This is a genomic window from Micromonospora sp. NPDC051141, assembly GCF_044455765.1.
In the GTDB taxonomy this organism is placed as follows: Bacteria; Actinomycetota; Actinomycetes; order Mycobacteriales; family Micromonosporaceae; genus Micromonospora.
This window is the reverse complement of the sequence record NZ_JBITFD010000024.1, coordinates 1-57671: the sequence shown is the minus strand read 5'-3', so window position 1 is coordinate 57671 and position 57671 is coordinate 1. Positions and strand designations below refer to the sequence as shown.

32 protein-coding genes and 1 pseudogene (1 of these 33 running past the window's edge) are annotated in these 57671 nt (G+C 74.6%); 11 read left to right on the top strand and 22 right to left on the bottom strand.

All coding sequences use genetic code 11. From position 1 onward, the window contains the following. The 9 genes from ACIA6B_RS30895 to eccD form a co-directional block, all read right to left on the bottom strand. Positions 1 to 18396, bottom strand: partial view of a hypothetical protein gene (locus ACIA6B_RS30895; RefSeq protein WP_396778781.1) — the 5' portion only. Its footprint begins 345 nt before the window's first position; the window shows 18396 of its 18741 coding nt (coding positions 1–18396); its start codon is at positions 18394 to 18396; its stop codon lies off the left edge, out of view. 48 nt (positions 18397 to 18444) lie between these two features. Then, positions 18445 to 18771, bottom strand: a complete 327-nt coding sequence (locus tag ACIA6B_RS30890) for a hypothetical protein (RefSeq protein ID WP_396778779.1) — start codon at positions 18769 to 18771, stop codon at positions 18445 to 18447. Between the two features lie 3 nt (positions 18772 to 18774). Next, positions 18775 to 19191, bottom strand: a complete 417-nt coding sequence (locus ACIA6B_RS30885; protein ID WP_396778777.1) for a YbaB/EbfC family nucleoid-associated protein — start codon at positions 19189 to 19191, stop codon at positions 18775 to 18777. Between the two features lie 22 nt (positions 19192 to 19213). Next, on the bottom strand, positions 19214 to 21382 hold the full coding sequence (locus ACIA6B_RS30880; protein WP_396778776.1) for a hypothetical protein: 2169 nt from the start codon (positions 21380 to 21382) through the stop codon (positions 19214 to 19216). A gap of 109 nt (positions 21383 to 21491) precedes the next feature. Beyond that, a complete protein-coding gene (locus ACIA6B_RS30875) occupies positions 21492 to 21839 on the bottom strand; it encodes a hypothetical protein (RefSeq protein WP_396778775.1) in 348 nt (115 codons plus the stop codon). An 11-nt stretch (positions 21840 to 21850) separates the two neighbouring features. After that, positions 21851 to 22147: a WXG100 family type VII secretion target gene (locus ACIA6B_RS30870; RefSeq protein ID WP_107157657.1), complete on the bottom strand. Its 297-nt coding sequence runs from the start codon at positions 22145 to 22147 to the stop codon at positions 21851 to 21853. Positions 22148 to 22162: 15 nt separating this feature from the next. Beyond that, complete coding sequence (locus ACIA6B_RS30865; protein ID WP_281938983.1) at positions 22163 to 22462, bottom strand: WXG100 family type VII secretion target; 300 nt, start codon at positions 22460 to 22462, stop codon at positions 22163 to 22165. 64 nt (positions 22463 to 22526) lie between these two features. After that, complete coding sequence (gene eccB, locus ACIA6B_RS30860; RefSeq protein WP_396778773.1) at positions 22527 to 23918, bottom strand: type VII secretion protein EccB; 1392 nt, start codon at positions 23916 to 23918, stop codon at positions 22527 to 22529. 5 nt (positions 23919 to 23923) lie between these two features. Beyond that, positions 23924 to 25321, bottom strand: a complete 1398-nt coding sequence (eccD, locus tag ACIA6B_RS30855) for a type VII secretion integral membrane protein EccD (protein WP_396778771.1) — start codon at positions 25319 to 25321, stop codon at positions 23924 to 23926. 134 nt (positions 25322 to 25455) lie between these two features. Between eccD and eccCa the strand changes: the two genes are divergently transcribed. Then, on the top strand, positions 25456 to 29472 hold the full coding sequence (eccCa, locus tag ACIA6B_RS30850; RefSeq protein WP_396778769.1) for a type VII secretion protein EccCa: 4017 nt from the start codon (positions 25456 to 25458) through the stop codon (positions 29470 to 29472). Here eccCa and ACIA6B_RS30845 read toward each other — a convergent pair. Both ACIA6B_RS30845 and ACIA6B_RS30840 read right to left on the bottom strand, forming a co-directional pair. Next, complete coding sequence (locus tag ACIA6B_RS30845; RefSeq protein ID WP_396778767.1) at positions 29378 to 30589, bottom strand: S8 family serine peptidase; 1212 nt, start codon at positions 30587 to 30589, stop codon at positions 29378 to 29380. The genes eccCa and ACIA6B_RS30845 overlap by 95 nt on opposite strands. Before the next feature lie 9 nt (positions 30590 to 30598). Beyond that, positions 30599 to 31195, bottom strand: coding sequence for a sigma-70 family RNA polymerase sigma factor (locus ACIA6B_RS30840; protein ID WP_396778765.1), 597 nt, complete (start codon positions 31193 to 31195; stop codon positions 30599 to 30601). 160 nt (positions 31196 to 31355) lie between these two features. On the opposite strand from ACIA6B_RS30840, the gene ACIA6B_RS30835 reads away from it, so the two are divergent. Together ACIA6B_RS30835 and ACIA6B_RS30830 are read left to right on the top strand one after the other, a co-directional pair. Next, positions 31356 to 32417: a hypothetical protein gene (locus ACIA6B_RS30835; RefSeq protein WP_396778764.1), complete on the top strand. Its 1062-nt coding sequence runs from the start codon at positions 31356 to 31358 to the stop codon at positions 32415 to 32417. A 16-nt stretch (positions 32418 to 32433) separates the two neighbouring features. Beyond that, entirely contained in the window at positions 32434 to 34644 is a 2211-nt protein-coding gene (locus tag ACIA6B_RS30830) for a hypothetical protein (protein WP_396778762.1), read from the top strand. A gap of 48 nt (positions 34645 to 34692) precedes the next feature. On the opposite strand, the gene ACIA6B_RS30825 is transcribed toward ACIA6B_RS30830, so the two are convergent. From ACIA6B_RS30825 to ACIA6B_RS30815, 3 genes are all read right to left on the bottom strand, one after another. Beyond that, complete coding sequence (locus ACIA6B_RS30825; protein ID WP_396778760.1) at positions 34693 to 35700, bottom strand: RICIN domain-containing protein; 1008 nt, start codon at positions 35698 to 35700, stop codon at positions 34693 to 34695. 101 nt (positions 35701 to 35801) lie between these two features. After that, a complete protein-coding gene (locus ACIA6B_RS30820; RefSeq protein WP_396778758.1) occupies positions 35802 to 36176 on the bottom strand; it encodes a WhiB family transcriptional regulator in 375 nt (124 codons plus the stop codon). A 164-nt stretch (positions 36177 to 36340) separates the two neighbouring features. Further along, a complete protein-coding gene (locus ACIA6B_RS30815) occupies positions 36341 to 36757 on the bottom strand; it encodes an RICIN domain-containing protein (RefSeq protein ID WP_396778787.1) in 417 nt (138 codons plus the stop codon). Here ACIA6B_RS30815 and ACIA6B_RS30810 point away from each other — a divergent pair. Together ACIA6B_RS30810 and ACIA6B_RS30805 are read left to right on the top strand one after the other, a co-directional pair. Further along, positions 36663 to 37067 carry a hypothetical protein gene (locus ACIA6B_RS30810; RefSeq protein ID WP_396778791.1) on the top strand — a complete coding sequence of 135 codons (405 nt, stop codon included), beginning with the start codon at positions 36663 to 36665 and terminating at the stop codon, positions 37065 to 37067. The genes ACIA6B_RS30815 and ACIA6B_RS30810 overlap by 95 nt on opposite strands. Positions 37068 to 37400: 333 nt before the next feature. Continuing rightward, complete coding sequence (locus ACIA6B_RS30805) at positions 37401 to 40247, top strand: AAA family ATPase (protein WP_396778756.1); 2847 nt, start codon at positions 37401 to 37403, stop codon at positions 40245 to 40247. Here the strand turns inward: ACIA6B_RS30805 and ACIA6B_RS30800 are convergent. Further along, complete coding sequence (locus ACIA6B_RS30800) at positions 40210 to 42864, bottom strand: LuxR C-terminal-related transcriptional regulator (RefSeq protein ID WP_396778754.1); 2655 nt, start codon at positions 42862 to 42864, stop codon at positions 40210 to 40212. The genes ACIA6B_RS30805 and ACIA6B_RS30800 overlap by 38 nt on opposite strands. Then, positions 42861 to 43574 (bottom strand): zf-HC2 domain-containing protein, encoded by a 714-nt coding sequence (locus ACIA6B_RS30795; RefSeq protein WP_396778753.1) that lies wholly within the window; start codon positions 43572 to 43574, stop codon positions 42861 to 42863. The genes ACIA6B_RS30800 and ACIA6B_RS30795 overlap by 4 nt, the downstream gene beginning before the upstream one ends. Before the next feature lie 183 nt (positions 43575 to 43757). Between ACIA6B_RS30795 and ACIA6B_RS30790 the strand changes: the two genes are divergently transcribed. Together ACIA6B_RS30790 and ACIA6B_RS30785 are read left to right on the top strand one after the other, a co-directional pair. Beyond that, positions 43758 to 44087, top strand: coding sequence for a hypothetical protein (locus ACIA6B_RS30790; RefSeq protein ID WP_396778751.1), 330 nt, complete (start codon positions 43758 to 43760; stop codon positions 44085 to 44087). Between the two features lie 164 nt (positions 44088 to 44251). Beyond that, positions 44252 to 44923: a winged helix-turn-helix domain-containing protein gene (locus ACIA6B_RS30785; protein ID WP_396778749.1), complete on the top strand. Its 672-nt coding sequence runs from the start codon at positions 44252 to 44254 to the stop codon at positions 44921 to 44923. A 22-nt stretch (positions 44924 to 44945) separates the two neighbouring features. Here ACIA6B_RS30785 and ACIA6B_RS30780 read toward each other — a convergent pair whose 3' ends face one another. Beyond that, positions 44946 to 45470 carry a hypothetical protein gene (locus ACIA6B_RS30780; protein ID WP_396778747.1) on the bottom strand — a complete coding sequence of 175 codons (525 nt, stop codon included), beginning with the start codon at positions 45468 to 45470 and terminating at the stop codon, positions 44946 to 44948. 81 nt (positions 45471 to 45551) lie between these two features. Beyond that, positions 45552 to 46991 carry a chitosanase gene (locus ACIA6B_RS30775; RefSeq protein ID WP_396778745.1) on the bottom strand — a complete coding sequence of 480 codons (1440 nt, stop codon included), beginning with the start codon at positions 46989 to 46991 and terminating at the stop codon, positions 45552 to 45554. A 250-nt stretch (positions 46992 to 47241) separates the two neighbouring features. Here ACIA6B_RS30775 and ACIA6B_RS30770 point away from each other — a divergent pair, with 250 nt between their 5' ends. Next, a complete protein-coding gene (locus tag ACIA6B_RS30770; RefSeq protein ID WP_396778743.1) occupies positions 47242 to 50184 on the top strand; it encodes a helix-turn-helix transcriptional regulator in 2943 nt (980 codons plus the stop codon). Here the strand turns inward: ACIA6B_RS30770 and ACIA6B_RS30765 are convergent. The 4 genes from ACIA6B_RS30765 to ACIA6B_RS30750 all read right to left on the bottom strand — a co-directional run bounded on the left by ACIA6B_RS30765 (position 50172) and on the right by ACIA6B_RS30750 (position 53754). Then, positions 50172 to 50486 carry a hypothetical protein gene (locus ACIA6B_RS30765; protein WP_396778742.1) on the bottom strand — a complete coding sequence of 105 codons (315 nt, stop codon included), beginning with the start codon at positions 50484 to 50486 and terminating at the stop codon, positions 50172 to 50174. The genes ACIA6B_RS30770 and ACIA6B_RS30765 overlap by 13 nt on opposite strands. 149 nt (positions 50487 to 50635) lie before the next feature. Further along, entirely contained in the window at positions 50636 to 51514 is an 879-nt protein-coding gene (locus ACIA6B_RS30760) for a chitosanase (RefSeq protein WP_396778740.1), read from the bottom strand. A 54-nt stretch (positions 51515 to 51568) separates the two neighbouring features. Further along, positions 51569 to 52579 carry an RICIN domain-containing protein gene (locus ACIA6B_RS30755; RefSeq protein WP_396778739.1) on the bottom strand — a complete coding sequence of 337 codons (1011 nt, stop codon included), beginning with the start codon at positions 52577 to 52579 and terminating at the stop codon, positions 51569 to 51571. A 71-nt stretch (positions 52580 to 52650) separates the two neighbouring features. Further along, complete coding sequence (locus ACIA6B_RS30750; RefSeq protein ID WP_396778737.1) at positions 52651 to 53754, bottom strand: uroporphyrinogen-III synthase; 1104 nt, start codon at positions 53752 to 53754, stop codon at positions 52651 to 52653. Positions 53755 to 54000: 246 nt separating this feature from the next. Between ACIA6B_RS30750 and ACIA6B_RS30745 the strand changes: the two genes are divergently transcribed. The 3 genes and pseudogenes from ACIA6B_RS30745 to ACIA6B_RS30735 form a co-directional block, all read left to right on the top strand. Beyond that, on the top strand, positions 54001 to 55299 hold the full coding sequence (locus tag ACIA6B_RS30745) for an ABC transporter substrate-binding protein (protein WP_396778735.1): 1299 nt from the start codon (positions 54001 to 54003) through the stop codon (positions 55297 to 55299). 988 nt (positions 55300 to 56287) lie between these two features. After that, positions 56288 to 56759: pseudogene (locus tag ACIA6B_RS30740) on the top strand (DDE-type integrase/transposase/recombinase); the annotation flags it as partial. Positions 56760 to 57510: 751 nt separating this feature from the next. Beyond that, positions 57511 to 57671 (top strand): beta-ketoacyl synthase N-terminal-like domain-containing protein (locus ACIA6B_RS30735; protein WP_396777769.1); only part of this gene is annotated, 161 nt, incomplete at its 3' end.

Sequence of the window (57671 nt, the reverse complement as noted above, 5' to 3'; positions counted from 1 at the left end):
CACCGGCGGCGGCGCGGCCGGCGTGGCGGCGGGTGCGGTGCCGGAGCGTGGCGCGGTGACCGGGTGCACCACCGGCGTCCCGGCAGGGGCGGCCGTGACGTCGGCCCGGGTGGTCGGGGGCGCGGCGGGCGCCGTCCGGCTCTCGGCGTGCGACGGGTCGGCGCCGTCGCCGGAGCTTCCGCGCAGCCGCAGCCGCAGCGGCGCGTCGGCGACGGTCTGCCCGGTGTCCGCGTCCGTGTCCTCGTCCTCGTCCTCGCCCTCGTCCGCGTCCGTGTCCTCGTCCGCGTCCGTGTCCTCGTCCGTCGGCATCGTGTGGTCGTCGGCGGCTTCGTCGTCGGCGGACATCGTGTCGTCGTCGGTGGACTCGTCGTCGACGGACATCGTGTCGTCGGAAAGGTAGTCGTCGGACATCTCGTCGTCCGACGGGTCGTCGGCGCTCAGCGCGGCCAGGTCCGGAACCGGGCCGCCGGGAAACCGATGCTCGTGCAGGGCCCGGACGACCTCGATCCACTGGTCACGTGCGTGCACCAGGATCTCCGCGTGGCGGTCCGGGACGCGCTGACGAGCCAGGTTCAGCGTGCGCGCGTACCGCAGCGCCACCGCCAGCGCCGGCTCCAGGAGCGGGCGTACGTCCGCGCCGGCCATCGCCCCCGCCACCAGTTCCAGCAGCAGCACCCCGTCGGCGTCGGCCAGCCGCGCCTCCGGGTGTCGCGCGTCGGAGGTCAGCCAGTCCGCCGCCACCGCGGGCGTGTCGATCAGCGCGGTGCGGAGGCGACCGACCGAGGCCGGCACGGTCAGGCCCGCCTGGCTGCGGCGCACCGCGGCGAGCACCCGCGCCCGCAGCGCCGAGGGGCGGTTCCAGTCCGCCGGCTCGCGCTCGTACCCGGCGCGGATGAGGTGATCGAAGGACCTGAGGTGCCCGCGAAGCTGCGACTCGTCCATGGTGACGTCACCCATGTGGCGGACCTCGACGACGGCCAGCGGGGTCAGCAGCGCGCCGTCGTTGTCGTCCATGGCGAAGGAGCCGCTGATGCCGACCGCGTCCTCCTGACTGATCGGCACGTTGCCGGCCCCCGCCGGGCTCAGCGCGTTTCGCAGATAGTCACGGACGCTGCCGGCGGCGGGGTCGTGCAGGCTCGTGTCCAGCAGGGCGTCGGCGTGGAGGGAGTGCGCGACCCGGTCGGTGAAGCCCGCCAGCAGGATGCCGGTGATCCGCTCGCGCTGCTGGTGCAGGAAGCTCTGCACGCGTGGGGGCAACTGGGCGCGCAACCCCGACACCGAGGTCCGCAGGCCCGCCGCGAGATAGTTCTTGCTGATCAGGCGCGAGCGCGGTGGCACGACCCGCTGGTGCAGCATCGCGACGACCTGCGTGTAGAGCAGCGCGAGGTAGCCGCGTAGCTCCTCGGTGCCGGGCACATCGGTGAGGAAGGGCAGTGCGAAGGCCGGCACCGGCGACCCGAGCACCTGGGTGAGATAGGACGTGGTCACGACCTGGGCGAAGTCCAGTCCGTCGAGCAGGTGCCGACGGGAGTTCTCGTTGTAGGTGCCGGCGGCGACGAACTCCAGCGGGGCGACCAGGGCGTGCATCGGGGCACCAATGGTGAACTGCACGTAGCGGGTGTGCGGCTCGTCATCCCTGGGCCGGATCGAGACGCCCGGCACGTGGTGTGCGAAGCCGCGCTCCGGCGGGAACAGGTCGGACAGCAGGGTGGGCCCGGTCACCGAGGCCAGCGCGGCGTTCACGGCGTCGAGCGCGTCGAGCACGTCGTCCCGGCGGGCCCGGTTCTCCTCGCCCGGCAGAACACCCGTCGGCGCCGTGACGACCTCCAGGATGAAACTCCGGCGGTTCGTGTCGTAGGTGACCGCCAACAGGTCGGCCAGGCGGAACAGCGTCGTCTTGGGAGCCGGCAGCACCGGGAAGGTGAGCGCGAGTCCGGCGAACTCCACCTCAAGGCCGGTGGCGCCGCCGAGCAGGCCCTCCGGCTCGCCGGGGCGGCGTGGTCGGCGTACCCCGGGGGCGACCGGCACCCCGTCCCGGGGTCCGTCGATCGGCGCGACCAACTGCCGGCTGCCGGGCAGTTCGGTGCCCAGGTCGGCCAGCCGGCGATGGGCGAGCTGATAGGTGAGCAGCAGGTTGCCGAACTCGGTACGGGTGGCGGGCAGCGTCCGCTCGGTCACCCCGTCGATGCGGGCGTGCAGCGCGGCCACGCCGTCGACGAAGCTCTGCCACGAGGCCCACGCGTCCTCGCCGGCCGTGCCCCGGTCGGCCACGGCGATCCGCACCCGCCTGTCGAGCGCGGGAACGCGGTGCGCGGCCGTCTCCACCTCGCTCCGCAGCCGCGCGAGCCCGACCGGCGAACCCTCCCCGGTCCGGGGCAGCGGCAGGTCCCACGCCACCTCGGCGGGGAGGACGGTCACGTCCCGGCCGCCTGCCACCGGTCGCCTCCGGGTGGGCAGGAAGTGCTGGTTGACCAGGACGATGACGTGGGTCGGCGTGGTGCCACCGCCGCCACTGAGCACCGCCTCGTCGGTGCCCTCCGACAGCCCTTGCAGGTCGACGCGGAGGTCGCCGCCCCGCGCGGTGGAGAGGTCGGTCGCCCAGCGGAGGACCTGGGTCACCACCAACCAGTAGTGGTCTCCCCGGTCGTTGTCGTACTCGCCGGGGGTCGCCATCGACGTGGCCAGGTCCTCGATCGTCAACAACGCCTGCCCGGCCCGGGCGATGTCGTGGGCCGCCGGGTGGATGGCGGCCTCGGCCAGGCGCAACGTGTCACGGATGGGCTGCTGCTCCAGCGACCGCCGCAACACGGCGGCGAGGAACGCCCGCAGGGCGAGCGGGTCGTCGACGCGTACCGCACCCGGGAGCCCCGCGGCCCGGGCGACCAGCCGGGCGGCCTCGGTGACGCGGTCCGTCCCGACGGTGCGGAGCGTCGCGGCGAACACGCAGTTGCCGTCGTCGGGCACCCAACCCACCTGAAGGCCGTTCGCCCTGAGCCACCGTTGCTGGTGGGCGCGGGGGGCGTAGAACTCGCCGGGGCGGTTCCGGCTGCCCTCGTGCCACCAGGCCGGCGCCGCGGCCAGCTCGGTGTCCTCGCGTTCGTAGTACTCCAGCCGGGCGGCGATGAGGTTGTCGAGCATCCGCTCGTCGGAGCCGGTCGTGAGGAGGTCTTCGAGGTGGCGCAGTCGCGCGCCGTCCGGGTCGTTGGTCGCGAGGTAGTGCCGTAGCCCGACCTCGGCGTCGCTTCGCACGCGCTGACCACCGGAATCGTCGCCGCTCGCGGGTGTCGGGTCCACCGGATGCCGCTGCCGCAGGCGCAGCACCGACGGTCGTTCCGCGTCGGTGCGCTGATACGTCGCGAGCAGCTCGGTGAGCGTCTGGACGAGCTGGGCCGTGTCCACGAGGCGGCTGTCGGTCCCGGCCTCGGTGAGCCCGTTCACCTCCGCCGTCCGTTCCTGTCGTACCCGGGCATCGGACTGACCGCTGATGTGCTCCCGAAGCCGGCTGGTGATCTCGACGAGCCGGTGGTCCAGCGCGATCCGCCGGGTCCGGTGCTGGCTCAGGGCCGGCGGGGCCGGCTCGGTCGTCGCCGCGGTGCGGGCCGCCGGCACGTGGTCCGGGACCGCCCGGTCCTCCGGTACGAACTCGGTCAGGGTCCGACTGATCGGGGCGGAGTGCCGTCGCGCGACCGGGGTCGTCACCGTGGTGTCCCCGCCGGGCTCGTCGGACGCGGTCCGCTCCGGGGAGAGGACCGTGACGGGCCGCCGTCGACGCAGCGTGACCACCGGCGTCGGGGTCGCTGCCGGTCCGGTCGGGCGGAACTCGGTCCCGCCCACCTCGGCCAGTACGAGTGGCCGGCCGGTGACCGGCCCGCTGCTGGTCACGGTCCCGTCGGCGGCGATCGTCTCCACCTCGACGCCCAGCACCGCCGGGACGGCCGCCGGAGGTGGCGGCGGCGCGTCGTCCGGGAGTCCCTGCCGCCGGGCGATCAGCGTCCGTAGCTCGGCGGCGGTGGTCGCCGCCGCGACCTGCCGGACCTCCGCCGTCGGGTCGGGTTGCCGCCGCGCGGTCGCGGAAAGGGCCCGCAACCAGGAGTCCGGCCCGGACGTCGGTGGCAGCGGGACCAGTCCGCGGGCGGTGAGGGCGCCGTCCTGCGCGGCCGACAACGGCGGGGGCGCGGGCGGGCGGGCCGCCCGTTCCCGCTCGCGGAGGAACCGCTCCGCCTCGGCCGGGAACTGGCCCTCGGGTCGTCGGGCCAGCTCGACCAACTCGTCGCGGGTGACGCCGAGCCGCACGGCGCTGTCGATCAGGTGCGGCGGGAGCGTGTCCACGGCGAGTTCCGCGGCTGCCGCCTGCCGGCTGCCGATCGTCGGCTCGAGTTCGACGTACCAGCCGTCCGGCGCGACGCCGAACCGGTCGGTCACGCCGCCGGCCGCGTCCCGCCGTCGCAGCTCCACCGGCACGCGCAGGGCCCGGGCCAGCGCCCGCGCGGCGCGCAGCGGGTCGTCCAGGAGCCGGATGTGCAACGGCGGCTCCGGCCGGGCGCCGGCCGGGGCGGTCGCGTGCACCGCGTCGACCATCCGGGTGACCAGGTCCCGGCCGGCCGGATCCGCCTCGTGCACGGCGGCGATCTGCGCGGGCGTGAGGTGCCCGGCGGCCCACCCGTCCACGGACTCGCGGAGCTGCCGGGCCTGGCCGGCGGTGTCGACCTCCACCACGAGGACGTCCTCCGCGTCGACCCGGACCCGGCCGCCGAGGTCCCGCGCGAGGCGCAGCAGGGCCAGGTCCGGGCCGTCCGGCGCCGACGTGGCGCCGGACGGGTCGAGCCGGGCGAACGCGTCGACCAGGTCGAGGCTCGGCGACTGCGCCCCGGCGACCGGCGGTCGGGTGCGGTCCCGCCCGGCCGGGTCCAACCTTCTGCCGAACTCGGCGCGGCGTTGTTCGGCCACCAGCGCGTCGTAGTCGGCTCTGGACATCTGCACGTACACGTCGCCGCTGAACTCGTCGCTGATCCGGCGCCGCCCCCACGACGTCGGACGCCACCAGTGCACGATGTGCTTGTGCCCCTCCAGCCGGTACCGGCCGTACATCCGCGCCAGGACGGTCGGGCCCTGCTGCTTGACGTGCTCCTCCCGCCGGTGCGCGTCGGCGAACGTGCTGGTGTGCGACTTGGGCGCCTGCCGGCTCAGGTCGGTGTCGCCCTCGGTGCGGTGCGCACCGTACGCCTCGCTGGGGTTGGAGCCGTCGGTGACGCTCAGCTTGGCCGGGCCGCCCGCGCTCAGACCGGCGGCCAGGTAGGGCGTGTCGTGGGTGGTGGAGGCGCTGAAACCCTGCTGGTATTTCGCGTACCGGCCGGTGCCGCTGCCGTCGAGCTCGGAGACGATCTCCATGTTCTCCAGCCGGCAGCGCAGCGTGAGGGCGGCCCGTCGGCTCGAGTGACCGGGCACGAAGGCGTCGGCGGCGACCTGCACGCCGTCCGGGCTCATGGCCTCCGGGGTGAGAGCGGCCAGCAGGTCGCGCGTCACCAGGGCCCGTACGGAGGCGCTGGTGTGGTATCCGGGCCGGGTCACCCAGCGCGACGGCAGCCACCGGTTCCACTTGGCCGGCCGTTCGAACAGCGCCCCGAGCAGCCGGCGGCTGGCCGCCTCGGCGCCGTGCACCTGCACGCTGTCGACGAAGGCGTCCCTGGGCAGCGCGGCCGGGTTCACGTCGGACCGGAGGCCGGTCGGCGCCGCCGCCGGGGTGGCCTCGGCGACACTCTTCGGAACCTTCAACACGACCGAGCCGCGGACGGTCCGCGGCGGGAGGGACCGTTCGGTCCGGCGGAACCGGCCCAGCGTCCGGGCCACCCAGTGGTGCGAGGCCGCCGGCGGCAGGGGCGGCCGTGCGCCGCCGCGGAACCGGGAGACGACCTTGCTGGTCAGCCAGTTCGTGACGCGTCGCCCGCCGAGCTTGAGGCGCCGGACCTCGACGGTGAACTCGACGTCGGCCGTCGCCCGGTAGTAGTTGCCCCAGTCGTAGGTGGTCGACTCGTAGGTGAACTGCTCGGTGGTCGCCCGTGACCGGCTCACCCCGTCGGCGAACCGGACGCCGGGTCCGGTGGTGACCCGCTGCTGGGCGGACCTGCGCTGCTCCTCCAGCGTCGGCGGGGTGTCGGGCCGGTGCTCGAACGTGGGCTTCAACCCGACCGAGGTGCCGCGGGTGAACTGCCGGTCCGTCGCCGCGCGGCGCTCGACGTACCGGTGACGGTAGGTTTCCAGGCCGCTGCCGCGCACGTAGTCGCCGAACTCCGGTCGGCTGGTCAACGTGGCGCTGATCCGGACCTCGACCATGTCCTGGCCGAACCAGGCGTGCGGGTTGGCGAAGTAGAGCGAGACCCCGTCCGGGGAGAGGACCTGTTCCAGCAGCGGTTGGTCCCGCCCGCCGTCGAACAGCGCCTGGATGGCGTCGACGCCGCCCTGCAACCGCCCCACGTACGGGGGGACCTGGGCGCGACGACGCCACCACGGGCGGCTCGGCGGCGTGTCCGGCGGCGGGACGAGTCGGTCGTGGGTCTTGCCGAGCAGGCCGGGCTCGAACTGGTCCACGGCGTCGATCACGACGTCGGACAGGGCCGTTCCGTCGCTGAGGGTGAGTGAGTGGATGCCGCTGTGCCCGAGCGAGGCGCCCGGGCCCGGCCGCAGGTAGGGCGGAAGGCCGAGTTTCCGGGTGGCGGCCGCGGTCGGGACGACGGTGGTGTCGAAGAGGGGCTCGAACTCCCCGATCACCTCGGGCGACATCGCCAGGTCGGTCCAGGCATGGCTGCGGGCCAGCTCGCGGGCGGCGTCGGTCCGCAGGTCGTGATGGCGGTCCGGCTCGTCCTCGGCGACCGCGGTCCGCTCCCACTGGATGAGGACGCGGGCCATGAGCTGGTGCGAGACCTTGAGGTCACCGCCGGCCCACCGGGCGACGATGTCCAGGAGTTGTTCCTCGTCGAGGGGGACGTCACCCCGCGCGTAGTGCTCCAGGGCGTCCGGCTCGGACAGCAGGTAGATCATCGGCTCGACGTCGGTGATCGGGCGGGCGACCGGGGGATAGTTGCTGTTCGGCAGCAGCTTGGCGCGTTTGGTCTTGCCGATGCGCAGGTCGTAGCGGACCTTCGCGCGGAACGCGTACGCGCGCTGGAAGTTGAGCTCCAGCGACTCGCGACCGCCGGTCTGCTTGGTCGAGCGGGAACGGCTCCGGCCCCACCGCATCGCGTGGGTCAGCGACGCGCTCACCCCGGTCACGTTCGACCGGCCGGGATCCCCGCCGGCGCCCAGGTCGAGCGGCGTCACCGCGACGCCCCGCCGGCGGCTGCTCGACTGGCCGGCCTGGGTCAGCGAGAGCTTGATCAGACCCAGCACGTAGGGGTCGCTTGTCGCGCCCACGAACTGGGAGGCGCCGAGATCCGCCTTGAGCGACACGGCCCGGTGCTTGTCGCGCCAGAACTTCGACGTGAAGAACGTGTCGGTGGTGTAGCGGCCCCGGGCCACCTCGGGAAAGTGGGAGAGGACCTGGGCGTGGTTGAGGAACGTCGAGATCTCCTCGTCGGCCGTGCCGCCGGGCTTGGCCATCCGCTGCATCCGGCCGCGAGCGGTGGTCAGGAGGCCGGTCACGTCCAGATAGGAGACGGCGGCGTTGTCGAGCACCGCGACCGGGGTGTCCTTCCGGCCGGTGGCGGCCCGCTCCGGGCCGTGCGCCGGCTTCGTGTTGAAGGCGGGGACGACGCGGACCGTCGCGGTGCTCGGGATCGGCGGCAGGGGTGTCGGCAGGCGACGGGTGTCGACCGACCGGCCGAGGGCGCGTTTCAGGAGCTGCTTCCACGACCACTGGCGGTCGTGCTCGATGACGACCCCGTACTGGGTCGTCACCTCGAACTCGGTCAGCTCGCCCTGGTACTCCATCAGGCGGGGCATGTTGCTGACCTGGTTGACCGACTCGTCGCCGCCGACGCCCCGGTCCCACTCCACACCGATGCCGGCTCCCTGTAGCTGCCGGCCGGTCTTGGTGGGCAGGAACCGCAGCTTCGTGCCGACCGCGAAGCCCTGCCCGCCGCCGGCCGAGGAGCCGCCGGAGTCGAGCCCCATCTCCAGGTTCACGATGTGCCGCTCGCTGGTGCGGCGGGGATCGGAGGTCGGGTCGACGGGGACCGTCAGGCCGCGCTTGTCCTGGACCTCCCGCGGGCGGGCCTCGATCGTCACGCGCGCCGAACGGACGCCGAAGGTGGTGAACCACCCGGTGTGCCGCTTCCGCACGGTGATCGAGAATCCACCCTGGTGGACCCCGTCGAAGTTCGACTCCAACGCGGCGGTGGAGATGAGCTTGCGCAGCAGCACCCCGTTGTTGACCTGGCTGTCCCGCTTGCGGCTGAACCAGGAGCGGCGTTCGAAGGGCGCGTCGGGGTCGGGTACCACGTAGCCGAACCTGGCGAGTTCCCGTTCGACCCGGTCGACCAGTCTGTCGACGAGTTGCGGGTCCACCTCGACGATGCCCTTGCCGATGCCCCGGCCCCGGCGCGCGTGCTCCGGCACGGTGGGTGGCGCCGCGTCGGCGACCGCCGGGAACGCCTCCGGTGTGGGCGTCGCTCCCGGCTTCGACGGTGGTTCGATGCCGTACGCGACGGCGTCGGCGGTGGGCACCCGGACCATCGCCCGACCCCTGATCTCGAGCGGCTGGTAGGTGGCGCCCGGATGGTCGTGCCGGGTGCGCGGCCATCTCCCCCGTGCCGCCGAGCCGGCCCTGACCAGCACGTTGCGACGTCGCCGCACCTGCACCGCGGCCTGGTGGGCGAACTCCAACTGGTACGCCGAGGTGAAGCTGGCGTAGCGCGAGACGAGGACCCAGAGACCGAGCCGACCGGCGGAGTTGCCGTTCCGGTTGGTCCAGCTCCACCGCGCGTACGGCAGCTTCACCGCGAACCTCAGCTTCGGCACCCGCGCGACGAGGAACTCCAGGCTGGGCTCGATGCTGGCCTCGTTGGTGACCGACGACCCGGCGGTGGTACCGGAGATGGCGGTCCGGACCTCCTCGACGTGCGCCTTGTCGCTGGGCGCGCTCACCGGACGGCCGTGCCCGATCCGCCGGGTGCGGATCCGCACGTCCGCGACGACCCGGCCGTTCTCCACCACCGTGAACGCGTAGCCGCGGTACCGGTTGACCGCCTTGTCGAGGTGGGTGTCCAGGTTGGAGACACGGTGCCAGACGTCGGACCGCAGCGGATGCCCGAGGGGGATCGGTCCGCGTTCCCGCTCCAGTTGCCGGACGATGTCGTCAGCGAGCAGGTGCAGGCTGGTGAGCCCGGAGGCGTAGAAGACCTGGGGCAGACGCCGGTCGGCGCCGAGGGGCACGCGCGCGTTCGGCCGGATCGTGGCGGCGAGTCGGGCGGCCCGGCCGGGCTCGGCCCGCTCCAGATACTTCTCCGGCAGGGCGAGGGTCAGCCGTTCGGCGGCGTCGAGCGTGGACGTGGGCAGGTCGGCCCAGCTCTGGGTCGCCTGGTGGCGCACCTGGAGGTGGTACCGCGCGGCGGCGGAGAGCAGGGCGGCGTCCTCGCGGGTGTCCTCGACCCGGCCGACCTCGGCGTCGCGCACCGTGCCGGTGGACCGGTTGACGAGGTTGCGGACGAACCGCACCGCGGCGCCGATGCGCACCGAGAGCAGCAGGTGCGGCACGCCGAACGCGAACCCGGGCGAGCCACCGAAGCGGAACCAGCTGATCGGGCCCGAGTGGCTCTCACTGTGCGCGCCGACCTGGAAGGTGCCGTGGATCGTCTCGGTGGCGCGCACCTGAGCGGCCCGTCCGGCCGGCGCGGGCGGCGGGCCGGACTCCCCGTCCGGCCGCCCCGCGCCGGCTCCGGCCCGGTCGGCGGTGGTCGGCGCGGGTGCGGACTCCTGGCGGGGGTCGGTCAACTCCAGGCGTACCCGCACCTCCACGTTGCCGATGAAGACGACCATCCCGTCGCCGACCAGGTGCCGGTAGTTGTTGCCCAGCACCCCGCGGATCCGGTCCCGGGCCGTGGCGTCCTCGGGCACCCCGTGCTGCCGGGCGTACCGGATGAGCCGGCCGGTGAGCCGGTCGAGGTCGGGCAGCGCGTGGGCCGGGATCCCCGCGGCGTACGCGATCGGATCGAGCTGTCCGCCGGCGACCGGGACGACGGCGGGTGTCGGTGGGAGCGTCGGGTCGACCGCTCGCCGGTGGCTGTCCCAGGAGTCGGCGATGGCGACGTGCACGGTGACCGTGCCGACATGCGGGGCTCGGCCCCCCGACGTCGGTCGCCCGCCCGGCGCCAGTCGCCGCAGCGTACGCCGGAGCCTGCCGCCGCGATCCCGGTCCGACGCCGTCGCCGCCGGCCGGTGCCGGAAGAGGACGATGGGCGGGTCGCCGCCGGTGGCCCGGGAGAGTTCCTGCCGGACCCGCTGTTCCAGCGTGCCGGCCAGCCACTCCGCGCGCCGACGCGCCAACCCGGTCGGTGCGCGCCCGAGGAGTCGCGGGGGGCCGTCGCCGTGGCCCTCGATCGTGACGATGACCGGAGCGCCCTCGGGCGGCCGGTTGGCGGCCGTGCGGACCACCCGGGCTGCGATGCTCTCGGCCAGCTCGCCCAGGTCGACGTCGTCCGCGAGCGTCTCGTGCCGGCCGGGAACGAACCACAGCGTGAGGGGCGGATCGGTGACCAGGGCCGGGGCGAGCGGTTCTGCCGGGGACGCGACCGGCTTCGTGGGAGTGGTCGTCGATGCCGCGGGGGGCGCCGGGGACGGGGCGACGTAGGCGTGGAAGGCGGCGTGGCCGGTGCCGGCCTGAGCGTGGCGGTAGAGCCGGATCGGGACGCCCGTCGCGCCGGCCGGGGAGAACGACCGGGCGAGGCTGCCGTCGTCCACGACGACGGGCCGTCCGAGCAGCGCCGCGACGAGCATCGGCCCGACGTCGGGCCGGTCGTGCGGCGTGTCGGGACGCAGCAGGTCCGCCAGCGTGGCGCGTAGGGCGGCGTCGTCACCGGCCGGCTCGACGGCCGTCACCACCCGGATCTCCGCGAGTTGGGCCGCGGTGAGCTGACCGATCCGGGGAACGAGGAGATCGTGCAGCTCCGCTACGACGTCGGTGAGCGCGGTGGTGCTGATCACGCGCCGCTGCTGGGCCCGTTCGTCGCGCAGCCGGGTCAGGTCGGCCCGCACCACCTCGTTCTGGAACGCCTGCTCGTCGACGTTGTCGAGTTCGCCGTAGAGGACGGCGGCCAGCAGGTGGTTGCCGTCGCCCAGCAGCAGCGCGCGGTCCTCGGTCCGCAACCGCTCCGGTTCCACAGGTGTCGGCGAGCCGGCGGGGCGGCGGAAGGGGAGGCGGATCGGGTCGGGCGGCGGTGCCGGCTCCTTCGTGGGCGCCGGTCGATCTGCTACCGACCCACGGCGCTCCGCCGGCAGATCCGGAGGAGTTCCGCCTCCGTCGGTAGCTCGGAGCCCAGGTGGTCCCGCGCGATCCGCGCCGCCTCCGGCCGGCTCACCGACCGGCTCCACCCGGGGTGGGGACGGTCGAACAGCAGCGCCGCCGCTGCCTCCGGCGCGTGGACCCACCGACGCCGCGGCACGTGCCAGATCACCGCCTGGAGCGGACCCGGCCAGAGCCGTACCGCGATCAGTCCCGTCGGCGTCGGCGCCGCCGGTGGTGTCACCGCGTGATATTCGAGCTGGTCCGGTGTCATAGCGTGCCCGTTCCTCCGGGGTGAAGATCTCGGTCATGCTCAGGCCGTGCGCGACGACCACGTCGGACAGGGTCTGGCCGGCCCGCTGCAACTGGTCGAGGTACGCCTGCCACAACCCGGGACTCCGGTCGATGAATCGCGCGAAGCTCCGGGACCGGCCCGACGGCAGCCCGTCGAGATCCGTGGGCAGAGGTCGGCCGTGGTCGCGCTGGATGCGCAGCATCTCCAGGAAGGCGTCCACCCGTTCGGACATCGGCGCCGTCCCGCGACGCGCCACCTCGTAGTACGGGTGGGTGATCGCGGCCGTCCGCCAGGACGACTCGGTGGGGAACTGCACCTCCAGCGGATCACCCTGCCGGTTCCGCACGATCACCCGCAGCCCGCACCAGTCGTTGCCCGGCACCCAGAAGTTCTTGACGTCCTCGTCGCCCCGGACGGTGTAGTCGCGTCGCGCCAGCTCGGCCAGCACCTCGCGCACCGTGGCGGCGTACCCGACCGGCGAGACCTGGACGGCGAACCGCGCGCCGTCCTGGTTGCCGGCCAGGAACGCCTCGGCGGTGACGCCCGTGGTGACCCGCCGCATCTGGTACTTGCGGGCCAGCGACGCGAGGGACTTGGTGCGGTTGCCGGTGCCGACGAGGTGGGCCCGCTGCCCGCCGGGGTCGATCACCCGCAGCGCGTCGCGCATGATCGGAAGCGCCTCGTTCGCCCGGGCACGCGCGGCTCGGACCGCTTCCTCAAGGACCCGCCGATCGTCGTCGGACAGGCCGTCGCCGAGCCCGCGCTCGTCCTCCGGGGGCTCCGGCGACGGCTGACGCTCCGGTGACGCGACGGGTGCCGGCGGTGGCGCGACCGGCGGTGGCGCGGCGGGTGCCGGCGGTGCTGTCGGCGGTGGCGCGACCGGCGGTGGCGTGGCGGGTGCCGGCGGTGCGAGGGGTGGCGGCGGTTCGCCGGTGGCTTTCACCGTCCGCTTGTCCGCCGGGTCGGCCCGGGACCGCTCCGGCTCTCCCGGCCGGATCGCCGGCTCGGCTTCGGCGGGACGCCGGGCGGCCGGGTCGCGGGACAGGCTGCGGACACGGTTCGCCGGGGAGCCGCCGCCCCGGTCCGTCTGCGGCCGCTGTCCGGTCAGGACGCTCATCAGCAGCGGCAGGGCCCCGAGGGTGTCGGCGGCCTCCGGGCGGCGGCGGGTGGACCGGACCGTCAGGTGGTGGGAGTTGTCCGGCAGCCCGAGTTCCGCCGGAGACGGCAGATCGGCCAGGGTGAGACCGTGGTCGAGGACGACGTCCAGGAACGACCGGCCGGCCCGCTCCAGTCCGCGCAGATACGACCGCCACTCGTCCTCCCGCGCCCGGACGAGCTCCGCGAGCCCCTTCTCCCGGCTCTTCGGCAGACCGGTGAGCGGATGAGGGAGATCCCGGTTGAGGCCGTTGTCCCGGTTGAGTCGCAGCAGGCTCAGGTAGGCGCTCACCCGCTCCGGCATCGGCGCCGTCTTCAGCCGGACGACCTCGTGGAAGCGCCGGGCCTGCTTGGCGGTCCGCCACGAGGCCGCCGTGGGAAACTCCACCTCGATCAGCCGGCCGCGGTAGCGCAACGTCGTGGTCAGCCCGAACCACCGGCCGCCGGGCCACCAGAACGGCACCATGTCGGCGTCGTCGCGACGTTCGTACCCCTCGGCCTCGAGGCGGGCGAGCACCGTGTGGACCGCCGAGCTGTACCCGACACTGGGCACGCGGACCGAGAACCTGACGGAATCCTTGTTGGTGGCCAGGAACGTCGTCAGGTCGATGTGCTCCCGCAGATTCCGGTCGCGGAACTTGCGGGCCAGGGACGACACCGTCTTGGCGCGATGCCGGACGCCGACCAGGGCGACGTCGATGCCGGACGCCCGGACGGCGTCGGTCACCCGCCGCATCACCGTCAGCGTCTGGTCCGCCCGTTCCTTGGCCACCTGGGCCGCGTCGAAGAGCGCCTCCTGGTCGGCGGGGGCGAGGCTCTGGATCAGCTCCCGCTCGACCCGGCGGGCGTCGAACGCCCGCCCGCCTCGCCGCCGCCCGGCGGTCGCCCCGCGTTCCGCCGGGGCGGTGGCCGGTGGCGGGAGCGGCGTCTCGGTCCAGTGCGGAGAGTCGGGGGGCAGCGGGAGCAACTCCCGATCGACGAGCGTGGCCAGGCTGAGCCCGTGCTCGGCGACGACGTCGGCGAAGGTCCGGCCGGCCACCAGCAGACCGTCGAGATACTGCTGCCACGGACCGGCGCCCGAACCGACGAGCGCGGGCAGTCCGTTGTTGACGGGGTCGGGGAACAGCTTCGTCGCGCGGTTCAACCCCAACTCGTCGTTGATCCGCAGCATGCTGAGCACGGCGGAGACCCGGGCCGACAGGGGCGCCGATGCCAGGCGGCTCACCCGGTGGAACTCGCGGGTGAGCTGAACCGAACGCCACGACTGTTCGGTGTGGAATTGGAGTTCCCAGGGCCGTCCGTCCGGGCCGCGCATCGGGATCGTCGCCCCGAACCGGGTGTTTCCGGGACGCCACTGGTCGAAGATGCCGTCGTCGTCGTCGGCGGTGTTGTGCCCGAGGCGGCGCAGCGCGCTCAACATCTCGAAGAGGAGCATCTCGTGTCGATCGGCGGGGGCCAGCACCGAGAAGCGGACGGTGTCCTCGTTCTGCGTGAGGAACCGCTCCAGGGAGATGTCCTCTCGCTGTCTCAGCTCGGCGTACTGCTGCGCCAGGCGATGCGGCGACTTGGTGGCATCAGCCGGCTCGGCCAGCCGCAGGCCGTAGCTGGAGGCGCTGTTGAGGTCGTGCACCGCCCGGCCGACGGCGCGGGAGACCGCCATGGCGCGCACGCGGGCCCTGGCGACCGCCCGCTCGATCATCCTCCGCTCGGCTCCGGTGAGGCTGGACCTCAGGTCACGTTCGACGGCCCCCACGTCGAACGTCGCCGGGTCCGGTGGCCGTCCGGCGCCGGTTCGGGGACTGCCGGCGCCGGTTGCGGGCCGCGCGGCAGGCGGTTGCCCGAGAGGCGGAAGCGGGCGCGCGGGAGAGGGCTCGGGCGGGATGGTCGGGCCGCCCCCGCCGGTGCCCGACCCGGACGCGGCTCCGGTTCCGGCCCGTTGGTGGGCGACGCGGGAGAGGCGGATCGCCTCCGAGATCTCCGCCTCGTCGAAGTCGTCGTCGCGGATCGGCGGATCATCGGCGGCGGGGTCGGCCGTCTCCGCGCCCCGTTGCGCCCACGGCACTCGCCCCTTGCCCTTGTCCTGCCGGGACAGTGCTGCCGTCACCGGGCTCGACCCGGCGGTGGTCGGGCTGCCCGAGCCCTCCGGCGGCGGGCCGGGCACCTCACCCTCACGCTCCGACGCCTGCTCGACAACCAGGTGCAGGCTCCGGCGGAAGCGCTGAAGGACGCTCTGCTGGGTCTCCTGGGCGGGAGCTTCGGGGGCCAGCCGACGGGTCAGGCGCGCACGCGGTGAGTCGGGGGGCGAGTTCGGCCCCGTCAGTGGGGAGTCGGGCGCGGACCGGCCAGGCGTCTGCGGTCGGGAGAACAAGCCACTCAACCGGCTCGGTGGGCGCGGCGGCGAGTCGGGCAGCGGCCGGGATCGCTCACCCGGGGAACCGACCGGAACCGGGCGGGTGGCACTCGCGCCCGGTGCCGGGTCACTGGCCTGCTCCCGGGGCGGCGAGGCGGTCGCGGGCCCGGCGATCCCCTCCGGTCTGTCGACCGGAGCGTCACCGGGCGGGTGGTCCTTCTGCCGTGGGAGCATGCCCGCGGCGACCGGGCCGACCGGCGCGTCCAGCAGCCCGCGGGCGTGGACGTCCGCCCGCTCACCCCCGATGTCCACCGCCCGGCCGTCCGGACCGAGCACGAGGATCTGCGACTCCGGCGAGCGGAGCTGCCCGGACCAGAACATGGTGTGCGGCCCGTCCACCCGGGCGTCGTGATCGAACGAGCCCGGCTGCTGCGGGTCCACCCATCGCGGCGTCACCGTCGGCCCGCGACCGTCCGCGACGACCCAGTAGACGTGCGCGCGGTCCCGCTGGGGCCGGGCGACCACGAGCGCCATCGCGCCCGGCTTGTCCGCCAGGTAGGCCAGCACCCGGGCGCCGTCGTTGGTGGTGGCGGTGTCGCCGCCGAGCGTCCGGAGCAGGTCGGCGCTGTCGGCGACGGAGGGTCCCCGCCGGCCGGCGTCGACGAGGCCGGCGCCGGCCAGGCCGGTGCGGGGGCCCGGATTCGACCGGCGGCCGTGTACCTTCGCGAACACGTCCCAGGCCAGTGGCACACAGTCCAGGGCGGGGTCGCCGGTGGCGCCGGGCCGCTGCTCGCGCCGGCGGAGCCAGTCGTCGAGCACGGACATCCGGGCCGCCGGGTCCGCCGCCACGGCACGGTCCCACGGGGGTACGCGGTCCGGCGCGCCCCCCGTGGCCGGCACCGTGCCGGGTGTCGCGGGCGTACCGATGTCGGCAGGCGCCAGCGGTTTCGGGACCTGCGCGTATGCCCTCGGCACGAGCTTGTCGGGCCCGGTGCCGGCCGTGCCCGGCGCGGTCTTCTCGGTGCCCGGCCCGGTGGACGCATCGCCCGCGTTCTGGCTGGCCGTGCCGCCCGGTCCGGTGGCCGCGTTTCCCTGGCTCGGGTTGGCTGTACCGCCCGGTCCGGTGGTCGCGTTTCCCACGTTCTGGCTGGCCGTGCCGCCCGGTCCGGTGGCCGTGCCGCCTGGTCCGGTGGCCGTGCCGCTCGGTCCGGTGGCCGTGCCGCCCGGGCTGTGGCCGGCCGTCCCCGGGGCGGTCGCGGCGGAGCCCGCGGGCTGGCCGGCGGACGTGGGCGTGCCGGACGTGGCCGGCCCGCCGGCCTGGCCGACCGATGCGAAGGTGGCGGGCGCGAGCGGGGTGGCGGGTATCGGCGCATCGGCGCGCGTCTGCTCGGCGTCTGCCCCGCCGGTGTCCACGCCCGACGCCGGGCCGCCGGAGCGATTCGGCCCGAGGGTCCCGTCGTCGCCGGTGGTCCGATCGGTGTCCTCCCACCGCGGGCCGCCGTCGAACGCGTCGGGGCCCGACGCGGCGTCGAGGAGGTCGCGGACCGACGAGGTGTCGGAGAAGTCGGACAATGAGGAGGTGTCGGAGAAGTCGATGTCATCGAACGTTTGGCGTGCCGACCGCGGATCGTCGAACGGCGAGTCCGCGTAGGGCGAGGCGTCCGACTGTGTCGCGGCGTCCGACGTCGACCGACCCGGGGCCGTCTCGCCGGCCGTGGCGCCCGGTTGGACCCGATCCCCGCCCGCAGCGTTGTCACCGGTGCCCGTGCCTGCGGCTGTACCTGCGGCTGTGCCCGTGCCCGTGCCTGTGCCCGCGCCTGCGGCTGTGCCCGTGCCTGCGCCCGTGCCCGTGCCTATGCCTGTGCCCGTGCCCGTGCCTGTGCCTGTGCCTGTGCCCGGGACGATGCCGGAGGGGGTCCGGTTCGGCGTTGCGTCCGCGCCGGTCGTGCGCGCCGGGTCGACTGGACGGGCCGTATCGGGCAGTGCGGTCGGTTCCGCCGCCGTCGACACGGCGGCGGGATCGACAGTCGCCGGGCTCGCGTCGTCGCGCTTGCGGTCGGGGGAGGGATTGTTCGGATAGAGCCGGTCGTGCAGGGCCGTCCCGGCCGATCCGGCGCCCGAGTCGAGCGTGCCGCTGATGGCGCCCGAGGTGGCCGCGGCGGCGCTGACGCTGAACCCCTGGCCGTTGGCAGCGGAGACGGTACCCCCGGCGATCACCTCGATGGCGACCGAGGCGGCGACCTCGGTGACGAACTCCCCGGTGTGCTGGCGTACCTGCTGCGGGCGGGTGGGCGGGGCGGTGCCGGCCGGCACCGGGACGTCGCGCCCGACGGGGGCCGGCACGGGGGGCGGCGGCGGGACCGGACCGGGAGCGGGGGTGGGACGCGGGGGAGGCGGCGCGGGGACCGGCTTCGGGGTGGGGCGTGGGGTCGGGACCGGTGGGGTCGGGACGTCGGTGAGTTGCCGGGGCCGGACGGGCACCCGGTTCAGGATCGCGCCGATGTTGCCGAAGGCGGGGCCGAGCACGGCGACGACGAGGCCGGCGATCGTCCCGTCGCGGACGGCCTGCCAGAACTGCGCCTGGTCGAACGTCCGGCGCGTGCCGAGCCGCATCTGGATCCGCTGGATGATGGCGTCCATCAACGCCTCGGTCAGCGCCTCCGTGGCGACGGCGCCCAGCGCCGCCAGCATCAGGCGGCTGAACAGCAGCCTGATGACGAACCGGAAGATGGCGATGCGGGCGGCGAGCCAGGCCATCGCCATCCCGGGGTTGATGAAGGCCGCCGCGAAGGCCCAGACGAACTCGATGAACATCTGGACCGTCGCCCCGAGGATGCTGAACTTCTGGTACTGGGTCCGCATCGCCGCGTCCTCGGTCGTGGCGCTGACGTTGTGCAGGTGGGCCGCCGTGTTGCTGAGGTAGCCGGGCGTGCGGACGTAGTCCTGCATGCTGGCCACGACGGCCCGCTGCGTCTCGCCCCCCACGCCCTCCTGGACCCGGCGTACGGCGCCGGCCAGCTTCGGCTCGGCCGCCTCGACGAGATTGGCCACCACCTTCAGTTCCCGGGACAGCCGGCGCATCTTGTCCACCCTGGCGCCGGGGAACTTCTGGTCGGTCAGCCAGTACAGGAAGTTGGCGAGCCGGTCCGGGATCTCAATCTCCACGGCCGGCCCCTCCGTCGAACGGGGCCGGCGTCGAGGTGACGCCGGCTGTCATGGACGCGTTCCGCCGAAGGAGGCGACGTCCGTGTTCAGTTCCTCGACCGCGCCGAGCAACTGGTTGAGCGCGGTCACCTGGTCGGCGTCGCCCGCGGACAGGTCCCGCAGGCCGTACAGCAGCATGCGGATCTGTTCGACCTGGGCGGCCAGGCCCTCGTTGAGGATCTGGTCGGACGCGTCGCGGATCGTGGTCGCGACCGGCAGGCAGTCGACGACCGCGGCGTTGAGCGTGTCGATGACGTTCTGCATGTGCGTGACGAACGGCGCGAACGACTCGCTGCGCAGCAGGTCGGTGTCGGCGTGCAGTGGTGGGGTCGGCATGCGTCAGCCCCGCTCCGCGTCCGGCACGCCGGGCAGGTCGGGGACCTGTCGCATGGCCTGGCTGATCATCTCGTCGATGTCGGCCGTCCCGTTGATCATGTCCATGATCGGCAGGGACTCGGGGAGGACCGCCGAGAACATCGAGGCGACCTCGGCGACCGCCTGCCGGCGTGCCTCCGCGATGGTCTCCACCAGCAGCTCGCCCAGCTCCCGCGGGGGCATCGAGCGGTATCCGCGCGAGTGGAACGTGATGTCGACGACCTCGCCCTGGGCGTCGACGACGACGGACAGCGCCCGGTTCCGGGACCGGACCGTGATTCTCCGGTCCGCCATGTCGTGCTGCACCCGGGCGATGGCCTGCTGGCTCTCCTCCAGTTCGGTGTAGGCCCGATCGATCTCGTCATGCCAGGAACCGGACATGCTGTTTCGCCTTTCCTCTCGACTAGCGGTTTCCGCGCCCGCGCGACGGCTCGTAGCCCGGCTGCGGTGTGCGGGGCGGTGCGGGCGTCCGGGTGGGCCGGCTGGCCGGCTGGGGTTCGAACTCCTCCCGCCCGATGACGGCGACGGTGACGTCCGGATCGGTGCCCCAGACCTCTTCCTCCTCGGCGAGCCAGGTGCTGCGCTCGCGCTCCTTCTCGTTCTGGTTGCCGCCACCTCCGCCACCCATGGGCGGCATGAACGGCATGCCGCCCATGGCGCCCATGCCGAGGCCGGCCGCACCGGTCGAGCCGTCCGCGCCCGGCGTGGCGTACGCGGCGGCGCCGGGCAGCGCGGCGAGGTTCTCGCCGCCGGAGGCCACCGAGCCGGCGCCCAGCGCCCCCGGTGGCAGGCTGCCCAGCCCGGCCGCGGCGTAGCCCGGCGGAGGCGTCCCCAGGGGACCGAGGGCGAAGCCGCTCGGCTGCCCCGGTGTCCGGATGCCGCTGGAGCCGAGGTCACCCAGTTCCGAGCCGCTCGACCCGAGGTCACCGGGATCGACAGTGGTCGGGGTGCCGCCGGAGAGCCCACCTCCGGCGGTGTCGTCGTCGAAGCCGGAGCCCGAGGCGCCGGCGCCGCTGCCGGAGCCACCGCCGACGCTGCCACCGACGCCGCCGGCGCCGGTTCCGGAGCCGCCCAGTCGGCCCGGCAGCCCGCCGCCGCTCGCCATGCCGCCGCCGACCAGGGCCGGACCGCCCGTGCCACCGCCGGCCTCCCCGCCGGACGCGCCGACCCCACCGGCGCCGTCGAGGCCACCGCCGGGGCCGCCCGTACCGTCGAAGCCGCCGGAGCCGCCGCCGGCGCTGTCGAAGCCACCGGCCCCGCCGCCGGGGCCCCCGTCGAAGCTGCCCGCGCCGTCGAAGCCGCCGGACCCGCCGTCGAAGCCGCCGCCGGCGCCACCGAACTCGCCCGCTCCGCCGGGACCGCCCGCGCCGCTGAAGCCGCCCGAGTCACCACCGAACTGCGTACCGCTGCCGCCGCCCGGCGGGGGGATGGCGGCGTTCGAGACGCCGCCGGGTGGTGGGGTGGCGCCGTCGAAGCCGGGTGGCGGCGGCCCGTCGAGACCGGGTGGCGTGTTGCCGTTGCCGGACCTCGGGTACGGCACGTGCGGCAGGGCGATGACGCCCCGCCCGAACGCCGCGATCAGGTCGTTGTAGCTCTTGATGAGCAGCCGGGTCGCGGTCTGCGAGGCGGTGTCCAGCTCGTCGTAGCGGCTCTGCCACTCCCGCTTCAGGTCGTTGTTCAGGCGTACCCACTCGGACTGTTTGATGACGTCGTAGGTGGCGTTGCCGGCCTTGCCGAGGATCGAACCGAAGTTCAACGTCCAGGTCTCCTGCCGGTCGCCGGTCGCCGCCGACCTGTCGACGTTCGCGTTCGCCGCGTCGACCTGACGCTCCATCTCCTTGAGCAGCGCGTCGACGAGGGTGTTCGGGTCGTGGTGCTGGTACGCCGTGTAGGCGCTCCACGCGTCCTTGAGACGCTGCCGGAACCGGTCGATCTCGGTCGCGGTCAGGTCGAGCACGTGTGGCCAGCCGGTGTCCACGTAGTGGTTGTAGTTGAGCTCGAACCGGCCGCTGATGTTCTCGGCGAGGCGTTGCATGCCGAGCGTCATGTCGTGCATCGCCCAGGCGAAGACGTCGGCGGCGGAGCCGTCGAACGACCCCCCGGCGTGGACCTCGTCGTACATCGCCCGGAGCCGGGCCTGGCCGGGACCGGTCAGATAGGTGTGCACGTTGCGGAAGCGGGTGGCGACGTCGCGGAACATCGCCGGGTCGAGGTACTGGTTGGTGTCGATCCCGTCGATGATCTCCCGGCTCGCGTCGACGAGCGCCTTGCCCTGACGTGCGGGCGAGTTGTCGCCGCCCTCGTAGAAGTAGACCGTGGCGCGGATGAGCTGGAAGTTGGCCATGTCGTTGTAGGCGCGGTACCGGTAGATGGTGATCTTGTTCCAGTCGGTCCCGTTGGGCATCCAGTGCTCCCACGGGCGCTGGTAGTCCTGTTCGGTGGCCGCCGAGGTCTCCCAGAACGACATGTCGAGGCCGAGCCAGGCGGGGCTGCTGACGCGGGACGAGTCGATGTCCTTGTCGGTGCCGAGAACGACCCGCATCGACTCGTCCCAGTCCATCGGCTGTGTCATCTGATCCCCTCAACGTCGACCGGCGGTGTACGTCCGGGTCGTCGGCCCGTACGGCACCGCCGCCCAGCGCGATGGCGTGCCGGGGCGGCGATGCCGGCGGGAGAAGTGGCTACTTGCCGGGCGTCGGCGAGGTGTTCCATGCCGGCGCGTTGGCGAGGAACTCCTGCGCCTGGTGACCGTTCATGCCCTCGGTGTCGTCCGTGACGGCCATGAAGTTGGTCAGTTGGGCGGCCCGGTTGCTGGCCGTGTCGCGGATCTCCGTGAGTCGCGTGCTCAGGTTCGCGCCGACGCCGGAGACCGCCCTCTGGACCTGGGCGCCGAGCGAGAAGCTGCTGTGCCCGGGCTTGAGGCTGATCCCGGCGATGTCACCGCCCGGCGAGGCGGTGACCTCCTCGGAGATCAGGGTGTTGGAACTCGCCGCCCGGGTGAGGTAGGCGTCGTCGGTGGTGATCGGCATCCCGGTCCCTCCTAGACGTTTCCGCCGAACAGCGCCGCGCCCTGGCTGTCCGCGATGTGGTAGTTCTCCCGGATGCTGTCGATGGCGGTGGCGCCGCTGCCGAGCGACGCCTGCATCTTCGCCAGCCCCTGGTGCCAGGTCTGCTGCGCCTGCTGGTACGCCGTGGCGGCGCCGCCGGCGTTGTTGGCGATGAACTGGTTGACGTACCCCTCGAGGGTGGTCAGCGAGTTGTCGATGGCCCGGGTGACACCGCGCAGCTCCTCACCGGAGTCCAGCAGGCCGTTCGGGTTCAGGGAGTAGGTCGCCATCTGCTCTTCCTCTCGTCAGTTGGTGTACCAGCGGGCGTTCTGGGCGGCCTCGTCCTCGACGTTGGACGAGATGTTCAGGTGCTGGGTCATCGCGGTGCGCAGCATCTCGAGCCCGCGCCGGACGTCGTTCAGGCCGGTCCGCCACTCGGCGAGCGAGTTGCGGTACTGGGTGGCGGCGTCGCCGCTCCAGGGCACCGACGAGCTGACCGCGTCGACCGACTGGTCGGCGGCGTTCACGTCGGCCATGGTGGTCTCGAAGGCGCTGAGCGTCTGGGTGATGGTGGCCTGATCCACCTGGTTCAGCGGTGAGGTCACGGTGTTCCTCCTACATCGGTGGTGGTGGACGGGGTGCCGGCCGGGCCGGCGGATCCTCGGGGTGTCACCTCCTCGCCGCCGCCGAGTCCAGGACCGGCCCGGTCGGCAGCAGGGACAGCAGGTTGGCCGGCACGACCCGGGCCGCCTCGACGGTGAAGCCGAGCGCCCGGACCACGTCGGCGCCGGCGACCGGGAACTTCACCCCGGCGTCGGTGACCAGGAAGTAGCTCGTCCCGTTCAGTTGCCCGGCGCGGCCCTGCCGGACCAGCCCACCCACCCCCGGCGCCACCGACACGGAGGTGGCGGTCTGCGCGGTCCGGTTCACCCCCGGCGTGTCCCCGGAGGCGGTGACCGTCGGGACCGCCCGCGCGGTCACCCGGGCCGGTCGGTCCGTCGTGGACCACTGCACGCACCAGGTGTCGCCAGCCGCCGGGCTCGCCTGGACTGGCGGTCGCGGCGGGACGCCGGCCGGCAGCGCCGGCTGCCTCGACACCGGTAGCTGGCCGAGGGCCCCGGCGCTGAGGTCCACCGGACGTACCGTCGAACCCGGGTAGGCCGCGGCGGTCGCCGGGTCGCCGAGCACCAGCGCCAGCGCGGTCTCGGCGAGCGGGCTCAGCCCGTCGCGCAGCAGCAGGAAGTAGCGGTCGGCAGTGCCGACGACGCGGGCGACGAAGACCTGGCCGATCCGGGTGGGTCGCCCGTCGACGACCGGTCCGGCGGCGCCCCGCCCGGCGACCGGCACCGGGGCGACGTCCGGGCCGGGGGGAAGCTGGTTGAGCCAGTTCGCCGTGACCACCGGGGCCGCGGGGTAGCCGAGCACCCGCGGGATCCACGGCCGGGTCAGCGTGAAGCGCTGCCCGTCCCAGATCAGGAACAGCTGCCCGCCCGGCGAGGTCACCACGAAGCCGCCGTCCGCACCGAGCGGGGTTCCGCCGGCGCCCGGGGCGAGGGTCAGCAGGGTGCCGGCGCGCGCCGTGCCGGTCCGGTCCGTCCCGCCCAGGGCGCAGACACTCCACTGCGCCCCGGCCAGCGCCGCCGGGGCGGGCGGTGAGTCGGGCGCGCCGACGATGCCGATCGGCGTGCCCCGGGGTACGGAGGTCAGCGACGCCGCGGAGACGGTCACCAGGGCGGGCCGCCGGCCGAAGATCAGGGCCGCCGACGTGTAGTTGTGCACCGGCCGGAGCCGGCCGTCGACGAGCACGAACCGGCCGCCCGACTCCTTCTCGACGATCAGCGTGCCCGGCTCCCGCCAGCGGGTGGCGCCCCCCGGCTTGAGCAGGCCGTAGACCACGACCCCGGCGACCACGAGGCAGCCGACCAGCAGCCCGGCGATCATCCCGGTGAGCAACCGCCGGTGCGGGTTCTCCAGCGCCTCCGGCTCGCCCATCACCAGGGCGGCGGTGAGCCGGCCGGTCATGTACGACTGGGCCTGCACCTGGTCCCGTCTCGACTGCACCGCGCTCAGCCCCCGATCCCACGGGCGAACCGGTACACGTCGAGCACGGCGAGGAGGACCGGCAGGACGGCCGTGGCGGCCAGCGTCTGGAGCAGGTCCCCGAGTCGACCCCAGTACGGGGTGAGCCGGCGATCGGGCATGGTCCGCGCGACGAGCAGCAGCAGGGCGGAACCGAGCGACACGGCGAGCACCGGGGCGGTGACCCGCGCCAACGGGCCGCTGGACGCCACCGCGTCGAGGGCGAGGGTGACCGCGCCGACCGCGGCGGGCGCGAGCTGGGCCAGCCGGTGCCACGCGCTCGTCATCGTCCGGGCGGCCAGGCAGCGGACCAGCGCGACCAAGCCGACCAGGGTGGCCGGCGCCCAGCCCGGGGCGATGCCGACCACGACCACGGCCACCGCCGTCGGGGCGGCGATCCCGGCGTACAGCGCGGTCATCGCCCGGTCCGCGACGGCGGCCCGGGGCAGCAGCGTGCCGCTCGGGATCGGGTCGAGGTCCTCCTGGAGATGCTCCGGCTGCGTGGGCAGCGGCGCCATCCGCAGGCCGGCGAGCCGGAAGGCGACCAGCGGCACCACCATCGTGGCCAGGGTGGCCGCCACCAGCATCGCACCGGCCGCCTGCACCGCGGTCAGGCCGGCGAACGCGGTGAGCGCGGTCGCCCCCGCGGCGAGCAGGCCGGCCACCAGCACGGCCAGCAGCGCCGGCCGGGCGTACGCCGTCGTCGTCGCGGCGACCCCGGCGACGGCCAGGACGGCCACCGAGGCGGCGAACAGGCCGGGACCGTCCGGCCGCAGACCGACCACCCCGACCCGCGGGTCGACCGCGAGCAGGCCGGCCAGGCCGGCGTACCCGGCGGCGGCGCCGGTGAAGGCGCTGCCGAACGGCCGGTCCCCGACGGCGAACGTGGCCACCAGCGCGCCGACCAGGCAGGCGGCGGCGAGCACGCCGGCGGCGCCCGCCCGGTGGCCGGCGTGGCCGGGCAGCGCGAGCGCCGCGACGCCGGTGGCCGCCAGCAGCACGGTCGCCGCCAGGGCGGCCCACCGGCTCAGTTCCGGCCGCCACCGTCCGGGCCGCTGCTTCATCCCGGTGGCGACGCCGTCGACCAGGTCGTCGAAGTCGGCCGGCGGGATCTGCTCGGACCGGGGACGCAGGTGGACCAGGTCGCCGTCGTGCAGGCCCAGCATGGCGACGGTGGAACCCTGGTCGAACGGCGCGGCGCCGAGGCGTTGCAGCACCCAGCCGCCGTGCAGCAGACCGGTCTCGACCAGGTTCTCGCCCAGGTGCTCGACCAGCACCGGCAGCAGGTCCGACACCACCACGTGCGTCGGTACGGCCACCTCCACCTGGCGGGTGGGCCCGCAGACGGTGAGGCGGCACATCTCACCGGTGGCCGAGACAGTCATGGCCGAATCAACGGATGGGTGCCGGCCGAGTTCATCCGGCGGCGGAAAAATCTGCTCCCGCTGACCCTCCTCCCGCGGATCGTGCGTTGTAGGTCGTGCCGGCTACCCCGTACCGCCGGCAGCGGAGGTGAACGGTGAGCACCGTCGTGTTCCGGCGACCGGCCCGGCGGACCGGGCCGGAGACGCCCGCGGGCGAGATCAGCCTTCAGGAACCGCCGGTGCTGCCCGAGGTCACACCCGGCGGGCTGCGCAGCGTCATGACGATCCTGCCGATGATGCTGATGTCCGGCGTGATGGCGATGATGTTCCTCGGCGGTGGCCGCGGCGTGCTCACCTGGGTGATGGCCGGCATGATGGGCGTCGCCATGGTCGGCATGCTGGTCGGCCAGCTGGCGATGAGCGCCGGGGAGCGCAAGCACCGGATGAGCGGCGACCGCCGCGACTACCTGCGCTACCTGTCGCAGCAGCGCAGGCGCGTCCGCAGGTCCATCGACCAGCAGCGGGAGGCGTCCGACTGGCGGCACCCCGACCCGTCCGCCCTCTGGTCGGTGGCGCTCACCACGCGGCGGTGGGAACGGCGCCCCAGCCACCCGGACTTCCTGGAGGTCCGGGTGGGCACCGGCCGGCAACGCCTGGCGACCCGGATGGCGCCGTTGCAGACCAAGCCGATCGAGGACCTGGAACCGCTGGCGGCGAAGTCGCTGCGGCGGTTCATCAACGCCTACAACACGGTCGCCGACCTGCCGGTGGCCCTGTTCCTGCCCGGCTTCCACCAGATCCGGATCACCGGCGACCCCGAGCGGCGCCGGGCGGTGGCGCGGGCGCTGGTCGCGCAGGTCGCCACGTTCCACGCGCCCGAGGAGGTCATGATCGCGGTGTGCGTGTCCGACGACGCCACCGAGGCGTGGGAGTGGGCGAAGTGGCTGCCGCACCTGCAACACCCCACCGAACAGGACGCGGCGGGTCCGGCCCGGCTGGCGGCTGCCAGCACGGACGCCGTGGAACGGCTGCTGGGGGAGGACTTCCTGGCCCGGCCCCGGTGGGAGGCGGGCGCCACACCGAGCCGGGACGAGCCGTTCGTGCTGATGGTCTGCGACGGCGGGCGGATCCCCGCCGGCTCCCGCCTGCTGTCCGGTGGTTACCGCAACGCGGTGCTGATCGACCTGGGTACCCCACCGACCACGGTGCCCCGCGGCCTGCTCTGGGCCGACCTCACCGACTCCGGCCTGGAACAGGTCAAGCACGACCAGGTCGGCCGGGAGGTCCGGTCCAACCTGGCCCGGCCGGACGAACTGGCCCCGGCCGAGGCCCGCAGCCTGGCCCGGATCCTCTCGCCGTACCGGCTGAGCATCACCACCGAGCCGGCCGCCGAGGCGCTGACCACCGACTTCGACATCGGTACGCTGCTGGGCGTCGCCGACCTGAGCCACCTGGACCTGACTCACGCCTGGGCCGCCCGCCCGCCCGCCCGCCGGCTGCGGATCCCGATCGGCATCGACGCCGAGGGCGCGCCCGTCGAGCTGGACATCAAGGAGTCGGCCCTGGACGGCATGGGCCCGCACGGGATGCTCATCGGCGCCACCGGCTCCGGCAAGAGCGAGCTGCTGCGCACCATCGTGCTGGGGCTGGCGATGACCCACTCGTCGGAGATCCTCAACTTCGTGCTCGTCGACTTCAAGGGCGGCGCCACCTTCCTCGGCCTGGACCGGCTTCCGCACACCTCCGCCGTGATCACCAACCTCGCCGACGAGGCCGCGCTGGTCGGCCGGATGCGCGAGGCGCTGCACGGCGAGCTGATCCGCCGCCAGGAGCTGCTGCGGCAGGCCGGCGGGTTCACCTCGGTGCTGGAGTACGAGCGGGCCCGGGCCCAGGGGCAGCCGCTGGACGCGCTGCCGACCCTGTTCGTGGTGGTGGACGAGTTCAGCGAGCTGCTGGCCACGCACCGGGACTTCATCGACACCTTCGTGATGATCGGTCGGCTCGGCCGGTCGCTCGCGGTGCACCTGCTGCTGGCCAGCCAGCGTCTGGACGACGGCCGGATCGCCGCGCTGGAGACCCACCTGTCGTACCGCATCGGGCTGCGCACCTTCTCCGCCATCGAGTCCCGCACCGCCATCGGCGTACCCGACGCGCACGAGCTGCCGACCCAGCCGGGGAACGGTTTCCTGCGGGCCGACGTGTCGTCGCTGCTCCGGTTCAAGGCGGCCTACGTGTCGGGGGCGCACCGGCCCAAGCACAAGCGGCTCGACCTCGCGGTGGTGCAGCGGCAGGTGGTGGCGTACCGGCTCGGGCACGTCCCCGTCGCGGCGACCGAGCCGCCGGAGCAACCGGCGGCGGCCGGAGCGGCCGACCCGCCCGACGAGCGCGGCCCGAGCGTGCTCGACGTGGTCGTGGACCAGTTGGTCGACCAGGGCCCACCGGCGCACCAGGTCTGGCTGCCGCCGCTGCAGCAACCACCGACCCTGGATCAGCTCCTGCCGGCGCTGGCCCCCGACCCGGAGGCCGGATTGCGGGCGGTGGACTGGCCGGGCAACAGCCTGCTGGTGGTCCCGGTGGGCTTCGTGGACAGACCGTTCGAGCAGGCCCGCGAGCTGCTCGTCGTGGACCTGTCCGGCACCGGCGGCCACCTGGGCATCGCCGGCGGCGCGCAGAGCGGGAAGTCCACCCTGCTGCGCACGCTGATCTGCGCGCTGGCGCTTACCCACAGCCCGCGCGAGGTGCAGTTCTACTGCCTCGACTTCGGCGGCGGCACGCTCGGCACGCTCGCCGACCTGCCCCACGTCGGCAGCGTCGCCAGCCGGCTCGACGCCGACCGGGTCACCCGCACCATCGCCGAGGTGAGCGCGCTGATCGCGGAGCGGGAACGGCGGTTCGCCGCCGAGGGCGTGGACAGCATGGCCGCCTACCGGGCCCGGCGGGCGGCCGGGCTGGACGACGACCCGTACGGCGACGTGTTCCTCGTGGTCGACGGCTGGTTCACGCTGCGTCAGGAGTTCGAGGCGGCGGACGCGGCGGTGCGCCAGATCGTCGCCCGGGGCCTCAACTTCGGCGTCCACCTGCTGCTCACCGCGTCCCGGTGGTCGGAGGTGCACCACGGCATGCGGGACCTGATCGGCAACCGGCTGGAGCTACGCCTCGGCGACCCGGTCGACTCGGCGATCGACCTGCGGGCCGCGGCCACCGTCCCGCACGTGCCCGGGCGCGGGTTGACCGCGCAGAAGGCGCACTTCCTGGCCGCCCTGCCCCGGATCGACGGCGTCGCCGACCCGGCCGGCGTGGCCGACGGCACCCGGGCGCTCGCCGCGGCGGCCCGGGACTTCTGGGACGGCCCGGACGCGCCCCGGGTACGCACCCTGCCGGCGGTGCTGCCGGCGACCGAGCTGCCGGCGGCCGACGGCGACCTCCGGTTGCCGATCGGCATCGACGAGGAGCGGCTCCAGCCGGTGTGGCACGACTTCGAGGAGTTGCCGCACCTGACCGTCCTCGGCGACGCGCAGAGCGGCAAGAGCAGCCTGCTGCGGTACGTGGCGGACGCGCTGGTCCGCCGCTACCCGCCACGGGAGGTGCGGATCATGGCGGTGGACTTCCGGCGGGCGCTGTTCGACCGGATCCCCGAGGCGTACCGGCTCGGCTACTCGGTGTCCGTCGACTCCACGAAGGCCACGGTGGCCGAGGCGATCGAGGGACTGAAGCACCGGATGCCCGGCACCGACGTCTCGCCGGAGCAACTGCGGGCCCGGGACTGGTGGTCGGGTCCCCGGCTGTACCTGCTCGTCGACGACTACGACATGATGGGCGGGCACGAGAGTCCGCTGCTGCGGCTGGTTCCCTACCTGGCGCAGGGCACCGACATCGGGTTCCACATGGTGTTGACCCGGGCGGCTGCGGGCGCGATGCGGATGTCGATGGATCCGCTGGTCCGCCGGCTACAGGAGACGAACAGCCCGGACGTGGTGCTGTCCTGCCCGCCGGGTGAGGGCCCGTTGCTGGGCAACACCAAGCCGAGAATCCTGCCGCCGGGGCGCGCGCTGCTCTGCACCCGCCGGGGGGCGAGGGTCATCCAGACGCCGTACCTGGACCCCGGGACACCGGCCGACGGTGTCCCCGCCGGATCCGGACCCCGGCGCCGATCAGCAGCGCCACCGCCGTGATCGCGGCGGCGAGCAGCCCGGACCGGGCGACCGCCGGATCGGCCGGAGGGGCGGTGGCGACCGAGACGGCGCCCGGGTCGAGCCGGACCGGTCGGGTCGCCGCGCCGGGATCGAGCGTCGTCATCGCGGCGTACGGGTCGACCGTGCCGGCCGGCGCGTGGGGCGTCCGCTCGGCCGTGCTGACCAGCCGGTCCCGGACCTGCGCGGCGGTCAACTCCGGGTGGTACCCGCGGACCAGCGCGGCGGCGCCGGCGACGTGCGCGGCGGCCACCGCCGTCCCGCCGACCGTGTAGTGGCCTGCGCCGGTCGGGCCGGGCACGACCGCGTCCTTCGCCGGGGCCAGCACGTCGAGGCCGCTCGCCGGCAGCGCCAGCACGGTGACCCGGCCGTTCGCGTCGACCCCGCCGACCGCTAGGACCTGCGGGTACGCGGCGGGGTACCACACCGGCGGCGGTTGTCCCGTCGTGGACGCCGGCCCGTCGTCGACCGGCGCGACGACGAGGACGTCGCGCCCGGCGGCCCGGGTCACGGCAGCGCGCAACGCCGGGGTGTCGGCCACCTGGCCGCTGCCGACCAGCACCACGTCCGCGCCCGTGTCCACCGCGGCGTCGATGCCGTCGGCGATGGACGCCGGCGTCGTACGGCGCTGTGGGCCGATGATCCGGAACGGCAGCACGGTGGCCTCGGGGGCCATCCCCACCACGCCCGTGCCGGAGGTGGGCCGGGCGGCCACGATCGCCGCCAACGCCGTACCGCGACCCAGGCAGTCCGACCGGGCGGGGCCGCCGGAGACCACGTCCCGGCCGGGCGCGACGGCGGCGCGCAGGCCGGCGGCGGCGCCGCTGACCCCGGAGTCCAGGACCGCCACCCGGACGCCCCGGCCCTGGCCGAGTGAGCGGGTCAGGTACGGCGCCATCCGGGCGACCGACCACGGGGTGCGCTCGCCGTACCGGACCGGGGACTCCCCGACGCAGCCGGTCAGCGCGGCGGGCAGGGCGGGCGGGTCCTCGTCGGCGACCGCCGGGGTGACCGCGGTGGCCAGGTGCAGGCCGGCGATCAGCGCCACGGCGGCGCACGACGCGGCGGCACGGGCGACCGGTCGGGACGAGAGGGGCATCGGCGCTCCCTACTGGTTCAGATACGTGCGCAACGCCTGCTTGGCGTAGTGGGCCCGCGACTTGACCGTCCCGACCGGGACGCCGAGCCGTTCCGCGACCTCGCTCGGGGTGCGGCCGTGGAAGTAGAGCTCGATCAGCACACCGCGCTGGTCCGGCCGCAACCGCAGCAGCGCCTCGCGGACCGCCCGCGCCGACACCACGTCGGCGATGGTGTCCTCGGACACCGACAGCTTGGTGAGATCGTCCATCACCACCTCGGACGGCCGGGACCGGCGCGACCTCAGCATGTCCACGACCAGGCGCCGGGCCACCGTGTACAGCCACGGCCGGAACGTGTCGATGTCGGTGTCGCCGTTGCGGGACAGGTGACGCCAGGCGCGGACGAACGTCTCCTGCAACAGATCCTCGGCCAGCTTGCGGTCGCCCAGCGTGAGTTTGACCAGATAGTTCAGCAACTGCTTGCTGTGCCGCTCGTGCAGCCGGGTGAGCTGGGCCTCGGCCCGGCTCGTGGGGGTGGCCGCCGCATCCACCGGCGTGGCCTGCCGCGCCTCGCCCGACCGCTCCCGGGGCGGGTTCCAGGCGGGATGATCGGCCATCGCGGTCATCGGACCCTCCATTGTCGTCACTGTCATGACGCTCCCGCGATCCGGTCGGCGAGACATCGTTGAGCCCAGTGATTTCTTGCACGCGTGTGAACGTTTCGAACCGATGCGACGAAGTAGCGGTGACGGACCACTGCCCGACCGTTTCCGAAGGAGGCGTCCCGTGCCGGTCGCCGCGTACCACCACCTGCTCCTCCGGGTCGCCGGCTGGGTGCCCGACGCGTTGGTGAGCGTCGCCCGCGACAGCCTCGTCCGGGGGGTGACCGGCGACGTCGCCGCGATGGTCGGGTACGCGGCCACGATCGGACGGTTCCCCCTCGTCGACCGGGACGTCGAGCGGATCGGGGCCGCCCTCGGCGAGGTTCCGCCGGTGCTGCGCGCCGGTGACCGGCCCGTCCTCCCGCCGGTCGTGTTCACCCGTACCCCGCCGGCCGGTCCGCTGCCCGACGGCGAGCCGGTCCCGCCGGCCGGCGCGGCGGACCCGGCACCGACGGACGGTGTGGCCGACGACCTCGACCTGATCGACCGGGCCTGCGTCGACGCGGTCGAGCTGGAGTCGGAGGGGACGGCGAGCGCGGTGTGGCGGGCCTGGCGGTCGCCGGACCGGCCGACGGCGTGGCCGCCACCGAGACGGGTGTACCTCGTCCGGGCCGCCGCCGACGGGGAACTGCTCGCCCTGGTCGCGGCCCGCCTGCAGGAGGTGCTGGAGCACGCGGGCGAGACGGACCCGCAGGTCGAGCTCTTCGCCGAGCCGGACGACCTGCCGCCGTACCAGCGGGCCGCCCTCGCCGTCGCGGCGCTGGTCTGGGCCGCCGACGGCACCGGGGCGACCGCTGCCGCGCGGGTCCGGCCCCGGGTGGCACGACTGCTCGATCCGGGCGTACAGCCGGGCGTCGGGTCCGGCCGGGAGGATCTCGACGCCGCCGAGCGAGACCAGATCCTGGCTTTCCTGACCGGAGGCGTGCCGGTCCTGGCCAGCACCGCCCTGATGGACGACGTCGTCGGCGGCGGGCCGGCCGTGGTGCCCATGACCTGCCGGTCCGACGGCGCGTGGGTGTGGTCGGACGGCGTGGCCTACTACCTGCGCACCCACGGGTTGGCGCCGGAGGAGGATTTCCTGCGGCACATCCGCTCGGCCGGCTACCGGGCGGGGGCGCCGGACACCGTCGCCGCCCAGTTCGCGGTGCGGGCGCTGGCCGACGCGGGATCGGCAGGTCCGTGGTGAGGGCCGGGGACGGTCGGTGAGCGCCGCGGTCGCCGTCGAGGCGCTCGGCGCCGCGCTGTTGCTGCGGGGCGGAACCGGGCCGGTGGGCGCGTTACGGGCGGTGACCACCGCCCTCCAGCGGGCCCACCCGGAGACGGTGCTGGTGACCGCGCCGGCGGTGACCGGTCGAGACGGGCTCTTCGCACTCGTCGCCGACGCCCTGGCGGGCGCACCGCCGTCCGAGAACCGCCTGCGGCTCGTCCTGCTCGGCCGGGGGCCGGACGCGGCGGCCCGCCGCGACGGCGCCCGTCTGGTCGCCCGCCGGCTCGGCCGGCCGGTCACCGTCTCGCTCGGCCCGGTCACGGTCGCGCTGGACGGCACCTGCGTCTCGGTGGCCGAGCCCGACGGTCGCCGCCCGGATCTGCCCGACGCCGGGGCCGGATGGCACGCCGTCGGCGGTGCCGGCCCGGCCGAGGAATGGGAGGAACCGCCCTGGTCACCCGCGCCGCCGTGGTCGACGCTGCCCGCGCCGCAGCGGTGGGCCGGGCCGGACCTGGTGGCCCGCCCGGTGCCCGCCGGGCTGTGGCTGGTTCCGCCGGACGTCCGGCCCGGCGGGACGGTCGGCGGCCTGCCCCGGGAGCCGGACGCCGCCACCATCTTCGTCGGCGGGTGCGGCGCGCCGGTGCCCGTGGCGGAACTGTGCCGGGCGGTGGCCGCGCTGCGGCCCGATCCGGTGTCCCGGCTGGTGCTGCTGCCCGGCGCGGTGCCGGCCGGCACACCACCGGCACGGCTGCGCCACCTGCCGGTGCGGCTGCGCTCGGCGGTGCCCGCACTGACCCCGACCGGCCGGCGGCTGGTGCCGGTGGCCTTCGACGGCACGGTGGTCGCGGCGGTCGGGGAGTTCCCGTCGGCTGACGGTCCCGACCCGGTCGGCGGCGCGCCGCCGGACGCCGCCGACCCGGGGCGGCCCACTGCCGGCCGGCCGCCGCGCGGTGGTTCCTGGACCCCACCCGGCCCGGATCCGGCCGGCCCGGCGCCGCGCACCGGTCCATACACCACCGGCCGCCGGCCGGTCACCGGCCATGCCACCGCCGCGGGCTGGTCGTTCCTGGACGGCGCCGACGACCTCGGCGTCACGTCCGCCGCCGCCGGGACGGTGGTCGAGGTCGCCACCAACCACGACGGCTTCGTCGTCGGTGACCGGGTGATCGACGCGACCGACTTCGCCGACCTGCTCACCGCGGTCCTGGGACCCGGCGTGGGACCGCTGGTCCTGACCGGGCCGGACGATGGCCGCCGCACCTCGCTCGCCGCGGACCTGGCCGCCGCCCGGGACGCCACGGTTCTCACCTCGGCCGGCCCGGTGGCGCTCACCGCGACCGGGGTGCTGCTGGCTTCGGCCGGGTTCCGCGCCCACCGGCCTGCTGCCCCGTCGCGCCCGGTCGGCCCGGTCCTGCCGGCCTCCGGTGCCGGGCTGGACGACCTGGCCGCCCGGTCGACGCCGTACCCGCCACCCGCGTCCGGGCCCGCCGCCGACGCGGAGGACACGCTTGTGGACCCGGCCTCCGGACTGCTCGCCGCGCCGGGCCCGGCCGGTCCCCGCCACGCCGCCGAACTGGCCGACGCGCACCGCAGGGTCGCGGCGGCGCCGGGCGAGGAACCGCGCCCGGAGCTGGTGGCGTTGCGGGCCTACGGCACGCACGACCGGACCGACGTCAACGCCTACCTGCGGCAAGCGCCGGCATCCGGATCGGCGCCGGTGGACGGCGACCGGGCGTCGCGCGTGGCGGCCGTCGCGGACGGCGTGGTGGCGGCCTTGCCGCTGCTGCCGGTGGTGTTCGGTCCGGTCTTCGCCGCCACCGGCGTGCCGGCGGTCGGCGTGCCCGGCCAGCACCTCACCGAACCCGGCTTCGTCGACGCGCGACTGGTCCCGGGCGGTCACCTCGCCGCGTCGGTCGAGTACGTCATCTGGTCGATGACCGCCCGCCGCCTGGACGGCGTCTTCGTCGCCGGGGCGCCGGTCGCGGTGTTCCCCCCGGGCAGCCGCTTCGAGGTGCTCGCCGTCGACCGGGTCGGCGAGCGGTTCCGGATGTACCTCGCGGATCTCGGCGCCGGCCGGCCGGCCGATCGGGACGAGTTGCTCGCCCGACTGCGTCGGGATGTGCCCGACGCGCCGGACGGCGACGCCCCGCTGATCGCGCCGATCGGCTTCGCCGACGCCGGCCGACCGTTCGCCGGGCTCGGGTGACGCCCGGCCGGCCGGCCGGCGCGCGTCGGTGCGCCGGCCCCGCGGCGGTCAGGGGACCGGGGCGAGCAGCCAGGTCTGGTTGGCGTTGGGGGCGGCCGGGTCGGCGTTCCACTGCTGGACCGCGACCCCGTCGGCGGTGCCACCGTCCCGGACGTCGAGCAGGAATCCGCTCGTCATGTTGCGGATCGAGTACCGCCCGGAGCCGACGCTGTGGAAGCACCAGGACTGGTTGGCGCTCGCCTGGTACCACGTCCACTGCTGCATCTGCGTTCCGTTGGTCGAGGTGCCGTCGGTGTTGTCGAGCGACTTGCCGGACCGGACGTTGATCAGCTGGTAGCAGCCGGACGGGCCCGTCACCACCCGCCAGTGCTGGGCCGGGCCGGCCGCGTCGCCGCTCTGCGTGATGCGCGCCCCGTCGGCGCTCGAACCCTGGCTGACCCCGGCGGACTTGCCGGTCGCGAGGCTGACCAGACGCACGGTGACCCCGGCCCGCGGTGCGATGTGGTCGGGGCGGGTGACCCGCCGGACCGCCGACGGCTGCGGAGAACGGGGCGCGGGCGGGCGTTGCGCCGCCGGGGACCGCGACGCGGCGGGCGAGGGCGGGTCCGCGATCGGCGCGGGATCGCGCGACGCCGGAGCCGACGTCGGCTCCGGGGGAGCCGGTGATGCGGTGGGTTCCGTGGGCGGCTCGGTGAAGCCCGGCTCGGGCACCGCCGAGGGCTCCGGCATCTCCGAGCCGGACGGCGGCGAGGTGGTGGGCCGCGACCCGTCCCCGCCGGCGGTCGCCCAGATCGCCGCCGCGAGCAGGAGCACGCCGGCCGCGACGACGACCTTGACCGGCACCGCCGGCCGACGCGACCGGCCCGGGTCGGTGGTGGCATCCGGGTCGGCGGTGGGGTCCGGGTCGGCCGGTGCGTCGGTGTTCCCGCCGGTCTCCGCCGCCTCGGGCTCGGCGACGGTCCACACCAGACGCGGTTCGTCCTGATCGGCGTCACCGGCGGCGCGTTCCCAGTCCTGCGCCTGGTCCCACTCGTCCTCATGAGGATCTCGGTTCACGGTCGTGTCTTCCCCCTCCGCCGTGTCGATCCGGCCGGGCGGTCAGTTCCGCCCGTCCGAAACGACGATCCCCGGCACTACGTACCGCCGGCCGTCCGGGTTCACCACAGGTGCGGGCGGCGGCCCACGCGGGCCGGGGCGGCGGCCCGCCGGCTGCGGGCGATCGCCGCGCACCGCCGACCGCAGTACCGTCCCGCGCCCGCGCGGCCACAGGTGACCGGGGAACGCCCACACTGCGCGCAGAGCAGGGGCACCGCCTCGGTCCGCCGCCGGGTCCGACAGAGCAGCATGCCGCCGCGGATGATCCCGTTGTCGCCGTTGGCCAGCCCGTCGGCCAGGCACGCCTGGCGCACCGGGCAGCCCAGGCAGATGCGCACCGCCAGGCTCCGGTCCGGGCAGTTGTCGGTCCACCAGTTGGCGTCCGAGCCGGCACACGCGGCCTGCCGCCACCAACCGGACGCCGTCTCCTCGCCCACGTCCCACCTCCTCCGGCTGAGGGGAAGGTTGTGCCGGGTCCACCCGGCACAACTCCCGTCCGTCCGCCACCGCAGCCCACCGGCGGTACGACGGCGGAGACTCACCGTTCTCTACGAACAGGCGGGTCCCGGGTTCACCCGGGACCCGCACGAAGTGCCGTCCGTCAGCCCGCCGGGAGCAGCTTCCAGGTCTGGTGCGCGTTCGGCGCGGCCGGGTCGGCGCCCCACTGCTGGATCGTCACCCCGTCGCCGTCGCCGCCGTCGCGCAGGTCCAGCAGCGCTCCGCTGGCGGCGTTGCGGATCGAGTACCAGCCGCCGCCGACAGAGTGGAAGCACCAGGTCTGGTTGATGTTGCCCGGGCCGATCGTCCACTGCTGCATCGGCGTGCCGTCGGCGTGACTGCCGTCGGTGAGGTCCAGCGCCTTGCCGGAGGACCCGTTGGCCAACTGGTAGCAGCCCGATCCGGTCGACACCAGGCGCCACCGCGTGGCCGCGCCGGCCGTGGACCGTTGCACGACCGAGGCCCCGTCCGACGACGATCCTTCCCGTACCCCGACCGGAAGGCCGCTGGCCCGGCTCATCACCTGGACCACCAGTCCGTTGGCGGGCGCGACCGCCGACGGCCCGGCGGTCCTCGTGGCCCGTGGCGGGGTGGGCCCGGCGCTGACCGTCGCCGGCGGGGTGGACGAGGCCGGCCGTGGCGCCGGGGCGGCCGGCGACACCGGCGCCGCCGACCACGCCGACGTCGGTGACGCCGCCGGCCCGGCCGGGCCCCTGGCCGGCGGGCTGGTCGGGGCCCGCCGCGCCGTCGGCGTCGGGCTCGCCGTCGCGTCGCCCCACCCCTCGGGCGGCGCCGGCTCGACCGGCGCCTCGGTGCCGGTCGAGGACTGATCGGCCTCGGACGTCGGTGCCCGGTCGGACAACCCGGCCACGGTGGTCCAGCCGGCCGCGGCGACCGAGGTGGCCACCGCGACGGCGCCCAACCGGACGAGCCCTGTCCGCCGGCGGCCGGACCGCCGGTGCGACCGGATCGGGTCGCGTCGCGTGAACAACGCGCCGTCGGACGCCCAGCCGTCGTCCTCGTTCGCGGAACGCTTCACGCTCCCACGCCTCCTCCGGATCGACGATTCGCCATCCACAACGTCCAGCGGGGGCCGGTCGTTCGATCGGTACGGCGAACAGTCGGCCTCTTGTGCGGTGCCCGGTCGTGGTTATGGTGAGGCGGTGCGGTTCGCCGATCGCGTCACCGTGGGCCGGAGCGCCGAGTTGGTCCGCATCGACGCCGCCCTCGACGACGTCGTGGCGGGGCGGGGCGGCGTCCTCCGCATCGAGGGCGGCCCCGGCCTGGGCAAGTCGCACCTGGTGGGTGAGCTCGACCGGCGGGCGACCGCACGCGGCTGCCGGGTGCACATCGGGCACGCCGATCAACTCATGCAGGTCTTCCCGCTGTGCGTGGCGGCCTACGCGCTGGGCGTGTCCACCTGGTCCGACGACCCGGTCCGCGCGCAGATCGCACGCCTGCTCACCGGGGAGGCGGCCGGGGAGCTGCCGTACGCCGACCCGGTGCTGGCGGCGTCCGAGCGGATGGTGGAGCTGGTCGAGAAGCTCTGCGCCGACCAGGCGCTGGTCCTGGTGCTGGAGGACCTGCACTGGGCGGACGAGGCGAGCGTGGCGTTCGCCGAGCGGCTCGGCCGGGAGGTCGACCAGCTTCCCCTGCTGCTCGTGCTGACCGCCCGGCCCGACCGGGACGAGCCGGGTCGCGCTCGCGACCCGCTGGGCCGGGCCGCGACCGTCACGTTGACGCTGTCCGCGCTGAGCGCGGACGACGTGGCGGCGTTCGCCGGGGCCCACCTGACCGGACCGCCCGGGCCACGGCTGTCGGCCCTGCTCGACACGGCGTCCGGCAGCCCCTTCTATCTGCGGGAGATTCTCTGCACGCTGGGTGAGGACGAGCTGACCATGCTCGGCGACGGCTCCGTCGAGCTCTGCGTGGCGGAGCTGGTGCCCCGGACCCTGGCCGGGGCGGTGGGGCGCCACCTGGGCGTGCTGAGCCCGGACTGCCTCCAGACCATGCGGTTGGCCGCGTTCCTGGGAAACGACTTCACCCGGCAGGATCTGCGCCTGGTGCTGGCGCGGGACACGACGGACGCGCTGGCCGCCGCCTCGGCCGCCGGCGTGGTCGAGTTGGCCGCCGACCGGGTGCGGTTCCGGCACGAGCTGCTGCGGCAGGTCCTGCTCACCCAGACGCCGGCCGCGTTGCACGCCGGCCTGCACGGGCACATCGCCCGGGCGCTCGCCGACGGGAGCCGGGCCGACCGGGCGGTCGCCGGGCACCTCACCGCGGCGGCGGACCCGCTTCCCGGCTGGGCCCTGGGCTGGCTCGCCGAGCGGCCCGAGTCGACGCTCTACGCGGCCCCGGCCGCGTACGCCCGGCTGCTGCGCCGCGCCGTGGACGCCGTACCCGACGCCGACGGCCGGCGGCGGAACCTGGTCCGGCAGTTGATGCTCGTCTCGTTCTGGGTCGGCGACGACGAGACGGTGACCGGGCTCGGCGCGGAGGCGATCGCCTCGGCCGATGACCCGGACCTGGCCGCCCGGCTGCGGATCCAGGTGCTGCGCTCGCTGTCCCGGCTGCGCCGCTTCGACGAGGCGGTACGGGTCGTCGCGCCCTCGGTCACCGACCCGGCCGCCACGCCGGTCTGGCGGGCCCGGGCCGCCGCCTGGTCGGCGAACGCGCAGGCGTTCGCCGGTGCGCCCGAGGCGGCCCGGTCGGTGGGGGAGCAGGCGCTCACGCTCGCCACCTCGATCGGTGATCCGCTCGGTGTCGCCTACGCGCACAGCGCCCTGGCCGTGGTCGACGGCGGCGATCGACTGATCGCCCACCTGGACGCGGGTCTCGCCGTGCTCGGCGACGACCCCGAGTCGCTGGACCAGCGGCTGTTGATGGCCGGCAACCGGGCCGCCCGGCTCGGCGCGCTCGGATCGCCGGACGCGGAGGCCGCTTTCCACGAGGTGCTCGTGGCGGCCGAGCGGGTCGGCACGTACCGGACCTCCACGGTGCACGCCCACGCCGCCGACTTCCTGTTCGGGCGCGGCCGGTGGGACGACGCCCTGATGCACATCGCGCAGATGGACGCGTCGGCGCTGCGCCACCCGGCGTTCGGCTACCTGCACGGGATGCGTGCGGTCATCGCCTACCGGCGTGGCGAGCCGGAGGAGGGCAACCGCCACCTGCGGGCCGCCGGAGTCCCCGACCCCGACCCCGAGGAGCCGCCGGCCGCTGCCGGCCCGCACCTGGACGAGGCGCTCGCGTTGCGCGCCGAGTCGGCCGGCGACCACCGGCAGGCGCTGCTGTTCCGGGCCCGCTATCTGGACCTGCCGGCGGGGGTCCAGCGCGACGGTCGGTGCGCCGACGCGCTCCCGCTGATCCGTCTGGCCCGGGTCCTCGGCGCCGACGAGGTCGCACGGGCCGCCGGCGCCACGGTCGAGGCCGCCCGGCCGCCGAGCCGGGACGGGCAGCTCTGCGCCGTCGCCTGCCGGGCGATGCTCGACGGCGACGTGGCCGGCCTGCTCGCGGTCGCCGAGCGGTTCCTCGCCGGGGGGTGGCCCCTGCTCAGCGCGTTCGCGGCCGAAGAGGCGGCGGTGCTGCTGGCCGCCGCCGGCGACGTCGACGCGGCGCGTCGCCACTATCTGCGGGCGAGCGAGCAGTACGCGCAGGTCGGCGCGGACTGGGACCTCCGCCGGGCCGCGGCGCGGTTCCGTCCGTACGGCATCCGCCGCGGCACCCGGGTGTCACCGCGGTCGGTCCGGCACGGATGGGAGTCGTTGACCGACACCGAGCTGCGGATCAGCCGGTTGGTCGCCCAGGGTCTGTCCAACCCGGACATCGCTCGGGAGATGATGCTGTCCCGCAACACCGTGCAGACGCACGTCTCCAACGTGCTCCGCAAGCTCGGCCGGCGCTCCCGCACCGAGCTCGCCCGCGACGTGGCGCTCCACGAACCGGGCGTCGCGCCACCGGCCGGCGTCGGTGTCAGGTCGGCCGCCCGGGCCCGGACCGCCGGCACCTGACCGGCCCGACCTCGCCACCCGGCTCGGCCTGGAACCCGGCCGCCCTGGCGATGTCCAGCCGGGACCGCACGCCGAGTTTGGCCCGGATCCGGGCCAGGTGCGTCTGTACGGTGTTCTGACTCAGATACAGCTCGTCGGCGATGTCCCGGTTGGACATCCCCCGGGCGACCAACCGGACGACCCGGAACTCGGCCGGGGTCAGGGCGGCCCAGCCGGAGGTGGGCTGGTCGGCCGGCGTCCGGCGGCGCACCCGGTAGCGGCCGAGCCGCCGGTCCGCCCGGGCGATCTCCCAGACCGACCCGACCGAGGCGTAATGCCGCACGGCCTCGCGCAGCGCCCGCCCGGCGCCGGCCCGGTCACCGGCCCGGGCCAGCGCGACCGCCAACTCCTCCAGCCCGTACGCGTGCTGCCGCGGCGCCCCGCGCCGGCTGAGCTGCTCGACGACGCGGCTCAGGGCCGCCGGGTCGGCGTCCGGCATCGCGCGTACCAGGGCGGCGATCGCGAGTTGCACCGGTAGCGCCTCCTCGGCCGCCGCCCACTCGCAGCGGCGGACGACGTCGGACACGTCGTCGCCGACGGCGAGGGCGAGGCGGACCACGTGCTCGGCGCCGTGCAGCCGGGCGGGGCGGGCCTCCAGCGCGACGGCCAGCGCCCGATGCCGCGCCCGCAACGCCCCGGCCAGGTCGCCCACCTGCTCGGCGGCCATCGCGTCGAGTTCGTCCTCGCGCCGGACGGACCTCAGGGACCGGTTGGCGGTCGTGGCCTCCGGGGGCGACCGGTGCCGGGCCACCAGCGCGGCCAGCCCGGGCTCGGCATCGCCGACGAGGTCCCACCGGCCGGCCAGGTAACCGGCGCGGGCCGCCGTCGCCCGCAGCCACCCGGCGAGGCCCGGGTCGGTACGGGCCGCGAGTGGCCCGGCCTCCAGGATCGCCCCGGCCAGCGCGTCCGGTGGACCGGTCTGCACGAGCAGGTCGATCAGACATCCGTGCAGCAACCCGCGCAGCTCGGCCGACTCGCTGTCGCTGCCGAGGTCGTCGCGGACGGCGGCCAGGTGGTCCGCGACGAGCCGGCCGTCGCCGGCGCGGACTCTCGCGAGCGCCAGCACGGCGGCCGTCGGCCCGTCCTGCGGCGTGCCGGCCAGGCCGCGGATCCGTTCCCGGGCGGCGGCCAGTTGACCGAGCCCGGCCAGCGCCACCGCGTGCCAGCCCGCCAGGCGGGGATCATCGGTGTCGGCGCAGATGGCGTCGACGTCGGCGAGGCTCCCGTCGCGGACCAGGGCGCGAACGGCGAGCCGGCGCAGGTCGGCGGCGGCCCCGGGGCGGGCTTCGGCGGTCGCCGCGAGCGTGAGCGCGGTGCGGGCCGCCCGTTGTCGCCGGCCCAACCAGTGGTCGAGCACGCAGCGGCGGGCGTCGACCGGACCCAGGCCCAGCACGTCGGAGAACAGCGCCGGGTCGGTGAGCAGCGTCGACTCCGGCAGCCGGGCCAGCCAGTCGCGGGCGGCCGGCGGCAGCTCTCCGGCCTCGCGCAGGTGCCTCGCCACCACCCCGGCCTCGGCGCCGGTGGCGAGCAACGCGAGCGCGCCGGCCCGGTGGAACGTGCGCCGGGCCGCGACCGGGAACGACCGGGCGACGGCGTCCCGCACCACGTCGTGCCGGAACGACAACCGGTCCCCGTCGTCGCCGAGCACGCCGTCCTCGACCGCGTCGGACAGCGCGGTGGTGACGGCGGGCAGCGGCAGCCCACCGGCAGCGGCCAGTTCGGTGGCGTCGAACCTCGGCCCGAGCAACGCCGCCATCCGCACGATCGGACGGTTCGCCTCGGCCACCCCCGCGCAGGCGTACCGGTCGAGCGCGGCAGCCGCGCGGTCGTCGTCGCCGCCCAGCTCGACCCGCCCGCCGGCGCGGCGCAGCAGGCCCGCCGCGTCCAGGTCGTCGAGCAGGCCGAGCACGCGCGCCGGACTGCCGCCGAGCGCCCGCAGGTAGCGTCCGAGCCGAGGCCCCGGTCGGGCGCCCAGGCGCCCGGCCGCCACGGTGACGATCTCGGCGTCCCCGAGCGGACCCAGCACCAGCAGCTCACCGTCGTGCTGGGTGACCAGCTCGCGCAGCGTCGCGACCGGCTCCCGGTACGGGGTGGGCCGGCAACCGCTCACCAGGAGCAGCGGGAGCCGGGCCGCCGACCGGCTGATCCGGTTCCAGGCCAGCACGGTGGCGTGGCCGGCGCGATGCAGGTCGTCCAGGGCGAGCACGGCCGGGCCCCTCGCGCAGAGCGCGGCGACCGCGGCATCGACCTGGTCGACGGACTCCGTGATCCCGGACGGATGAACCGGCCGGTGGTCGGTGAGGCCCCACACCGCGTCCAGTGACCTCGGGTCGTCACCGGCGCCGGCCCGCACCGTGCAGCCGGTCGACGTGCCCCGGCGCAGCAGCGCCGACAGCAGGGCCGTCTTGCCGAGGCCGGCCGCGCCTTCCAGCCACACCACCCCGCCGCGCCCGGCCCGTACTCCGTTCAGGAGGGCGACGAGAGTGGCGAGTTCGGACTCGCGGCCCACGAGCGGCCGGGCCGCCCCGTCGTCCGCCGGCTCGGGCGGGCGATCCGGCGTCCGTTCCGGTGCTGTCATCCGGCGGGGGCCACCAACAGGACGTCTCCCGCTCCCTGGATCACCGCGAAGAAGCGGCACTGGTCGGGGCGCAGCCGGACGGTCCCCACAATCGTCTGCGGACCGCCGGCGGCGACGCCGTCGGCCACCACCAGGGTACGGCCGTCGGTGCTGACCGCGAGCAGTTCGTACCGCACGCCCGGGCGTAGCCCGACGGTGACCGCGCGTACCTCGGCGCCGCCGGACCGGGGCGTGACGGTGGCGGCGAGCTGGCCCTGCGTCCCCGTCGCGGTGCCGTTCGCGGCGGGGACCGGGTCCGGCTCCCGGTGTTGGTAGAGCGTCCAGCCGCCGCCGAGCAGCGCGCCGACCAGCAGCGTGGCCAGATAGGCGAGCACCGGGCGGGCCCGTGAGCGGCGGCGCGCCGGCGGGCGGCGGCTGTCCGAGGTGGAGCTGCCGCGGCCGGCCGGCCGGGCGGACGCCACGCCGGACACGCGGTCACCGCCCGCCGGCGTCGACCGGTCCGCGTCTTCGAGTTCGGCGACGAACCCGGACGGCAGCGCGGCCACGGCCAGCGCCACCTCGCTCGACTCGTCCGCCTCCGTGCGGCACGAGGCGCACCGCAACAGGTGCTCCTCGAAGCGTTGTTCGCGCTCCGCGTCCAGCGCTCCGGTCAGGTACAGGTCGATCTGATCGCTGACGTGCGATCCGCCCCGACCGTTGGTGGCATCCATGCTGGCGCGTCTCCTCCTGACGGGTCACCCCGCTGATCTCGCTCTGACATCGGATGGGAAGGCTCACTCGTTCGACCGACGGGCAGAATTTCACAAGGCCGAAACCCGTTCCTCGGCGCTTCATCAAATCCTCACGTACCCCGGGCCACAATGCGGGCCACACCCGGTGAGGGAGGCGCAAGCGTGTTGTCATTCGGCGACGTCCGGCTCGACGAGACCGGACGCCGGGCCTGGGTCGGGAACCGGCGGTCCGCGGCACGACTCGGCTGGCGGGAGTTCCTCGTGCTCCGCGTCCTCGTCCAGGCACACGGACTGCCCTGCACCGCCGAGCGGATCTGGCACGCCATGCCGGCCGCGATGCGACCGCCGCGGACGAACCAGATCGGCGTGATCATCCATCGGCTCCGGGCGCGGTTGGGACGCGAGCTGATCGTCACGGGCGGTGGTGGGTGGCGGGTCGCGGACGCCGAGCGGTCCGAGCCGGTCCGGCTCGGTCCGCCGGACGGGACCTGACGTCTCCGGGCTGTCGGCGTCCGGGCGCCGGCGGCCGGCTGAGCCGGCGAGCGGACCGACCACGGGTCGAGACGACACCGCGCCGGATGAACCCGCGCCGTCGCCCGCCGTAGTCCTCGACACAGTTGACGGTCATCCGCTGCCCGTTGTGAGGAGCGAGACGCATGCGAATCCTGATCCTCGAAGACGGCGGCTCGGTGCGGGACTCCACCGTGCTCGCCCTACGCTCGTCGGGGCTCGCCGTCGACGTGGCGGACTGTTGGCGTCAGGCCGAGCTGCGACTGGCGGTCAACGAGTACGACTGTCTGGTGCTCGACCGGTTCCTGGCCGACGGCGACTCGGCCGACCGGCTGCACCTGCTCCGCCGGCGCGGCATGGCGGTGCCGGCGATGCTGCTCGCCGCCGGGGACGACGTGCGCGACCGGCTGGCCGGCTTCGAGGCGGGCGCGGACGACTACGTCGCGAAGCAGGTCGCCACCGCCGAACTGGTTCACCGGGTGCGGGCGCTGTGCCGGCGGCGCGGCTCCATCCGCCCCGCCGTGCTCCGCGCCGGCGACCTCGAGTTCGACGTGGCCCGGCGTCAGGTACGCCGGGACCACGTCCTGCTGAGCCTGACCCCGAAGGAGTTGGCGGTCCTGGAGCGGCTGATGATGCGCCACCCCACGGTGGTGAGCCGGACGGAGCTGATCGAGCACTGCTGGGACGAGATGGCCGAACCCACCTCGAACGTGGTCGACGTGGTCATCGCCCGGCTCCGGCGGAAGCTCGGCGCGCCGGCGGCCATCGCGACCGTCCGGGGGACCGGCTACCGGCTGACGTTCACCGAGCGGCGGTAGCCGCCTTCCGCACGGACGGGGGTCACGGCCGGTCCACGGTGCGCTCGGCCAGTTCCTCGAGCACCAGGGCGCCGAGGTAGTGCAGCGAGCGCAGCAGGCTCTCGTCGCTGGCGGGGTCGATCCAGAGGATCTCCGCCGGCGGCTCGGCCACCGGACGTGGCAGGAGCCCGGCCGGGGCGTACGCGCCCTCGATCAACACCAGCGGCGTCTCGGTGGTCCAGACCGTGATCGCCGCCGGGTCGGCGGTGCCGCGGAGCGCGTGCATCTGCTCCGGGGTGTGTTCCCGAGCGTCGCTGAACGCCAGCAGCTGCGACTGGAGGACCGCCCGCAGCCGCTGCGCGATCGACCGTCGGGCGGCGGCCCGACCGGACGGGGACCCCGCGGCGTACCAGGGCGCGAGTTCGGCGACCAGGTCGGCCGGTTCGTCGGCGTAGGCCCGCCAGCGGTCGCCCGGCTCGGTCAGCTCGAAGCGGTAGAACGTGCCGTCAGGCTTGCGGATCGGGGTGGGTGCGCTCCCCGGCCGTGTCCTTACCCTGATCGCTGGCATGGCTGCCCGCCTTCCCTGCCGCCGTCGCTCGGAGCCGTTCGCCAGTCACAACGGACCGACCGGGCGCGAGGTTCGTGGCAGTCAGCCAGCCGGTACGAGACGCCAGGTCTGGTTGGCGTTCGGAGCCGCCGCGTCGGCGCCCCACTGCTGGACCGCGGTGCCGTCGGTGGTGCCGCCGTCGCGGACGTCGAGCAGATAGTAGTTCGTCAGGTTGCGGATCGAGTACCGGCCCCGGCCGACGGGGGTGAAGCACCAGCTCTGGTTGCTGGTGCCCCAGCCGTACTCCCACTGCTGCATCTGCACGCCGTTGGTCCACGTGCCGTCCGGGTTGTCGAGCGCCATGCCCGACCTGACGTTGACCAGGTGGAAGCAGCCCGATGTCGCGGCGACGAGGCGCCACCGCTCGGCCGCTCCGGTCCCCCCACTGAGGACGATCTTCGCGCCGGCGGAGGACGCCCCGCCCGCCACCCCGATCGACCTGCCGCTGGTGGCGACCACCCGGACCAGCAGCCCGTCGCGGGGCGTGGCCGCCGTCGGCGCGGCCGGCGGGCTGCTCGACGGTCGTGGCGGGCCGGTCGTCGCGGGCGGTCTCCGTGATCCCCTCGGCGTGGGCGACGGCACGGCCGGGCGCGGGGCGGCCGAGCGAGGGACGGCGGACGGCGAGGGCGTGGCGGGCGGGTGGGTGGTGCCGTCCGCCACGGCCGGCATCGAGGGCGTCAGGTCGAGCACGTGCCGGCGTCCGTACGGGCTCAGCGTGAGCGGCGGCCGGAGGTCGTCGTCCCGGTCGGCCAGCAACGTCCCGAGGGCGTCCACCCGACCGACCGTGTACGGCCACGTGGCGCGGCGCTGCGGGGCCGACGGGTTGGTCAACGTCGCCCTCCGCTCCGCCAGGAACGCCGACAGCCAGTCGCGTTCGGGCACCTCTCCCGGGCGGCCGTGGGCGCGGACCTCGGTCCGGTAGATGATCGACGGCAGCGCGTCCGGATCGGCCGAGTCGCCGTGTTGCAGGAGCGTGTCGTAGATGACGGCCAGGCCGAGCGGAGTGGTCAGGCCGAGGTCGGTGGCGGTCCGCACCGCCGGCTGGTAGTACCTGTCGTCCACCACGTCGTCCTGGGCCTGCCGGAAGCGGGGGTCCTTGCTGGCCAGCCGCCACGCGTCGGGCAGCCCGGCCAGTTCACCGACCGCCGGGCTCCGCCGGTCGGCCAGCCGCTTCAGCACCGGCAGGTAGGACAGGGACAGCGGGTTGGCGCCGACCCGGGCGGTGTAGGTGTCCAGGACCGCGACGATCTCACCGCCGGCCGTGGAGAAGTCGCCGGTGCCCGCGACGTAGCCGCGCCCGTCGGCCTGGTCCACCACCCGCCCGTACTGGGGAGCGTCCGCGTCGTGCATGAGCACGCTGCGGATCTTCTCGATGATCAGCCGCTGTTCCGGGGTGACGGTCAGCCTGCGGTCGGGTTCGATCGCCCACACCACGAGCAACCCCACCACGATCACCACGACGATCGCCGGCCAGGCGAGCATCGGGAGCCCGGGCCGGAATCGGGATCGCGCGGTCGGTCGGCCCTGCGGCACCCCGCCCCCTCACGTCGACTTGCCGGCGCCGCAGCGTGTGCTGGAGCCGGACAGATGATGGCAGAACCGATCACCGGCGTGAAGATGGTGTCACCGGCCGCCTGCGCGGGGTGCGACACTTGTCGGCTGTGGCCGTCGCGCCGCTCCGCGGGTGACCGCGGGGCGGGCACCGCCGTCCGGTCCGGGGAGGGAGTCAGCCATGCGCGAACCGGCCGGACCTCGGACCACGGACGTGACCCGCCGGTCACGGGTGCCGGCGTCGGCGGACCTGGTGGGCCGCGATCCCGAGTTGTCGACCCTCGACGAGGTCGTCACCGATCTCGTCTCGGGGCGGGGCCGTTCCGTGTGGATCGACGGCGAGCCGGGCGTCGGCAAGACGGCCCTGCTGACCGAGCTGTGCGGCCGGGTCGGCCGGCGCGCGATCGCCCTGTTCACCGCGCGTACGGCCGAGGCGGCGGACATCTTCCCGCTGCGGGTGCTGCTGGACGCCCTGCGGGTCGGTCCCGGAAGCACCGACCCGGACCGGGCCGCCATCGCCGAGCGGCTGTGGGGCCGCGACGGCGACGACAGCCCGGGCACCGGCAACGCCGTCACCGCCGCGGCCGAGTTGCTGACGGTGCTGGTCGACCGGCTCTGCGCGGCCGGACCCGTGACGATCGTGGTCGACGACATGCAGTGGGCCGACGAGACCACGCTCGCCGTCTGGGGAAGGCTGGACGAGGCGACCCGACAGCTGCCACTCCTGCTGGTCGCCGCCGCGCGGCCGGTGCCCCGGCGGGAGGAGGTCGACCGGCTGCGGCGGGCCGTCACGGCGGGCGGCGGGGCGCACGTCCCGCTCGACCCGCTTGCCGACACCGACGTACACCGTCTGGTGGAACGGCTGACCCAGGCCCCGCCCGGACCGGGCCTACGGGCCCTGGTCCGGCAGGCCGGCGGCAATCCGCTGTACGTGCGGGAACTGGTCTACGCCCTGGTCCGGGGCAGTCGGGTCCGGCGGGCCGAGGACGGCGCGCTCGACCTCGACGACGCCGACGCGGTGGCCCCACGGTCGCTGGCGGCGGCGATCGGCGCCCGACTCAGCTTCCTGTCCGAGCCGGCGATGCGGGTGCTGCGGGCCGCGACGGTGCTGGGCGCCGGTTTCCGGCTGGAGCACCTCGCGCTGCTGGTCGAGCGGTCCCCGCTGGCGCTGGTCGACGTCATCGAGGAGGCGCTCGCGGCCGGCGTGCTCACGGACGCCGACCCGGACCTGGCCTTCCGGCACGCGCTGATCCGGCACGCGCTCTACGAGTCCATGCCGGCCGCGATGCGCAACGCGCTGCACCGGCAGGCGGCGCAGCGGCTGGCCGAGGTGGGAGAGCCCGCCGAACTGGTGGTGACCCAGCTCCAGGCCAGCCCCGGGCCGGTCAGTGGCTGGGTGGTCGACTGGCTGCTGCGGGCCGCCCCGTCCGTGACCACGCGCGCCGCCGGCCTGGCCGCCGAGCTGCTGCGGCGGGTCATGGCCCAGGTCGGCGACGACGATCCGCGGCGGTCCGTGCTGGGCATGCACCTGGTCGATGCGCTGTTCCACCTCGGCGACTACGAGGCGGTGGACGCGGCCGTCGTCCCGCTGCTGCGGGAGGCGACCGACATCGAGGTCGTCGGGCGGATGACGTGGTGCCACGTCGTCGTCCTGCGGGCCCTGGGTCGCCCGGTCGAAGCGCTCGACCTGGCCGTGGCCGCGCTGACCGCGGACCGCCTCGACGCCCGGTGGCGGGCCCGCGTGCGCGCGATCCAGGCCGTCACGCTGGCCGGTCTCGGGCGCTTCGACGAGGCGTTGACCGTCGCGCGCGAGGCCGAGGCCGACGGGGAGCGGGTGCCCGACCGGATCGCCGTCGCCTGGGCGTTGTTCGCCTGGTCACTCGCGACCGGCATCTCCCTCGGCGACTCGGCCGGCTCGCTGGCCGAGGCGGAACGCGGCCTGGCGATTCTGGGTGACGATCCCGCCACGGTGGAGCTGCACCTGCTGTTTCAGGGGCTGCGGGTCACGGCGCTCTACAACCTCAACCGCACCGGGGAGGGGGCGCGGGCCCTGGGCCGCGCGCTGACGTTGGCCGAGCGGGCCGGCACGCCGCTGCGACTGGCCTGGCTGCGGGTCCAGGCCGCCGAGATCAATTTTCTGATGGGTCGCTGGGACGACGCGCTGCCCGAGCTCGACGCGGCGGCCGAGCTGCTGCATCGGGGAGCGGTGGTCCGGGGCATGCTGTTCGGCGTCGGCGCGCTGATCGCGGCGAACCGGGGCGACGACGAGCTGATCGAGCGGTACCTGGCCGCCGCCGCCGCGGAGCCGCCGACCCCGGACGCCGCCGGGATGACCGACTACGTGCACGCGGCGCAGGCCCTCGTCGAGGAGCGTGACGGGCGGCCGGAACGGGCGTTGGACCGGTGGCTGTCCCTGCTCGACCCGGATTCGACCCGGTGCTTCCCCCGGCTGACGCCCGAACGCTGCGTGTTCAGTGCCACCGCGGTTCGGATCGCGGTGGAGTTGGGTCGCGACGAGATCGCCCGGGCCGCCGCGGGCGCCTGCGTCGCGCAGGCCGAGGAGCGCGGTGACCTGGTCAGCCTGGCCGCGGCGGAGCACTGCCGAGGACTCGTCGACCAGGACCCGAACCGGCTCCTCGCGGCCGCGGCCGGGTTCGCCACCGTCCACCAGGTCCATGACCAGGCCACCGCGCTCGAGGACGCCGCGTGGGCGCTGGGTCGGGCCGGCCGGCCGGCCGAGGCCCGGGCGGCCCTCGAGGAGGCGCTCGACCGGTACGCCGACCTGGACGCCCGGTGGAACAGCCGCCGGGCCGAGGCGCGCCTGCGCGACATCGGTGTCCGTCGGGGCAGCCGCGGCGCCCGCCGGCGTCGCCCAATGACGGGGTGGGAGGCCCTCACTCCGACCGAGGTCACCGTGTGCCGCCTGGTGGCCGCCGGCCGGTCCAACCCCGAGATCGCGACCGAGCTGTACACCTCCCGCAACACCGTCCAGACCCACGTGTCGCACATCCTGGCCAAGTTGGGTTGCCGATCCCGCACCGAGATCGTCGCCCTCCACCGCGAGCGGGGGCTGCCCGCGGGGGCGCGGCGCGACCGCGCCCCCACAGACGCTCAACAGCGGTAGAAGCCGCCGTGCCAGTTGCCGTACACGACGGCGCAGGCGCCGTCGGATCCCGAGACCCAGAACGACCCGACGTAGGTCGATCCGGCCATGAAGGAGATCGTCAGCATCCCGGACGGCAGGCTGAACCACCCGCAGTTGTACGAGGGGACGCCCCTGGTGGAGTAGCTCCCGTCAGGTCCGCTGACGAGGGCGTTGGTCCACGGCCCCTGGGAACAGAGCTGAAGCTGGTAGGGCGCGGCGGCTTCGGCCGGGGCGGCGGAGACCGTGGCGAGAAGGCCGGCCGCCATCAGCGGAACAGCCACCCGGGCGACGGCGCGACGCCACCGTCCAGTCCTGAACAATGTGGTACCTCCCTCTCATCGGAGTGCCCGATCCGTTCGCCGGGACGGGAACCGGTGCCGGGCACGCCGTCACAACGGATCCCCGACGGGGATCGTTCAGCCTCGTCGGATCAGAAGGTGGGACTAATCAGCCGCGGTGTGCCGTACGGGGCGACGGTCAGGGGCGGCCGGAGCGTGTCGTGGCCGCCGTCGAGCAGTGCCGCGAGCACGTCCACCCGACCCACCGTGTACGGCCAGGTGTCCCGGTGCTCCAGGTCGGCCGGGCTGGTCAGGGTCGCCCGGCGCGCCCGCAGGAGCGCGGCCAACCACTCCCGTTCGGTGACCGTGCCGGGTGGACCGCCGGCGCGGTGCGTGGCCCGGCGGACCAGCGCCGGCAGCGAGTCCACGTCGTCGGTGTTGCCGTGTTGCAGCATCGAGTCGAGGAGAATCGCCACGCCCAGTTGCGTCCTGATGTCCAACGTGCGGGCCAGGCTCAGCGCCGGCGCGAGGTAGCGGGACTCGAGGACGTCGTCCTGCGCCCGCCGGAACCGGGCGTCCGCGCTGGCCTGCGCCCAGGCGGCCGGCAGCCCGGCCAGATCGGTGACGGAGGGGTCCTGGTCGGCGCTGAGCCGGGCCAGCACGGTGAGGTATCTCCGCGACAGCGGGGTCGGGCCGACCTGGGCGGCATAGCTCTGCACGACCTCGAACGCCTCGCCGTTGGCGGTGGAGAAGTCACCGATGCCGAGCAGGTAGCCGCGCGAGTCGAACTGCCGGACCGCGCGAGCGTACTGCGGCTGCGCGGTGTCGTGCAGCAGGGCGCTCTCCAACTGGCTGAGCACGAGGCGCTGCTCGGCGTCCACCCCGACCGGCTCGTGCGCTCCGGCGAGCAGCGCGAGGACGAGACAGGCGGCGGTCACGGTCGGTAGCGCGGTCCAGGACACGCGCGGCCGGCGACGACGGACGTCCAGGTAGCCCACGCACCACTCCAGTGGCGAGAGTCGATACACCACGCCTGCTCGCCGACAAGACTAGAGCACCGAGGCAGGGCGTACCCGCTTCGCCGGTCAGTCGACGCGGACGAGTTGCCAGGTCTGCTTGCTGTTGGGGGCGGCCGGGTCGGCGCTCCACTGCTGGATCGGCACCCCGCCCCCGGTGCGCCCGTCCCGCAGGTCGAGCAGGGAGCCGCTGGCCACGTTGCGGATCGAGTACCGCTTCGCGCCGACCGACCGGAAGCACCAGTTCTGGTTGGGGTTACCGCTCGCCGGCTCCCACTGCTGCATGGGCGCGCCGTCGTCGAAACCGCCGTCGGGATTGTCCAGTGCCTTCCCGGAACGCAGGTTGATCAGCTGATAGCACCCGCCGGAGGTCGCGACCAGCTTCCACCGGGCCGCGTCCCCGGTGCCGGTGAGCTGGACGACGCCGGCGCCGTCGGCCGTCGACCCGTCCCGTACGCCGACGAACTGGCCGCTCGTCGGGTTCTTCAGCCGTACCGTGTCACCGTTCGACGGCGCCACGGTGGTGGGGGTGGCCGGTGCCGTGGTGGGTGCCGGCGTGCTGGTCCGGGTCGCCGCCGGCGGGTCCGGGCGGCGCGTCGTCGGGGTCGGCGCGGGCGCCGCCGGCCGCGCGTCGGACCTGCCCCGTGGTGGCGCGGGCGCCACGGTGATGCCGGCCGTCGCGGCCACCGGGCGCAGGGGTGGCCGGCTCGGCGTCGCCACCGGAGGCGGGGTCGAGCCCGCGCTGGGGGCGTCGCCGATCGGACGGGGCGCACCGGGGGTCGCCGTGGCAGGCGCACCGCCTCCGGCGGGGTGCGGCGCCGTGGGGAGCGCGCCGACGGCGAGGTCGCGGGCCGGCGGATCCTGCGTGGTGGCCGGGCCGTCGCGGTGATGCGGCACGCCGGTCGCCGACCAGGCCATGGCACCGACCATCGCGCCGCCGACGAGGACCCGCAGGGGCCGTCGCCGTCGCCGGTCCCGTGGCCGGCGGTGGGACCGGATCGGTGGCCGGTTGCCGAATAGTGCGCCCTCCGCCGGCCAGTCGTCGGGGCCGGGCGGCGGGCCGCTTCGTGTCGAGTCCATGTCCTTACAACGGACAGACCCGGGCCCGGTTCGATGGCCGTGGGTGGCGGTCGGGCAGCGCGCCGCTCCGGTCAGGCGATCAGCCGGTATCCACGGCGAACGACGGTCTGCACCAGCTCGACGCCGGCCAACGGGGTGTCGTCGAACGCGCGCCGTAGCCGGGACACCGCCATCTCGACCGCGTGGTCGTTCACCCCGGACCAGGCCGCCGAGGCGCCGCGGATCTCGGCGGAGGACGTCACGCGCCCGGGCGAGCGGGCGAGTACCCGCAGGACCGTCATGGGTCCGGCCTGCACGGGGACCACGAGACCGTCGATCGCGACGGATCGGCTGCGGATCTGCACCCGGTGGCCGTCGACGTCCAGCGTGGGTCCCCGGCCGGGCACCTGCTCCACCAACGCCGCCAGCAGGCCGGCGAGGCACGGAGCCGCCGCGACCACGGGGGTCACGCCCCGCTCGCGAAGCGGCGCCGCCGTGAGCGGGCCGAGGCAGGCAACCAGCACGCGCTCGGTCAGCGCGTCGCGCACATCGTCCAGCACGCCGTCGGCGTCCGCCCGGCGCAGCAGGTCCACCGCGATGGTCGGACCGGTCAACGCGACCGCGTCGACGTGACCACTGACGATTCCCGTCCACAGCCGGCGCAGCTCGTGGGCGCGCGGGAGCGGCAGGGCCCGGCTGGTCGGCACCTCGACGACGACGTCGGCGCCGCGTCGGCCCAGCGCCGCACACCACTCACGATGATGATCCGACCCGACGACGGCGACGACCCGGCGACCGGCCATCGGCTGATCGAGCAGCCACCGATCGGGATCCCGGGCGGGCGGCCGGGCCGGGGCGAGGCCCATCTCGCGCAGCATGCCGACCGCCCGGACGTCGTGGGCGACGAGCCGGGCCTCGCGGAGCAGCGCCGCGACCCGGTCACCGTGACCCGCCTCCTGAGCGCTCCGCAGCCAGGTCCGAAGCCCGGGGGCGGAGAAGGCGACGACGTCGTGCACGGGTCGCGCGACCGCCCGATGGGTCGCCTCCGCCACGGCGTCCGGATCAGCCGGCCCCGCCGCGCGGACGGGCCGGACGTCGACGGGCCACGCCCCGACCGCCCGCAGGCGTGCGGCCAACTCGTGCCGGTCGGGGTGCTCGGCGGCGACCGCGATCGTGTAGCCGGCCAGGTCCCGCATCCCTGCCTCCCCCGCACCACCACTCGGAGTCCCGATCCCGCCCCGGACCCCCCACCCGGGACGTCGGCCGGAGCCGACCTGACCAACGGCTGGTGACGGAGTGGCGTTCACCCCCGTGAGGATCTTGTGAGGTTCTCGTCGGTTTCATCACGCCACAGGCGCGTCGCTGGTCGGAAACATGACCGCGTTCAACACTGTGCGGGACCCCCGATCGGAGGACCGGCAACCCGGACCGTTGGAGACCCCATGGCACGAAGATCGGTCCTCGCCGCCGTCGCGATCGTGCTCCTCCTGGCATCCTGTGACGACATCGTCGGCCCGCCCCGCCCGGACCCCGACCTGGCCGGTACGACAGTCGAGGTCGCGGCGACCTGGTCCGGTACCGAACGGGAGAACTTCCAGGCGGTACTCGACGCCTTCGCGGCGCGGACCGGCGCCACCGTGCGGTACACGGCCGGCGGCAACGACCTGCCGGTGCTGCTCGACAGCCGCATCGCGAGCGGGTCGCCGCCCGACGTCGCGCTCATCCCCCAGCCGGGTGTGGTAGCCGCGCTCGCCGGACGCGGTGCGCTCGTCCCCCTCAGCGGCCGGACCGCGGACGCCGTCACGGCGAACTACAACGATGCGTGGCAGCGGCTCGGCGAGGTCGGCGGCACCCGGTACGGCTTCTCCTTCAAGGTGGCCAACAAATCGGTGATCTGGTACCGCACGGAGTCGTTCCGGGCCGCCGGCGTGGCGCCGCCCGCGACCTGGGACGACCTCCGGACGGTCTCGCGCGCCCTGGTCCGGTCGGGCACCACCCCGATGGTCGCCGCCGGTGGTGACGGCTGGGTGCTGACCGACTGGTTCGAGAACGCCTTCCTGCGCGTCGGCGGGCCGGAGAAGTACGACCGACTCGCCCGCCACGAGATTCCCTGGACCGACCCGGCCGTCGTCGAGACGTTGACGCTGCTGGGCGCGTACTGGCGCACGCCCCGGACGATCCTCGGTGGACCGGCCGGCGCGCCGCGGATCACCTTCGCCCAGTCGATAGCGGACGTGTTCGGCGGCACGCCGAGGGCCGCCATGCTCTTCGAGGGTGACTTCGTCGCCGCCGACATCACCCGGCTCGGTCGGTCCCGCGTGGGGGAGACCGCGAAGGTCTTCCCGTGGCCGTCGATCAAGGGCTCGGCGCCGTCGGTCGTCGTCGCCGGCGACCAGGCGGTCCAGTTGAAGGACACCCCCGGGGCGCGAGCCGTGATGACGTTCCTGGCGTCCCCGGAGGCCGCCGCGCTGATCGTGGGCAAGGGCGGGTTCATCTCGGCCAACGCGAAACTCGACCAGCGCGCCTATCCCGATCCGACCACCCGGGCGATGGCCGCCGCCGTGGTGGACGCCGACGTGCTCCGCTTCGACCTGTCCGACCTGACGCCGCAGCGCTTCGGTGGTGGTAGCAACGCGGCACTCTGGATGCTGCTCCAGGAATTCCTCGCCAAGGGCCTGGACGCGCGGGTGGTGGCGCAGCGTCTGGAGGACGCGGCGAAGAAGGTGTACGGCAGCGGGTAGCGGACCGGCCGCGCGGCGACGGGACCGCCGTCACGCCGTCCCGGCCTGCCACGCGGGCGACCGCGGTTCGCCTTCGCGCCGCCTGGGCCGGGGACGATCTGTCTGCCCGGGTGTCGAGGTCGCCGCCATGAGTCCGCAGACCCGCCCGACGGGCCGGGTGGAACGTCGGAAGCTGCTGACCGGGCTGCACGAACGCTTCGTCGATCTTGGTGGGATCGGTCGCGTCGAGCGCCTTGCCCGACGATGCTTTGGCGATCCGGTCCAGCGTGGAGACGTCCGACTCCCGGTCGAAGGCGACACGGAACACCGTCACCGGCCGCTGCGGGCGTGTGGGCTGCCGGAAACGAGCGCCGGCCAGCGAGTTGTTGTCAAGGCGGCCTCGGCGAGCAGGCGGGCCAGGCGGCCGTCCTGGCCGTACTCGTGTGGCCGTCGGCCGGGCACGACGATCGCGTCGATCCGCTGCGGGGTCGTACCGGTCGAGCAGCTCGCGGTGTGCGGTCCGGACCGTCGCGTAGGGGCACGGTGCCGCCCACGACGTGCCGGACGGCGACTCGCTGGTGATCCGCCTCTGATCTCGCTCGCCGAGAGGGACTTTCTTCCGGTAGGCGCCCTTCGGCCGCTTCCGGGTCCCCGAGGGGCACGACCAGAACCCCGCCCGGTCCTCGGTGTCGATCAGCGCGAGGCCCTTACCCGCCGCCGCTGGCGATCTGGGAACGGGTACGGGTGCCGGCCATCGCCTGCATGGAGCCTGACGGGTCCAGGGCGATCGGAACGCCTGCCTTCTCGTGGAGCGTGCGCCAGCCGCCCGGCATCGCGCCGACCACCTGCGGGCCCGAGGGCTCGACGGAGGGGTGGCTCGGCGCGGACGTTGGCAAGCATCTCCGGCGACGCTCGGCGCTCGTAATTCCGGAAGCAAGGCGTACGCAAGATCGCTCGTCAGCCCTACTGCCGGTGGCTGGCCCGACCCGTCACCAGCGACGAGGAGGTGGCGGCATACCGGGGCCAACGCCGGCGGCCCGGACCGGCGCTGTGGTTGGTCGACGCCACCGAGCACCACACCGCCGAGGGCAAGCTCCACCTGCGTGCGAGCAAGGACGTCTGGTCCAGCGGATCGTCGGCTACTCCATCGACTCACTGATGAAGTCCCGCCTGGGCGTCGCCGCGCTGCACAACGGCGCCGCCAGACGCGGCGGCCTGGCCGGCTGCATCCCGCACACCGACCCGCGGATCCCCGTTCCGGTCCCGGAGATTCGTCCGGGCCCCTCCACCGCCACCGGGTGGCCGGATCGATGGGCCGCGCCGGCGACAACGCCACCATGGAGCCCCTTCTTCGGCCTCTGCAGAACACGGTCCTGAACCGGCGGTCGTGGGCCACCCGCCAGTAACGACGGATCGCGATCGTCACCTGGATCGAACGGACCCACCGCCACCGACGACAGCGGTCACTGTCCCCGCTGACCCGTGGAATTAGCGACCGTCATGCACCCACCGCCCAGTCAGGCGGCGCGACTACACCTTGTCACCTGCCGATGTGGCAGTTTCCCCACCGCGCACCGGCTCACACAAGATCCGTATCCAGGCTCGGCATCCCAACCTGCAACGGCCTCAACAATGTGCCCTGCCGCTTGAGCTGCACCGACACAGGTCTCGACAAGCTCACCCTTGACATGGCGGGCAAAGATTGGAGATCGTGTATGGAGGAGTCGTTCCGGTGAAGAAAACTTCGACGGAAGGATCATCGATGCCTCGTCCACGTTCGCCGTCCCAATAGTGCGAGCGCTGCGGCGGCGCTGCCGCCTGCTGGATGCGCTTGAATCTGGTCGGGCATCGCGTACTACATTTTCGCTGAACTCGTTTCAAGGCGCGGCCGGTTGGTGGCCGCTGGTGGGTGTGGGTCGAGCCGGCGCGTCGCTGCGCCGTTCCTCCGCGATTTGGTCTGCTGGCGGATTCTCAGAGGATATTCGCCCAAAGTTCTTTCGCGCGCCAGGCCCGTGGAGTCATTGCTGATGACGTCTCGTCGAGCGATTCAGTGTCAGGACTCCGGTCGTGTGGCGTTGACCTGTTGGCCCGTGTTCGAAGGTCGCGTGTAGGTCAGGCAGTTGTGTGAGCCCGCCGGGGTGTCATCGGAAGGCTCGCGTCCGGGCCGTTGGTTCGTGTTTCCGCAGTGTGGATGAGAATGCTTGAGGTTGGCGATGTCTGAGATTTTCGGCGATGTCTGAGGCTTTTCGGGGTCAGGATGGTGCGATTGCTGTTGTTGGTGTGGCGTGTCGTTTGCCGCGCGCGGCTGGTCCGGCAGCGTTCTGGGTTTTGTTGCGTGATGGGTTGGATGCGGTTTCTGCTACGCCTGCTGATCGGTGGGGTGTTGCTGCGTC

Excerpts from the sequence above, each read along its gene's own strand:
- ACIA6B_RS30755 (WP_396778739.1), bottom strand. The coding sequence starts at position 52,579 with ATGGACTCGACACGAAGCGGCCCGCCGCCCGGCCCCGACGACTGGCCG.
- ACIA6B_RS30745 (WP_396778735.1), top strand. The coding sequence starts at position 54,001 with ATGGCACGAAGATCGGTCCTCGCCGCCGTCGCGATCGTGCTCCTCCTG.
- ACIA6B_RS30840 (WP_396778765.1), bottom strand. The coding sequence starts at position 31,195 with ATGACCGCGATGGCCGATCATCCCGCCTGGAACCCGCCCCGGGAGCGG.
- ACIA6B_RS30775 (WP_396778745.1), bottom strand. The coding sequence starts at position 46,991 with ATGCTCGCCTGGCCGGCGATCGTCGTGGTGATCGTGGTGGGGTTGCTC.
- ACIA6B_RS30845 (WP_396778767.1), bottom strand. The coding sequence starts at position 30,589 with ATGCCCCTCTCGTCCCGACCGGTCGCCCGTGCCGCCGCGTCGTGCGCC.
- ACIA6B_RS30800 (WP_396778754.1), bottom strand. The coding sequence starts at position 42,864 with ATGACAGCACCGGAACGGACGCCGGATCGCCCGCCCGAGCCGGCGGAC.
- ACIA6B_RS30815 (WP_396778787.1), bottom strand. The coding sequence starts at position 36,757 with ATGAGCCGGGCCAGCGGCCTTCCGGTCGGGGTACGGGAAGGATCGTCG.
- ACIA6B_RS30770 (WP_396778743.1), top strand. The coding sequence starts at position 47,242 with ATGCGCGAACCGGCCGGACCTCGGACCACGGACGTGACCCGCCGGTCA.
- ACIA6B_RS30880 (WP_396778776.1), bottom strand. The coding sequence starts at position 21,382 with ATGACACAGCCGATGGACTGGGACGAGTCGATGCGGGTCGTTCTCGGC.
- eccD (WP_396778771.1), bottom strand. The coding sequence starts at position 25,321 with ATGACTGTCTCGGCCACCGGTGAGATGTGCCGCCTCACCGTCTGCGGG.
- ACIA6B_RS30875 (WP_396778775.1), bottom strand. The coding sequence starts at position 21,839 with ATGCCGATCACCACCGACGACGCCTACCTCACCCGGGCGGCGAGTTCC.
- ACIA6B_RS30870 (WP_107157657.1), bottom strand. The coding sequence starts at position 22,147 with ATGGCGACCTACTCCCTGAACCCGAACGGCCTGCTGGACTCCGGTGAG.
- ACIA6B_RS30780 (WP_396778747.1), bottom strand. The coding sequence starts at position 45,470 with ATGCCAGCGATCAGGGTAAGGACACGGCCGGGGAGCGCACCCACCCCG.
- ACIA6B_RS30885 (WP_396778777.1), bottom strand. The coding sequence starts at position 19,191 with ATGTCCGGTTCCTGGCATGACGAGATCGATCGGGCCTACACCGAACTG.
- ACIA6B_RS30890 (WP_396778779.1), bottom strand. The coding sequence starts at position 18,771 with ATGCCGACCCCACCACTGCACGCCGACACCGACCTGCTGCGCAGCGAG.
- ACIA6B_RS30750 (WP_396778737.1), bottom strand. The coding sequence starts at position 53,754 with ATGCGGGACCTGGCCGGCTACACGATCGCGGTCGCCGCCGAGCACCCC.
- ACIA6B_RS30785 (WP_396778749.1), top strand. The coding sequence starts at position 44,252 with ATGCGAATCCTGATCCTCGAAGACGGCGGCTCGGTGCGGGACTCCACC.
- ACIA6B_RS30795 (WP_396778753.1), bottom strand. The coding sequence starts at position 43,574 with ATGGATGCCACCAACGGTCGGGGCGGATCGCACGTCAGCGATCAGATC.